General features: G+C 70.6%; 54 protein-coding genes, 1 other RNA gene and 4 pseudogenes (1 of these 59 only partly in view). 33 read left to right on the forward strand and 26 right to left on the reverse strand.

Going from position 1 to position 55,122, the window contains the following annotated elements:
• Positions 1-151 precede the first annotated feature (151 nt).
• Both AB0M87_RS26870 and AB0M87_RS26875 read right to left on the reverse strand, forming a co-directional pair.
• Positions 152-3,577: a BTAD domain-containing putative transcriptional regulator gene (locus AB0M87_RS26870; RefSeq protein ID WP_365857294.1), complete on the reverse strand. Its 3,426-nt coding sequence runs from the start codon at positions 3,575-3,577 to the stop codon at positions 152-154.
• A gap of 28 nt (positions 3,578-3,605) precedes the next feature.
• Positions 3,606-4,022 carry a DUF6578 domain-containing protein gene (locus AB0M87_RS26875; RefSeq protein ID WP_365857296.1) on the reverse strand — a complete coding sequence of 139 codons (417 nt, stop codon included), beginning with the start codon at positions 4,020-4,022 and terminating at the stop codon, positions 3,606-3,608.
• Between the two features lie 126 nt (positions 4,023-4,148).
• Here AB0M87_RS26875 and AB0M87_RS26880 point away from each other — a divergent pair, with 126 nt between their 5' ends.
• Entirely contained in the window at positions 4,149-4,955 is an 807-nt protein-coding gene (locus AB0M87_RS26880) for a site-2 protease family protein (RefSeq protein ID WP_365857298.1), read from the forward strand.
• Positions 4,956-5,026: 71 nt separating this feature from the next.
• Here the strand turns inward: AB0M87_RS26880 and AB0M87_RS26885 are convergent, their stop codons facing one another.
• The gene (locus tag AB0M87_RS26885; protein ID WP_365857300.1) at positions 5,027-5,215 is read right to left on the reverse strand and encodes a hypothetical protein; all 189 of its coding nucleotides are present in this window, start codon (positions 5,213-5,215) and stop codon (positions 5,027-5,029) included.
• A gap of 68 nt (positions 5,216-5,283) precedes the next feature.
• The gene (gene npdG, locus AB0M87_RS26890; RefSeq protein WP_365857302.1) at positions 5,284-5,988 is read right to left on the reverse strand and encodes an NADPH-dependent F420 reductase; all 705 of its coding nucleotides are present in this window, start codon (positions 5,986-5,988) and stop codon (positions 5,284-5,286) included.
• Positions 5,989-6,131: 143 nt separating this feature from the next.
• On the opposite strand from npdG, the gene AB0M87_RS26895 reads away from it, so the two are divergent.
• Together AB0M87_RS26895 and AB0M87_RS26900 are read left to right on the forward strand one after the other, a co-directional pair.
• On the forward strand, positions 6,132-6,734 hold the full coding sequence (locus tag AB0M87_RS26895) for a hypothetical protein (RefSeq protein WP_365857303.1): 603 nt from the start codon (positions 6,132-6,134) through the stop codon (positions 6,732-6,734).
• A gap of 40 nt (positions 6,735-6,774) precedes the next feature.
• Positions 6,775-7,326, forward strand: a pseudogene (locus tag AB0M87_RS26900) (MFS transporter); the annotation flags it as partial.
• 56 nt (positions 7,327-7,382) lie between these two features.
• Here AB0M87_RS26900 and AB0M87_RS26905 read toward each other — a convergent pair.
• Positions 7,383-7,604, reverse strand: a complete 222-nt coding sequence (locus AB0M87_RS26905) for a hypothetical protein (protein WP_365857305.1) — start codon at positions 7,602-7,604, stop codon at positions 7,383-7,385.
• A 30-nt stretch (positions 7,605-7,634) separates the two neighbouring features.
• Here AB0M87_RS26905 and map point away from each other — a divergent pair, with 30 nt between their 5' ends.
• Positions 7,635-8,492, forward strand: a complete 858-nt coding sequence (gene map, locus AB0M87_RS26910; RefSeq protein WP_365857307.1) for a type I methionyl aminopeptidase — start codon at positions 7,635-7,637, stop codon at positions 8,490-8,492.
• 27 nt (positions 8,493-8,519) lie between these two features.
• On the opposite strand, the gene AB0M87_RS26915 is transcribed toward map, so the two are convergent.
• The gene (locus AB0M87_RS26915; RefSeq protein ID WP_365857309.1) at positions 8,520-9,167 is read right to left on the reverse strand and encodes a PhzF family phenazine biosynthesis protein; all 648 of its coding nucleotides are present in this window, start codon (positions 9,165-9,167) and stop codon (positions 8,520-8,522) included.
• Positions 9,168-9,407: 240 nt separating this feature from the next.
• Here AB0M87_RS26915 and efeO point away from each other — a divergent pair, with 240 nt between their 5' ends.
• The 4 genes from efeO to AB0M87_RS26935 are packed head-to-tail and all read left to right on the forward strand — an operon-like array spanning position 9,408 to position 13,692.
• Positions 9,408-10,550, forward strand: a complete 1,143-nt coding sequence (efeO, locus tag AB0M87_RS26920; RefSeq protein ID WP_365857311.1) for an iron uptake system protein EfeO — start codon at positions 9,408-9,410, stop codon at positions 10,548-10,550.
• A gap of 15 nt (positions 10,551-10,565) precedes the next feature.
• Positions 10,566-11,828 carry an iron uptake transporter deferrochelatase/peroxidase subunit gene (efeB, locus tag AB0M87_RS26925; protein ID WP_365857313.1) on the forward strand — a complete coding sequence of 421 codons (1,263 nt, stop codon included), beginning with the start codon at positions 10,566-10,568 and terminating at the stop codon, positions 11,826-11,828.
• A 39-nt stretch (positions 11,829-11,867) separates the two neighbouring features.
• Complete coding sequence (efeU, locus tag AB0M87_RS26930) at positions 11,868-12,836, forward strand: iron uptake transporter permease EfeU (RefSeq protein ID WP_365857315.1); 969 nt, start codon at positions 11,868-11,870, stop codon at positions 12,834-12,836.
• Positions 12,763-13,692, forward strand: a complete 930-nt coding sequence (locus AB0M87_RS26935; protein ID WP_365857571.1) for a hypothetical protein — start codon at positions 12,763-12,765, stop codon at positions 13,690-13,692. The genes efeU and AB0M87_RS26935 overlap by 74 nt, the downstream gene beginning before the upstream one ends.
• Before the next feature lie 140 nt (positions 13,693-13,832).
• Here AB0M87_RS26935 and AB0M87_RS26940 read toward each other — a convergent pair whose 3' ends face one another.
• The 3 genes from AB0M87_RS26940 to AB0M87_RS26950 all read right to left on the reverse strand — a co-directional run bounded on the left by AB0M87_RS26940 (position 13,833) and on the right by AB0M87_RS26950 (position 17,006).
• A complete protein-coding gene (locus AB0M87_RS26940; RefSeq protein ID WP_365857316.1) occupies positions 13,833-14,564 on the reverse strand; it encodes a bifunctional DNA primase/polymerase in 732 nt (243 codons plus the stop codon).
• A gap of 108 nt (positions 14,565-14,672) precedes the next feature.
• Positions 14,673-15,674 carry a small ribosomal subunit Rsm22 family protein gene (locus AB0M87_RS26945; RefSeq protein ID WP_365857318.1) on the reverse strand — a complete coding sequence of 334 codons (1,002 nt, stop codon included), beginning with the start codon at positions 15,672-15,674 and terminating at the stop codon, positions 14,673-14,675.
• Between the two features lie 54 nt (positions 15,675-15,728).
• Entirely contained in the window at positions 15,729-17,006 is a 1,278-nt protein-coding gene (locus AB0M87_RS26950; protein ID WP_365857320.1) for a multidrug effflux MFS transporter, read from the reverse strand.
• 55 nt (positions 17,007-17,061) lie between these two features.
• Between AB0M87_RS26950 and AB0M87_RS26955 the strand changes: the two genes are divergently transcribed.
• The 3 genes from AB0M87_RS26955 (at position 17,062) to AB0M87_RS26965 (ending at position 19,259) form a co-directional block, all read left to right on the forward strand.
• Positions 17,062-18,066 carry a Gfo/Idh/MocA family oxidoreductase gene (locus AB0M87_RS26955; protein ID WP_365857322.1) on the forward strand — a complete coding sequence of 335 codons (1,005 nt, stop codon included), beginning with the start codon at positions 17,062-17,064 and terminating at the stop codon, positions 18,064-18,066.
• Between the two features lie 22 nt (positions 18,067-18,088).
• Positions 18,089-18,841, forward strand: coding sequence for an SDR family oxidoreductase (locus tag AB0M87_RS26960; protein WP_365857324.1), 753 nt, complete (start codon positions 18,089-18,091; stop codon positions 18,839-18,841).
• Positions 18,842-18,926: 85 nt separating this feature from the next.
• Complete coding sequence (locus AB0M87_RS26965) at positions 18,927-19,259, forward strand: MazG-like family protein (protein WP_365857326.1); 333 nt, start codon at positions 18,927-18,929, stop codon at positions 19,257-19,259.
• 19 nt (positions 19,260-19,278) lie between these two features.
• Here AB0M87_RS26965 and AB0M87_RS26970 read toward each other — a convergent pair whose 3' ends face one another.
• Positions 19,279-20,418 (reverse strand): D-alanyl-D-alanine carboxypeptidase, encoded by a 1,140-nt coding sequence (locus AB0M87_RS26970; protein WP_365857328.1) that lies wholly within the window; start codon positions 20,416-20,418, stop codon positions 19,279-19,281.
• Between the two features lie 254 nt (positions 20,419-20,672).
• On the opposite strand from AB0M87_RS26970, the pseudogene AB0M87_RS26975 reads away from it, so the two are divergent.
• Together AB0M87_RS26975 and AB0M87_RS26980 are read left to right on the forward strand one after the other, a co-directional pair.
• A pseudogene (locus AB0M87_RS26975) lies at positions 20,673-20,884 on the forward strand (amidohydrolase); the annotation flags it as partial.
• Positions 20,884-21,029 (forward strand): annotated as a pseudogene (locus AB0M87_RS26980) (2-pyrone-4,6-dicarboxylate hydrolase); the annotation flags it as partial. The pseudogenes AB0M87_RS26975 and AB0M87_RS26980, both read left to right, overlap by 1 nt.
• A 9-nt stretch (positions 21,030-21,038) precedes the next feature.
• Here AB0M87_RS26980 and AB0M87_RS26985 read toward each other — a convergent pair.
• From AB0M87_RS26985 to AB0M87_RS26995, 3 genes are all read right to left on the reverse strand, one after another.
• Positions 21,039-22,229, reverse strand: a complete 1,191-nt coding sequence (locus tag AB0M87_RS26985; protein WP_365857330.1) for an oxygenase MpaB family protein — start codon at positions 22,227-22,229, stop codon at positions 21,039-21,041.
• Between the two features lie 23 nt (positions 22,230-22,252).
• Positions 22,253-23,323 (reverse strand): polyprenyl synthetase family protein, encoded by a 1,071-nt coding sequence (locus tag AB0M87_RS26990; RefSeq protein ID WP_365857332.1) that lies wholly within the window; start codon positions 23,321-23,323, stop codon positions 22,253-22,255.
• 64 nt (positions 23,324-23,387) lie between these two features.
• A complete protein-coding gene (locus tag AB0M87_RS26995; RefSeq protein ID WP_365857334.1) occupies positions 23,388-23,672 on the reverse strand; it encodes a polyprenyl synthetase in 285 nt (94 codons plus the stop codon).
• Between the two features lie 266 nt (positions 23,673-23,938).
• Between AB0M87_RS26995 and AB0M87_RS27000 the strand changes: the two genes are divergently transcribed.
• Positions 23,939-25,246, forward strand: coding sequence for an ATP-grasp domain-containing protein (locus tag AB0M87_RS27000; protein WP_365857336.1), 1,308 nt, complete (start codon positions 23,939-23,941; stop codon positions 25,244-25,246).
• Between the two features lie 82 nt (positions 25,247-25,328).
• On the forward strand, positions 25,329-27,353 hold the full coding sequence (locus tag AB0M87_RS27005) for a CocE/NonD family hydrolase (protein ID WP_365857338.1): 2,025 nt from the start codon (positions 25,329-25,331) through the stop codon (positions 27,351-27,353).
• A gap of 39 nt (positions 27,354-27,392) precedes the next feature.
• Here AB0M87_RS27005 and AB0M87_RS27010 read toward each other — a convergent pair whose 3' ends face one another.
• From AB0M87_RS27010 to AB0M87_RS27020, 3 genes and pseudogenes are all read right to left on the reverse strand, one after another.
• Complete coding sequence (locus AB0M87_RS27010; protein WP_365857340.1) at positions 27,393-28,226, reverse strand: cytochrome c oxidase assembly protein; 834 nt, start codon at positions 28,224-28,226, stop codon at positions 27,393-27,395.
• Positions 28,226-28,864 (reverse strand): DUF2243 domain-containing protein, encoded by a 639-nt coding sequence (locus tag AB0M87_RS27015; RefSeq protein WP_365857342.1) that lies wholly within the window; start codon positions 28,862-28,864, stop codon positions 28,226-28,228. The genes AB0M87_RS27010 and AB0M87_RS27015 overlap by 1 nt, the downstream gene beginning before the upstream one ends.
• Positions 28,865-29,038: 174 nt before the next feature.
• Positions 29,039-29,134 (reverse strand): annotated as a pseudogene (locus AB0M87_RS27020) (Uma2 family endonuclease); the annotation flags it as partial.
• A 160-nt stretch (positions 29,135-29,294) separates the two neighbouring features.
• Between AB0M87_RS27020 and AB0M87_RS27025 the strand changes: the two are divergent.
• The 3 genes from AB0M87_RS27025 (at position 29,295) to AB0M87_RS27035 (ending at position 32,389) form a co-directional block, all read left to right on the forward strand.
• A complete protein-coding gene (locus AB0M87_RS27025; RefSeq protein ID WP_365857344.1) occupies positions 29,295-29,747 on the forward strand; it encodes a lamin tail domain-containing protein in 453 nt (150 codons plus the stop codon).
• A 291-nt stretch (positions 29,748-30,038) separates the two neighbouring features.
• Complete coding sequence (locus tag AB0M87_RS27030; protein WP_365857346.1) at positions 30,039-30,941, forward strand: trypsin-like serine protease; 903 nt, start codon at positions 30,039-30,041, stop codon at positions 30,939-30,941.
• A 248-nt stretch (positions 30,942-31,189) separates the two neighbouring features.
• Complete coding sequence (locus AB0M87_RS27035) at positions 31,190-32,389, forward strand: S53 family peptidase (RefSeq protein ID WP_365857348.1); 1,200 nt, start codon at positions 31,190-31,192, stop codon at positions 32,387-32,389.
• Between the two features lie 117 nt (positions 32,390-32,506).
• Here AB0M87_RS27035 and rnpB read toward each other — a convergent pair.
• Together rnpB and AB0M87_RS27045 are read right to left on the reverse strand one after the other, a co-directional pair.
• Positions 32,507-32,923: RNase P RNA component class A (gene rnpB, locus AB0M87_RS27040), an RNA gene on the reverse strand.
• A gap of 40 nt (positions 32,924-32,963) precedes the next feature.
• Positions 32,964-33,533, reverse strand: a complete 570-nt coding sequence (locus AB0M87_RS27045; RefSeq protein WP_365857573.1) for a Uma2 family endonuclease — start codon at positions 33,531-33,533, stop codon at positions 32,964-32,966.
• A 191-nt stretch (positions 33,534-33,724) separates the two neighbouring features.
• On the opposite strand from AB0M87_RS27045, the gene yaaA reads away from it, so the two are divergent.
• Together yaaA and eda are read left to right on the forward strand one after the other, a co-directional pair.
• A complete protein-coding gene (yaaA, locus tag AB0M87_RS27050) occupies positions 33,725-34,507 on the forward strand; it encodes a peroxide stress protein YaaA (RefSeq protein WP_365857350.1) in 783 nt (260 codons plus the stop codon).
• Between the two features lie 61 nt (positions 34,508-34,568).
• Positions 34,569-35,216: a bifunctional 4-hydroxy-2-oxoglutarate aldolase/2-dehydro-3-deoxy-phosphogluconate aldolase gene (eda, locus tag AB0M87_RS27055; RefSeq protein ID WP_365857352.1), complete on the forward strand. Its 648-nt coding sequence runs from the start codon at positions 34,569-34,571 to the stop codon at positions 35,214-35,216.
• 42 nt (positions 35,217-35,258) lie between these two features.
• Here eda and AB0M87_RS27060 read toward each other — a convergent pair whose 3' ends face one another.
• Genes AB0M87_RS27060 through AB0M87_RS27070 form a run of 3 tightly spaced genes read right to left on the reverse strand, consistent with a single transcriptional unit; the run spans position 35,259 to position 37,980 of the window.
• Positions 35,259-36,389 carry a bifunctional RNase H/acid phosphatase gene (locus AB0M87_RS27060; protein WP_365857575.1) on the reverse strand — a complete coding sequence of 377 codons (1,131 nt, stop codon included), beginning with the start codon at positions 36,387-36,389 and terminating at the stop codon, positions 35,259-35,261.
• A complete protein-coding gene (locus AB0M87_RS27065; protein WP_365857577.1) occupies positions 36,386-37,129 on the reverse strand; it encodes a C4-type zinc ribbon domain-containing protein in 744 nt (247 codons plus the stop codon). Before AB0M87_RS27065 ends, AB0M87_RS27060 begins: the two co-directional genes overlap by 4 nt.
• On the reverse strand, positions 37,126-37,980 hold the full coding sequence (locus AB0M87_RS27070) for a Nif3-like dinuclear metal center hexameric protein (protein WP_365857354.1): 855 nt from the start codon (positions 37,978-37,980) through the stop codon (positions 37,126-37,128). The genes AB0M87_RS27065 and AB0M87_RS27070 overlap by 4 nt, the downstream gene beginning before the upstream one ends.
• Before the next feature lie 244 nt (positions 37,981-38,224).
• Here AB0M87_RS27070 and AB0M87_RS27075 point away from each other — a divergent pair, with 244 nt between their 5' ends.
• The gene (locus tag AB0M87_RS27075) at positions 38,225-39,445 is read left to right on the forward strand and encodes a hypothetical protein (protein ID WP_365857356.1); all 1,221 of its coding nucleotides are present in this window, start codon (positions 38,225-38,227) and stop codon (positions 39,443-39,445) included.
• Positions 39,446-39,722: 277 nt separating this feature from the next.
• Here AB0M87_RS27075 and AB0M87_RS27080 read toward each other — a convergent pair whose 3' ends face one another.
• Positions 39,723-40,577 (reverse strand): MaoC/PaaZ C-terminal domain-containing protein, encoded by an 855-nt coding sequence (locus AB0M87_RS27080; RefSeq protein ID WP_365857358.1) that lies wholly within the window; start codon positions 40,575-40,577, stop codon positions 39,723-39,725.
• A 183-nt stretch (positions 40,578-40,760) separates the two neighbouring features.
• Between AB0M87_RS27080 and AB0M87_RS27085 the strand changes: the two genes are divergently transcribed.
• The 8 genes from AB0M87_RS27085 to AB0M87_RS27120 all read left to right on the forward strand — a co-directional run bounded on the left by AB0M87_RS27085 (position 40,761) and on the right by AB0M87_RS27120 (position 48,871).
• The gene (locus AB0M87_RS27085; protein WP_365857579.1) at positions 40,761-41,654 is read left to right on the forward strand and encodes an ABC transporter ATP-binding protein; all 894 of its coding nucleotides are present in this window, start codon (positions 40,761-40,763) and stop codon (positions 41,652-41,654) included.
• Positions 41,654-42,382 (forward strand): ABC transporter permease, encoded by a 729-nt coding sequence (locus AB0M87_RS27090; RefSeq protein WP_365857360.1) that lies wholly within the window; start codon positions 41,654-41,656, stop codon positions 42,380-42,382. Before AB0M87_RS27085 ends, AB0M87_RS27090 begins: the two co-directional genes overlap by 1 nt.
• Before the next feature lie 11 nt (positions 42,383-42,393).
• Entirely contained in the window at positions 42,394-43,629 is a 1,236-nt protein-coding gene (locus AB0M87_RS27095) for a sensor histidine kinase (RefSeq protein ID WP_365857361.1), read from the forward strand.
• The gene (locus tag AB0M87_RS27100; RefSeq protein WP_365857363.1) at positions 43,626-44,231 is read left to right on the forward strand and encodes a response regulator transcription factor; all 606 of its coding nucleotides are present in this window, start codon (positions 43,626-43,628) and stop codon (positions 44,229-44,231) included. Before AB0M87_RS27095 ends, AB0M87_RS27100 begins: the two co-directional genes overlap by 4 nt.
• A 150-nt stretch (positions 44,232-44,381) precedes the next feature.
• On the forward strand, positions 44,382-46,190 hold the full coding sequence (locus AB0M87_RS27105) for an MFS transporter (RefSeq protein ID WP_365857365.1): 1,809 nt from the start codon (positions 44,382-44,384) through the stop codon (positions 46,188-46,190).
• A gap of 102 nt (positions 46,191-46,292) precedes the next feature.
• Positions 46,293-46,934: a class I SAM-dependent methyltransferase gene (locus AB0M87_RS27110; RefSeq protein ID WP_365857367.1), complete on the forward strand. Its 642-nt coding sequence runs from the start codon at positions 46,293-46,295 to the stop codon at positions 46,932-46,934.
• Positions 46,935-47,032: 98 nt separating this feature from the next.
• Positions 47,033-47,914, forward strand: a complete 882-nt coding sequence (locus tag AB0M87_RS27115; protein ID WP_365857369.1) for an N-acetylmuramoyl-L-alanine amidase — start codon at positions 47,033-47,035, stop codon at positions 47,912-47,914.
• A gap of 111 nt (positions 47,915-48,025) precedes the next feature.
• Positions 48,026-48,871 carry a hypothetical protein gene (locus AB0M87_RS27120; protein WP_365857371.1) on the forward strand — a complete coding sequence of 282 codons (846 nt, stop codon included), beginning with the start codon at positions 48,026-48,028 and terminating at the stop codon, positions 48,869-48,871.
• A 160-nt stretch (positions 48,872-49,031) separates the two neighbouring features.
• Here AB0M87_RS27120 and AB0M87_RS27125 read toward each other — a convergent pair whose 3' ends face one another.
• On the reverse strand, positions 49,032-49,808 hold the full coding sequence (locus tag AB0M87_RS27125; RefSeq protein WP_365857373.1) for a maleylpyruvate isomerase family mycothiol-dependent enzyme: 777 nt from the start codon (positions 49,806-49,808) through the stop codon (positions 49,032-49,034).
• A 74-nt stretch (positions 49,809-49,882) separates the two neighbouring features.
• On the opposite strand from AB0M87_RS27125, the gene AB0M87_RS27130 reads away from it, so the two are divergent.
• A complete protein-coding gene (locus AB0M87_RS27130; RefSeq protein WP_365857375.1) occupies positions 49,883-50,173 on the forward strand; it encodes a hypothetical protein in 291 nt (96 codons plus the stop codon).
• A 30-nt stretch (positions 50,174-50,203) separates the two neighbouring features.
• Here the strand turns inward: AB0M87_RS27130 and AB0M87_RS27135 are convergent, their stop codons facing one another.
• From AB0M87_RS27135 to AB0M87_RS27145, 3 genes are read right to left on the reverse strand one after another with little or no spacing between them, the layout of a single operon-like run.
• Entirely contained in the window at positions 50,204-51,283 is a 1,080-nt protein-coding gene (locus AB0M87_RS27135; protein WP_365857377.1) for a prenyltransferase, read from the reverse strand.
• Complete coding sequence (locus AB0M87_RS27140) at positions 51,280-52,011, reverse strand: class I SAM-dependent methyltransferase (RefSeq protein ID WP_365857379.1); 732 nt, start codon at positions 52,009-52,011, stop codon at positions 51,280-51,282. Before AB0M87_RS27140 ends, AB0M87_RS27135 begins: the two co-directional genes overlap by 4 nt.
• 51 nt (positions 52,012-52,062) lie before the next feature.
• Positions 52,063-53,370 carry a glycosyltransferase family 4 protein gene (locus AB0M87_RS27145; protein WP_365857381.1) on the reverse strand — a complete coding sequence of 436 codons (1,308 nt, stop codon included), beginning with the start codon at positions 53,368-53,370 and terminating at the stop codon, positions 52,063-52,065.
• Between the two features lie 237 nt (positions 53,371-53,607).
• On the opposite strand from AB0M87_RS27145, the gene AB0M87_RS27150 reads away from it, so the two are divergent.
• The 3 genes from AB0M87_RS27150 to AB0M87_RS27160 form a co-directional block, all read left to right on the forward strand.
• Positions 53,608-54,198 (forward strand): TetR family transcriptional regulator, encoded by a 591-nt coding sequence (locus tag AB0M87_RS27150; protein WP_365857383.1) that lies wholly within the window; start codon positions 53,608-53,610, stop codon positions 54,196-54,198.
• A gap of 156 nt (positions 54,199-54,354) precedes the next feature.
• Positions 54,355-54,615 (forward strand): hypothetical protein, encoded by a 261-nt coding sequence (locus tag AB0M87_RS27155; RefSeq protein ID WP_365857385.1) that lies wholly within the window; start codon positions 54,355-54,357, stop codon positions 54,613-54,615.
• Positions 54,616-54,625: 10 nt separating this feature from the next.
• Positions 54,626-55,122: the 5' portion of an SPFH domain-containing protein gene (locus AB0M87_RS27160; protein ID WP_365857387.1), read on the forward strand. Its footprint extends 685 nt past the window's final position; 497 of the gene's 1,182 nt are visible here — the first part of the coding sequence; it begins with the start codon at positions 54,626-54,628; its stop codon lies beyond the right edge, outside the window.

The raw sequence follows: 55,122 nt of genomic DNA on the forward strand, positions 1-55,122 counted from the left end.
CCAGCATCGAGCACCCCACCACCCCGTCGGCAAGACCATCAAACGCGCCGAATCAATCAAGGAACACCGAGGCCAGACTGGTTAAACGCCAAGCTGAGAAGCTGTTGTCCAACTCCCGCTGGGCTCGGAACGCTTCTGAACCGGCGACCCGTCAGTCCCGACAACGATCGCGTCGCTCCCCCAGGGCGGCGGCCTCCTCCGGGGTGAGGCCGCCGCCCTCGGCGTATGCGGCGTCGAACGCCTCGTCGCCGAGCACGGCGCGGGCGCGGCGGGAAGCCTCGTCGCGGTTTCTGCGCTCGATCGAACCGAAGTGGTGGTGGGCCGGCAACTGCGCGTCGGCCGCGGCGAGCACCATGGCCGCGTCGCGAGCCCCGCGATGGTCCCCGGTACCGGCCAGCGCCCGCGCGAGGACCATCAGGTGGACGGCGGCCATCTGCGGCGCCACCATCCGGGTGAGCGGGTCCCCGGCCCGGGCCAGCGCTGCCGTCGCATGCTCGACAGCCTCGTTGTAGCGGCCCTCCTCGTTGTCCAGCCACGCCAGGAGACCCAGCACGAACCCCTTGAACATCATGAGGGGCCCGGCCGTGAACTTCTCGAGCAGCGCCTCGAGATGAGTCCTCGCCTCGTCGATGCGACCGGTGCGCCCGAGCCACATCGCGAGAAACATCCGCGCCATCGGCCAGCTCTCCCGGCCCGGTGACTCCTCTTCCTCGGCGAGCAGCGCCCGCAGGATCTCCTCGGCCTCGTTGCCCCGGTCGCTCTCCATCAGTACGCCCGCGTACCGTGCCCGCAGCACCAGGACCTGGGACCGTGCGCCGAGTCGCTCGGCGTGGCCGAAGGCGCTGCGGTAGTCCTCGGCGGCGCGCGCGTAATCACCGGTCCGCTCGTGGGCCTCGCCACGCGCCGACAGCGCCTCGGCTGCCCCCCAGGCATCACCGATCCGGGTGAACAGTGCCAGCGCCTCGTCGGCGTCCCGGGCCGCATCGCCCGCCCAGTCGCTCCGGTTGGCCAGCACATTGGCCCGCAACTGCAGGGCGACGGCGAGTTCCCAGTCGTAGCCGATGTCCCGGCAGCCCCGCACGGTCTTCTCGAGGATCTCGTCCAGCCGCTCGTCACTGGTCAGCATCACCGAGAAGAACCACAGTGAGCCGGGCATCCGGCAGGTCTGGGGCAGCCCCGGGCGGTAGGTCTGGGCGATGGTGTTCATCCGCTCCATGCTCTCCGGCGCCAGCCAGCTGCCCTGGTCGAACTCCGCCGTGGCGAGCGCGATCAGCCGCGCTCCGCGCCGGGCCTCCTCGAGCAGTTCGGGCCGCATCGGGGGCGGGGCGTCGGTGCATCTGTCGTACAGCGGCGGGGCGGGCGTGACCGGCGGTTCGAAGGGGTCGGGCCCGAGTTCACAGGCCGCCTCGGCCCAGTACCGCGAGTCACTGCGCAGATCGCGCATCTGCCAGTACCAGGCGAGGGCGTGCAGCATGACCAGCACCTCCTGCTCGTCGCGGGCGGCGACGGCACGGCGCAGTGCGGTGCGCAGGTTCTCGTACTCGCGCACGATCAGGTCGATCGCGGCCCGCTGCCCGGGGCCGCGCAGTTCGATGTCGGCGCGGCGCACCAGCTCGCGGTAGTACACCAGGTGCCGTCGTTCGGCGTCCTCCCGGTCGCCGGACTCGTCGAGCCGTTCGGCGGCGTACTCACCCACCGTCTCCAGCAACCGATAGCGCATCGTCCCGGACTCCGAATCCACGGCGACCACCAGGGACTTGTCGACCAGCGAGCCCAGCCGGTCCAGGGCGTCCGGCCCGCAGACCGCTTCGGTGGCCGTCAGATCGCAGCCTCCGGCGAAGACCGAGAGCCTGCGCAGGGTCGCGCGCTCCCCCTCGTCGAGCAGATCCCAGGACCAGTCGACGACCGCGCGCAGCGTCTGCTGGCGCGGCAGCGTGGTCCGGAAGCCGCCGGTGAGCAGACGAAAGCGGTCGTCCAGGCGGTCGGCGATCTGGCGCGGGCCGAGCATCCGCAGCCGGGCCGCGGCGAGTTCGATGGCGAGCGGCAGCCCGTCCAGGCGGCGGCAGATCTCGGCGGCGGCTTCCGGGTCGTCCTCGATCCGGAAGCCGGGCCTGGCGGCCGCCCCGCGTTCCGCGAACAGCCGCAGCGAGGACGGCTGAGGCAGCGGTTCCACTGGGCGTACCACTTCCCCGGGGACCCCCAGCGGCTCGCGGCTGGTCGCCAGGACGGTGAGCCCGGGGCACTGCGCGAGCAGTTCGTCGGCGAGGGCGGCGGCCGCCTCGATGAGGTGCTCGCAGTTGTCGAGCAGCAACAGCATCCGGCGTCTGGCACAGTGCTCGGCGAGCCGGGTGAGGGGGTCCGCCGCATGTCGGTCGGCTGCCCGTATCTCGTCGGCGCCCGCGCCGCGCAGCACCGTCTCGCGTCCCCCGAGCGCGGTCAGTACCGCCTCGGGCACGGTCTCCGGGTCATCCACGGGGGCCAGTTCGGCCAGCCAGACCCCATCGGGCCAGGCTTCAGCGGCGGCCTCGGCGGCCTCCTGGGAGAGCCGCGTCTTGCCGGCACCGCCCGGCCCCAGGAGTGTCACGAGCCGGGCCCGCCCCAGGTCGGCGCGGAGCGCCGCGATGTCGCTCTCGCGGCCGACGAAACTGGTGAGCCTGGGGCGGAGGTTCCCAGCGGTGCGGTTCCGGTTCCCGGCCGCGTGGTCCCCGGCGTAGCCGTCCGGCGCCGGCGGTCCGGACGCGGCACCGTTCGCCTGCCCGGACGGTGCGGGCGGTGCGAGGGGTACGGACGGTGCAGGCGATGCGAATGGTGCGGGCGCTGCGAGGGGTGCCGACGATGGGAGGGGTGCGGCAGCAGCTGCGGGTGCGAGCAACTCCGCGTGCAGCGCCCGCAGTTCGGGCCCCGGATCGGCGCCGAGCCGTTCGACGAGGTCGCGCCGCACCTCCTCGTACGCGGCCAGCGCCTCCGCTGCCCGCCCGGCGTCCCGCAGCGCGCGGATCCGCAGAGCCCGCAGGGGTTCGTCGATGGGATGGGCGTCGCAGAGCGCGGCCAGCTCCGGCAGCGCCTCGTCGGCACGCCCCAGTGCCAGCGCCGCGGTCAGCGCGGTCCTGCGAGCGTCCAGTCGCCGGGTCTCCCAGCGGGCGGCGACGGCGGCACGGTCGGGAAGGTCGGCGAGCACCGGATCCCGCCACAGGGCCAGCGCGTCCTCGAGCAGGCCCGCGGCCTTCTCCGGGTCGCCCCCGTCCAGTGCCCTGCTGCCCTCCCCGGCGAGCCGCTCGAAGCGGTACAGGTCGATGTCGTCGGCATCGGCGCGGAGCCGGTAGCCGCCGTCCACCGAGTCGATGGCGGTGTGCCCGAGCGCCCGCCGCAGCCGGGCGACCAGCGCCTGGAGCGCACCGGTGGCGTCGGCCGGCGGCTCGCCGTCCCACACCTCGTCGACGAGGACGCCGGCCGGGACGGTCCGGCCCACGCGCAGCGCCAGCACGGTGAGCAGGGCGCGCAGTCGCGCACCGCCGATGGCGATGGCGGTTCCGTCGTCGCGGAGTGCCTGAGTCGTGGAGAGGATCCGGTAGCGCACCGGCCCATTGTCCGTTATCGCGAACACATCAGCCGCCCGATGTCTCCATCGGTGTCGCCACCGATGCCTCCGCCGACGTCTCCACCTCGACGAGAACGCCGGTCTCATAACGGCGCCGACCCCCTTCAGCAGGGCTGCGCCGGAACCACTTCGGGCAGGTCCGCACCGCTCGCAGCGACCGCTCCCCCGGCGCCCGCCGGTACTCGCCGGTGCCCGGTAGCACGGTGAAGCCGTCGGTCACCACCCGAATCGACCGCACCCGCCCGGCCACCCGCCTGGTGTCCGGTCCGCCGGCGCCGTGTGTGGCGACGTGCAGCACTCCGGCGTCCTCCGGGTCATCGGCCGCGCCGGGCGACGCCTCCCACACCACTTCGTCCCCCACCGAGAACGGCGTGCCACAGCACTCCATCGCCCAGTCGGCATACATCACCTGCCTTACGGTCATCCCCCCAGCTTCCCCGGAACTCCCCTCCCGGCGCGAGACGTTTAGAAGCCGGCGTCCAACTCCCGCCGGATCACCTGTACGGTCGGGGATCCCCGAGACCCGTCCCCACGACCAGGAGCACTGCCCATGCCCACCGCCACCACCCGCCACAGCGACCGGCGGGTCAGCCCTGTCTTCCTCGGGATCGTCGCGGTCATGGTGGTCACCGGCTGGGCGGTGTGGACGGATTTCGCGCCGGTGCCCGGCCTCGCCGTGTTCCTGTTCGTGACAGCCGCGTGGGTGGTCTCACTCTGTCTTCACGAGTACGCCCACGCCCGGAGCGCCCTGCACAGCGGGGACATCTCGATCGGCTCGAAGGGCTACCTGACGCTCAACCCCCTCGCCTACACCCACGCTCTGCTCAGCATCGTGCTGCCCGTCGTCTTCGTGATCCTGGGCGGCATCGGGCTTCCCGGCGGTGCGGTGTTCATCGAGCGGGGCCGGATCCGGGGCCGCTGGAAGCACAGCCTGATCTCCGCGGCGGGTCCGCTGACGAACGCCCTGTTCGCGGTGGTCTGCACGGCGCCGTTCTGGCTGCACGCCCTGGACGGTGTGCCGCTGGTCTTCCGTTACGCGCTCGGTTTCCTCGCCCTGCTCCAGGTCACCGCCGCGATCCTGAACTTCCTGCCCGTCCCGGGCCTGGACGGATACGGCGTGGTCGAGCCGTGGCTTTCGTACGGGATCCGCCGCCAGGTCGAGCCGTTCGCGCAGATCGGGCTGCTGGCGGTCTTCGCCCTGCTCTGGATCCCCTCGGTGAACCACGTGTTCTTCGACCTGGTCGACGCGATTCTGCGCGGGCTCGGGGTCGGCGATGTCGAAACCTACTGCGGTCAGGCGTTCTACCGGTTCTGGCAGGGCAAGCCGGAAGCGCTGTTCTGCCCGTCCGGCGGCTGACGCACACTTCCCGGTGGCGCCTGGTTCCTGGTGGCGCGCGCTTCCCGGCGGCGCCCACTTCCCGGCGGCGCCTACTTCGCGGCAGTGGCCGAGGCGCCCGTGTGCCGGCCCCTGCGCAGATAGAACCAGGCCATGTTCGATGAGAGTCCGGCCAGCAGGATCCAGACGATCCCGATGAGACTGCCCTGGACGAAGGACACCACGGCCGCAGCCACGGCAAGGGCGCAGACGACGAGGGCGTACACAGCAAGGCGGGGCATGGGGGTCGGCTCCACTTCCGGAAGGACGGCATCTCTCCCGCCCATTGTCCCCCATGCCCGCTTCGCCCTCACACGTCGGTGACGCGCAACCCCGCATGCGCCTTGTACCGGCGGTTGACCGAGATCAGGTTCGCCACCAGCGACTCGACCTGGTGGGCGTTGCGCAGCCGTCCGGCGAAGACCCCCCGCATGCCGGGGATACGGCCGGCCAGCGCCTGCACGATCTCGACGTCGGCGCGCTCCTCGCCCAGCACCATCACGTCGGTGTCGATCTCGGCGATCTCCGGGTTCTGCAGGAGCACGGCCGACAGGTGGTGGAAGGCGGCGGCGACCCGCGCCTCCGGCAGCAGAGTCGCGGCCTGTTCGGCGGCGCTGCCCTCGGCCGGCTTCAGCGCGTACGCCCCCTTCTTGTCGAAGCCGAGCGGGTTGACGCAGTCCACCACGAGCTTGCCGCTCAGTTCGTCCCGCAGTGACTCCAGCGTCTTGGCGTGCCCTTCCCACGGCACCGCCACGATGACGATGTCGCTGCGGCGCGCGCAGGCCGCGTTGTCCGCGCCCTCGACGCCGTGCCCCAGCTCATCGGCGGCGCTCTGCGCCCGCTCCGCCGCCCGCGAACCGATGATCACCTGCTGGCCCGCCCTGGCCAGCCGATAGGCGAGTCCGCGCCCCTGGTCCCCGGTCCCGCCGAGGACCCCCACGACCAGGCCCGATACGTCGGGGAGGTCCCAGGGGTCCTTGGGGGCGGGCTTCTGTGCACTGTCGGTGGAAGTCATGGGGCGACCTTACGTTCCGCGGGCGGCGGACCTCCCGGGGCCACCTCTCCCGTCGTCACCGCCCGCCCGGGTCAGCTGCCCGCACGGGTGAATCCGCGCCAACTCGCCCTCCCGGCGCGCCGACTGCGGCAGGATGCCGCCCCATGGATGCCGTCCGTGTGGCTCTGCTGAGAGAAGTGCTTGCCGGGACCGAGTGGCCGCGCGCCACCCGGAGGTTCGCGGGAGCGCTCCGGTCGTCCGTGGTGCCGCACGGTGGCGGGCTGCTGCTGGTGGGGACCGAGCGGCACGAGCCGTGGCATCTGGCCGCGCACCTGGTCGACGAGGCCGCCTGGTCGGGACTGCCCGAGCTGGCGCCGACGCTGGTACGGCACCGGGTCGGGGCCGGGGAGCCCGCGCATCTGTCGGTCGGACTCGGGCGGCTGGAGGCGGCGGGGCGGGGTGAGACGCTGCTGCTGGTGGTGGAGCAGCAGCCCGGCGAGGGCCTGCTGGAGCGGGTGCACGGGGCGCGCCGGGCCGGGGCGACGGTGCTGTCGCTCGACGGCGGGGACCCGGAGGTGCGGGGGCTCGCGCACGAGACGCTGACGGTGGCCGGTGAGGACGAGGTGGACTTCGACACCGTGCAGCATCTGGTCAGCGCGGCGGCCGGCGAGAACAGCCTGCCCGTCCAGCGGGGCCGGCCGCGCTTCCGGGACCGGCTGTCACGCCTCGCCGACCAGCTGACCGCTCCGCCGCCGAGCCGCTGGTAATCCGGTTGCGGGCGGAAAGCGACCCGGCCGAGCCCGACCCCTGGCGGCTCCCCCCACACGGCTCGGCGCGATACGTCCCGATCCGGCTCCCTGGCGTTCCTCGCACGGCTTCCGGCTGCGGTGGATCCAGGAGCTGAGCACCTACTTCGGCAGCTCGACGGCGCTGATCGCACTGCCGCCGCAGATCGAGGAGCTCACCGCGTCACCGGCCGCGGTCGGTGCGATGGGCGCCGTGGAACTGGTGCCGCTGGTGGCCTTCCGGCTGTACGGAGGCGCGCTCGCCGGCGCCGTCGACCGCCGCACGGTGATCCTGCGCACCGAGGCGGCGCTCGGCCTGTCGGCCGTCCGCTGCTGGCGAAGGTGCCCGGAAATCCGCTGCGGTGGCCCGTCCAGGTCGTCGCCGCCGGGTTGTCCGCCCTCGCAGGGCTGCGGCGCCCCGCGCTGGACCCCCTGATGGCGCGCATCGTGCCGTACGACCAGCTGACCGCGGCCGCCGCTGAACGCCCTGCGCCGGCAGACCGGCGCGATCGTGCGCCCGGCACCGGCGGGTCTGGTCGTCGCGTGCGCCGGGTACGCCGCCGCGTACAGCGTCGCAGCTGAGCCGCGCCCGGCAGGAGGTGGCGGCTGCGCTCTGAGCGGCGGCCCCGGTCAGTTGGCTCCGCCGCTCCGGTCGCTCCAGTTCGGGTCGTTGTCCCAGTCCTCGTTGCGCTCCGCCGCCCGGTCCATGGCGTGATTCGCCTCCTCGCGGGTGGCATAAGGGCCGAAACGGTTCTTCGACGGGCACTCGGGGCCCTCTTCGGCCTTCTTGTGCTGCAGGCAGTAGTACCATTCGCCCGGTTTCGGGGCCGCGCGCTTCTTGAACAGAGCCATGGTGCGCTCCTCTCTCCTACACTCGCTGACATGTCTGGCCAGTCACTGCTTGTACCAGGGGAGCTCTCTCCCACCCGTTCCGTCCCCGGAAACATCCGGCGTCCCGAGTACGTGGGCAAGCCCGCGCCGACGCCGTACACCGGACCGGAAGTCCAGAACGCCGAAACCATCGAGCGGATGCGCGTGGCGGGCCGTATCGCCGCGCAGGCGATGGCGGAGGCCGCCAAGTACATCGTGCCCGGTGTGACGACGGATGAACTCGACCGGGTCGCTCATGAGTTCATGTGCGACCACGGGGCCTACCCGTCCACGCTCGGCTACCGAGGGTTCAAGAAGTCGCTCTGCACCTCGGTCAACGAAGTGATCTGCCACGGGATTCCGGACTCCACGGTGCTCCGGGACGGCGACATCGTGAATCTGGACGTCACCGCCTACCTCAACGGCGTGCACGGCGACAACAACGCGACCTACCTCTGCGGTGACGTGGACGAGGAGTCGAAGCTGCTGGTGGAACGGACCAGGGAGTCGCTCAACCGGGCGATCAAGGCGGTCCGGCCCGGCCGTCAGATCAACATCATCGGCCGGGTCATCGAGTCGTACGCGAAACGATTCGGCTACGGGGTCGTGCGGGACTTCACCGGTCACGGCATCAGCACCGCGTTCCACTCCGGCCTGATCGTTCCGCACTACGACAGCCCGTACGCGACCCAGCTGATCCAGCCCGGGATGACCTTCACCATCGAGCCGATGCTCACCATCGGCACGCACGAGTACGACATGTGGGACGACGGCTGGACCGTGGTGACCAAGGACCGGAAGCGGACCGCGCAGTTCGAGCACACGCTGGTGGTGACGGAGACCGGGGCGGACATTCTCACGCTGCCCTGACGGTCGGGGGCCGGCCGGGCGTGCCGCTCAGCCGGCGAACCGCACCCGGCCGCCCAGTTCGATCGTGCCGTCCGGGGCGGGTGCGGTGAGCAGCTGGGAGCCGCGGCCCTGCGTGATGTTGAGCGCCCTGCCCAGCTCCGCGGTGAGCAGCAGAGCCGCCGCTCCGGTCGCCTCGTCCTCGGCGATCCCGTCGTCGCGACGCGGGAACCCGCGGGCCCTGACCCGTCCCGCGGCCTCGTCCTCCCAGGCCCAGGCGTACAGCCATCCCTCGCCGGGCGGCGGGCTCGGCAGCGCGTCGACGTCGGCGGCCGAGGCGTACCGCCGGATCTGCCGCTGCGGCGCCCATTCCGCGCGGGCGGTGATCCAGGTGAACTCGCCGTCCTGGCGGGCGAAGACGTCGCCGACCGCGAGTTCCAGCACGTCGATGTCCAGCAGCCAGGCGGTACCGACCAGCGAGTGCCCGGCGAACGGGAGGCGCCGGCCGGGGGTGTAGATGTCGAGGTGGCCGCGCTCCGGATCGTCGACGAACACGGTTTCGCTGAAGCCGAGCTCACCGGCGAGCGCCTGCCGGGACGCCACATCGGGGCAGCGGCTGCCGTCCCGCACAACGCCCAGCTTGTTGCCGTGGCCGCCGTCGGGCGCGCAGAAGACGCTGAGTACGTCGATCTCGTTCACGCCGACATTCAAGCAGGGCGTGCAAACAAGCAGGGGTGCAAACGAGCAGGGGCAAACAAGGAGGGGGTTCGAACCGCCTCCGCGCATGACGTGCCGTCCCGTCCTGCCACCGCCCCGTCAGGAATCGGCCAAGCCGAGGTCAAGTGAGACCCGAATCACGACCCTGGTGTGTCCCAGCCAGGTAAGCCTCAGTTAAGTTAGGTTCGCCTCACTCGCCCTTTCACCCAGCGTGGAGCCCGTATGCGACCCGTCCGTCTCTCCGTCGTCACCGCAGCCACAGCCGTGGCGGCCCTGACCGCCGTCACGGGCTGTGCCGAGAAGAGTGACGCGAAGGCAGGGGGCGGCGGCACCGTCCAGGTCACCGCGAGTGACTCCTCCTGCAAGGTGTCCAAGACGGAATTCCCGGCGGGCCACGTGAAGTTCGCCCTGCAGAACAAGGGCTCCAAGGTCACCGAGGTCTATCTGCTCTTCCCCGACGACCGCATCGTCGCCGAGCGCGAGAACATCGGCCCCGGCCTGAGCTCGACGCTGACGGCCGAGGTGAAGGCCGGCAGCTACGAGATCGCCTGCAAGCCGGGGATGAAGGGCAGCGGCATCCGCCAGAAGGTGACCGTCTCCGGCGGCAAGGCCGTCAAGCGGGATCCGAAGCTGGACGCCGCGGTCGCCGCCTACCGAACGTACGTGCAGGCGCAGGCCGACGCGACGATGCCGAAGGTCAAGGTCTTCACCGACGCCGTCCGTAAGGGCGGCCTGGCGGCCGCCAGGAAGGCGTATGCCCCCTCGCGTATCGGCTGGGAACGGACCGAGCCGGTCGCCGAGTCGTTCGGCGACATCGACCCGAAGACCGACACCCGCGCGGATGGCCTGGAGAAGGACCAGAAGTGGACGGGGTGGCACCGCCTGGAGAAGTCCCTGTGGCAGGACAAGAAGATCGGCGCCACCGAGAAGACGCTGGCGACCCGGCTGGACAAGGACCTCGCCGACTGGCAGAGGCGGGTCGGCACCGCCGAGATCACCCCCACCTCGATGGCCAACGGTGCCAAGGAGCTCCTCGACGAGGTCGCCACCGGGAAGGTCACCGGCGAGGAGGAGCGCTACAGCCACACCGACCTGGTCGACTTCAAGGCGAACCTCGAAGGCGCGCAGCAGGCGTACGAGCTGTTGAAGCCGGTCGCTTCGAAGAACGACCCGGCGCTGACCAAGGAACTCGACCAGCAGTTCGGCTCGCTGACCAAGCTGCTCGACAACTACCGCACGGACAAGGCCGGGTACGACTTCGTCTCGTACGACAAGGTCTCCGAGAAGGACCGCAAGGGACTCTCGGACGCGGTCAACGCGCTGGCCGAACCGCTGTCCAAGCTCGCCGCCGCCGTCTCGAAGTAGCGAAGGAGGTCCGTGATGACTGACGAACCCACCACCGGGGAATCCGCCTCCCGTACGCCGTCACGCCGTTCGCTGATCGGCTGGGGCGGTGCCGGGCTCGCGCTGGGCGCCGTCGCCGCGGGCGGGACCGCCGCCGCGCTGCATACCGGCGAGGATGCCGTGCCCGCGGCCGACACCGGCGGGGCCGTGGCGTTCCACGGGGTGCACCAGGCGGGCATCGCCACCGCTGTCCAGGACCGGCTGCACTTCGCGTCCTTCGACGTCACCACCGATGACCGCGCCGAGTTGGTCCAGCTACTCAAGGACTGGACGAAGGCGGCGGCGGTGCTGACCCAGGGACACCCGGTCGGCGACGGGGCCTACGGCGGTCTGCCGGAGGCTCCGCCGGACGACACCGGTGAGGCGCTCGGCCTCAGTCCGTCCCGGCTGACGCTGACCGTGGGATTCGGCCCCGGGCTGTTCGAGAAGGGCCGCTTCGGCCTCGAGGACAAGCGGCCGGATGCGCTGGTCGATCTGCCGAAGTTCCCCGGCGACAACCTGGAGGCGACGCGCAGCGGCGGCGACCTGTGCATCCAGGCCTGCGCCGACGACCCGCAGGTCGCGGTGCACGCGATCCGCAATCTGGCCAGGATCGGCTTCGGCAAGATCGCCATCCGGTGGTCGCAACTGGGCTTCGGCAAGACCTCGTCGACCACCCCGGACGCCCAGACGCCGCGCAACATGATGGGCTTCAAGGACGGCACGAGGAACATCTCGGGCACCGACACCGCCGCGCTGAAGGACCACGTGTGGGTGGCGGACAAGGCCGGCCCCGACTGGATGACGGGCGGCTCCTATCTGGTGGCGCGCCGGATCCGGATGCACATCGAGACCTGGGACCGTTCCTCGCTGCAGGAGCAGGAGGACGTCTTCGGCCGCAGCAAGGGCGAGGGCGCGCCGGTCGGCAAGGCCAAGGAGCGCGACGAGCCGTTCCTGAAGGCCCTGCTGCCCACCTCACACGTGCGGCTGGCCCACCCGGACTCCAACCACGGGATCCGTATCCTGCGGCGCGGCTACTCCTTCACCGACGGTACGGACGGCCTGGGCCGGCTGGACGCCGGGCTGTTCTTCATCGCGTACCAGAAGGACGCGCGTGAGGGCTTCATCCCGCTGCAGCGCAGCCTGGCCCGGCACGACGCGCTCAACGAGTACATCCAGCACGTGGGTTCGGCGCATTTCGCGGTCCCGCCCGGCGTCCGTGACAAGAGCGACTGGTGGGGCCGTGCACTCTTCGCGTGACTCCCGCAATCCGGTTCCTGCAACCAGGAAGGACCCGACGTGTTCGGCAACTATCTGATCGGTCTGCGCGAGGGGCTCGAAGCGAGCCTGGTCGTCTGCATCCTCATCGCCTATCTGGTCAAAACGGAGCGGCGTGACGCGCTGCGGCCGATCTGGATCGGCATCTCGACCGCCGTGCTGGTGGCGCTCGCTTTCGGCTTCGCGCTCGAGTTCGGTTCGCAGGAGCTGACGTTCAAGGCCCAGGAGGCGCTCGGCGGGTCGCTGTCAATCATCGCCGTGGGTCTGGTGACCTGGATGGTCTTCTGGATGCGGCGCACCGCGCGGCATCTGAAGACCGAGCTGCACGGCAAGCTGGACACCGCTCTGCAGATGGGTACCGGAGCGCTCGTCGCGACCGCCTTCCTGGCGGTGGGCCGGGAGGGTCTGGAGACCGCGCTGTTCATCTGGTCCTCGGTTCACACCTCGACCAACGGCACCCAGGGCCCGATGATCGGCGCGCTGCTCGGCATCGCCACCGCCGTGGTGCTCGGCTGGCTGTTCTACCGGGGCGCGGTCCGGATCAACCTGTCGAAGTTCTTCACCTGGACCGGCGGCATGCTGGTGATCGTGGCCGCGGGTGTGCTCGCGTACGGCGTCCACGACCTGCAGGAGGCCGCCTTCGTCCCCGGTCTGCAGAGCCTGGCGTTCGACATCAGCTCGACGATCCCGCCGGACAGCTGGTACGGCACGCTGCTGAAGGGCGTGTTCAACTTCCAGCCCGATCCGACGGTGCTGCAGACAACGGTCTGGGTGCTCTATCTGGTCCCCACGCTCGTGCTGTTCCTGGCCCCGGTAGGGTTCGCAGCGTCCTTGAAGGCAGCGGGATCGCGGGAGCAGAAGGCAACTGATGAGCAGGCTGGGGCGGCTGACGGCGGGGCTCGTGACGGCGGCGGCGATGTCGCTGACGGCGAGCGGGTGCATGACGGTGCACGGCGAGCTGGAGGTCGTGCCGTCGGCGACGAGGGCTGAGGCGGCGCAGGTACTCGCCGCCTTCACCGCCGCGTACAACAAGGCGGACAAGGCCTACGACCCGGCTCTGGACGCGGACCGGGTCACCGGCGCGCTCGGGGCGATCAACCAGGCGGGGCTGAAGGCGCGGCATTCCATCAGCCCGGGCGGCAATGCCGGGCACACGGAACTCGAGCTGACGGACGCGAAGTTCGCCATCCCGAAGAAGGCCGGCTGGCCGCGCTGGTTCGTCGCCGACACCGACTCCAACCGGGACCAGGACAGCGGGAAGCTGGACACCCGCTGGCTGGTGGTCTTCGTCCGCAATGCCGTGGACCAGCCGTGGAAGGCTGCCTATCTGTCGGTCCTCACACCCGCCGAGGTGCCGGTGTTCGCCACGGACAAGGACGGCTGGGCGAAGCCGGTCGAGCCGGCCGACCCGTCGCTCGCGGTGGCGCCGAAGGACCTGAGCGCGCAGTACGCGTCGTACCTCAAGGGCGGCACGCCCCAGCACTTCGCTCCGGGCACCCACACCAGCGTCTGGCGGCAGTCGCGGGCCAAGAACGCGAACCTGCCGGGGCTCGCCACCCAGTACGTCGACCAGCCGCTGACCACCGGCGACTATCGGCCGCTGGGACTGGCCACCCGGGGTGGCGGGGCGCTGGTCTTCTTCGCCACCCGCCACTACGAGCAGCAGACCGCGGCGAAGGGCCTGCATCTGACGGTCCCCGCGGATGTGAAGGCGCTGATGACCGGCGACGCCCAGAGCACCATCACCAAGGAGCGGATCTCCAACGAGGCCGCCCGGGTGCCCGCGAAGGGACAGGTGACCGTCCTCGACCGGGAGCAGGGTCTGGTGGCCGCCAAGGGCGCGTGACGCCCCCGGCGCGGCGTCTCGGCGCAGGTCGTTTCGGTACCCGGTGACTCGGCCCGGTCGTCTCGGCGCCGGTTCGTCCCGGCCCGGTCGTCTCGGCGCCGGTTCGTCTCAGCGCCGGTCGTGCCGGCGTCGGGAGGGTATCAGCGGCCGAGCGGCCAGGCCACCGCGCCGGCCTCCGGACCGTGGTCACCCGCGTAGCGGGCGCAGGCGTCGGTGAGCGTCTCCAGGAGGGTCAGCGGGTCGGGCAGCTCGTGTTCCAGACCGCGGACCCAGTCCACGCTCGCCCCGCCGGGCAGCCGCGCGGGCGGTACGAGTACGTAGCTGCCGCGGCAGTGCCAGCGCAGCCCCGGGTGCTCATCCATCGTCTCGGGGTGGCAGTCGAGCTCGCACGGCCACCACTCGTCCTCGTCCTCGGGGGTGCCGCGGGTGGCGGTGAAGAAGAGCATCCGGTCCTCGCCGGACCGGGCGACCGGACCGACGTCGATCCCCTGGGCGAGCAGCCGCTCCAGTGCGCTGCGTCCTGCGTCGAGCGGGACATCGAGCACGTCGAGAACCATGCCGGTCGCGGTGATGAAGTTGGCCTCCGGCTGGTTGCGGACCCACCGTTCGACCTGGGAGCGGTCCGTCGTCGACTGGGTCTGCCAGGCGAAGGAGAGCGGATGCCGGGCCGGCGTGGGACAGCCCACACGGTCGCAGGAACATCGGTAACCGATGGGGTGGGCGGCCGGTGAGAGCGGCAGACCGGCGGCCGCGGCGGCTGTCAGCAGCGTTTCGCGGCGGAGCTCACCGTCCGGTGACTCCTTGGGGCGGCGTCGCAGCCACTGGGGCATCCTGCTCGTCGTGACTCGGTTTCGGCCGAACTCTGTTCCCATCTATCCCCTCACTTCACCGCAGCCCCCACGGACCTCCATGCTGCCACCATCCTGCGCCCCGGGTGACCACACCTGCCGCCCGGGGTGGGTCCACCGGCCCCGCACGGGTCACTCGCCGGGCGGCCAGGCGTCGCCCCACTCGGTGTCCCGGGCCGCACGGTAGAGGTCGCCCTGCCGCTTGGAGACCGCTTCCCGGGTGAGCTCGCCGGCGTCCGTGCAGAGCTCCAGCAGCACCAGGCCCTTGCGGATCTGCGGTTTGCGTACGACCCGGGCGGCGGCGGCCTCCGCGTCGCCGCGAACGGCGGCGACGTAGCTGAACTTCTCGTCCTCGTACGGCAGGGTTCCGCCCTTGATCCGCCGGTGCAGCGATGATCTGGTCACCCGGGCCGAGAAGTGGCACCAGTCGCTGCCGCGTTCGATGGGGCAGGCCTCGCTGTGCGGGCAGGGTGCGGCGATCCGCAGGCCCGCGGCGATCAGCCGGTCGCGCGCTGCCATGATCCGCAGGTATCCGTCGGGGGTGCCCGGTTCGACGACGACGACGGCCTGCGCGGCGGCCGCCGCGGTGTCCACCACGGTGGTGCGGTCGGCCTCGGTCAGCTCGCCCAGGACATAGGAGAGGGTGACGAGATCGGTGCTCTGCAAGCTGAGCGCCGTTCCGATCCGGGCGCGCCGCCACTCGGCGTGCCGCAGCCCGGACGGTCCCGCGGCCGCGGCCAGTTCACGGCCGAGGTCGAGCGCGGGCTCCGCCCAGTCCAGCACGGTGCTGCGGAGATCGCCGCCGGTGTCCTCCCAGGCCGCGGCGACCGCCCAGCTCGCCGCCCCGGTGCCGCCCCCGATGTCCGTGTGGGTGGCGGGCGCCCAGCCGGGCACCGCGGCCCGGAAGGCGGCCAGTGCGGATCGCACCGCCTCGAAGGTCGCGGGCATCCGGTACGCCGCGTACGCCGCGACGTCCGAGCGATCGCGCAGAACCGGGGTGTGGGTGGGGGTGGTCCCCCGGTAGTTCGTGATCAGCCGCTCGACGGCCTGCGCCGCCTGTTTGGGCGGCAGCCCGTCGAGAAGACCGGCGAGGGCGTTGCGCAGGGCCTCTGCGGCGGGAAGGGAGTCGTTCACCGAAAGAGTCTAGACGGTGGTCCGAGGACGGGCTTTCCCCGCGGCACGGTGGCGCTACCGGCGGGGCTCCGGCACAGCCCCGCGCTGCTGCCAGGGACGGCACATCGCCAGGAAGCAGGTTCCGGCGCCCAGCGCGCACACCAGCTGCACCACCGCCATCGGGGCCGCCGTCGCCTCGCCCGCGATGCCGACCAGCGGGGACGTCACCGCGCCGAGCAGGAAGGTCGATGTGCCGAGCAGTGCCGATGCCGAGCCCGCGGCATGCGGGGTCCGCATCAGGGCCTGCGCGTTGGTGTTCGGCATGGCGAGCCCCATCGCCGACATCAGCACGAAGAGCCCTGCGGCGATCGGGAACAGGCCGACGTGACCGAAGACCCCGGTCGTCATCAGCAGCAGGGCGCCGGCGGCGAGCGTGATGACGGAAAGCCCGAACCCGAGGGCCTTGTCCAGGCTGACCCGGCCGACGAGCACCTTGCCGTTGAGCTGGCCGACCGCGACCAGACCGACCGAGTTGATGCCGAAGAGCAGGCTGAACGTCTGCGGCGACGCGCCGTAGATCTCCTGCACGACGAAGGGCGACGCGGAGATGTAGGCGAAGAGCGCCCCGAAGGCGAGACCGCCGGAGAGCAGATAGCCGGTGAAGACCCGGTCGGCCAGCAGTTCGCGCATGGTGCGGAGGGCGTGGCCGACGCCGCCCGGATGGCGCTGCTCCGGCGGCAGCGTCTCGTGCAGCCACTTCCACACCACCAGGGTCAGCAGGGCGCCGATGAAGGTGAGGAGGACGAATACCCCCCGCCAGTCGGTGATCTGCAGGATCTGCCCGCCGATGAGCGGGGCCACCACGGGTGCCACCCCGGAGATCAGCATCAGGGTCGAGAAGAACCGGGCCATGTCCATGCCGTCGTAGAGGTCACGTACCACCGCACGGGCGATCACGATGCCCGCGGCGCCGGCGAGTCCCTGCAACAGCCGGAAGCCGATGAGGAGTCCGGCGCTCGGTGCGAAGGCGCAGACCGCGGTGGCCGCGACGTACACGACCATGCCGATGAGCAGCGGCCGGCGCCGCCCCCACTTGTCACTCATCGGTCCGACGACGAGCTGGCCGAGCGCCATCCCCACCAGGCAGGCGGTGAGAGTGAGCTGGACGGTGGCGGCGGGAGCGTGCAGTGCTCCGGCGACCCCCGGCAGCGCGGGGAGGTACATGTCCATGGAGAGCGGCGGGAGCGCGGTCAGACCGCCGAGGACGAGTGTGACGAGGATTCCGGTGGAGCGGACGGCGGCGGGCGCGGGGTGCCCGACGCGTATGTGCGCGGGTGCGGAGGTCTTCGGCATGGCCTCTATGCTCTCAGCTCATAAGCAGTGGTCGGGACGATTTTTTGGGGCCGGGATGGACAGAACCGTGCGCTGGGGCGTGCTCGCAACGGGCGGCATAGCCGCGGCATTCACCGCTGACCTGCAGGGGATGCCGGACACCGAGGTGGTAGCGGTGGCCTCGCGCACCCTCGCCTCGGCGAAGGGATTCGCCGAACGCTTCGACATTCCCCGGGCGTACGGCACCTGGGACGAACTCGCCGCCGACGACGAAGTCGACGTGGTCTACGTCGCCACACCGCACTCCGCGCACCGGGCCGCCGCCGGACTCTGCCTGGAGGCCGGCCGTGCGGTGCTGTGCGAGAAGGCGTTCACGCTGAACGCCCGGGAGGCGGCCGAGCTGGTCGGCCTCGCGCGCTCGCGCGGCAGCTTCCTGATGGAGGCGATGTGGATGTACTGCCATCCGCTGCTGCGACGCATGGTGGGGCTGGTGAACGACGGGGCGATCGGTGAGATCCGCACCGTGCAGGCCGACTTCGGCCTGGAGGGCCCGTTCGACGCGGGTCACCGGCTGCGTGACCCGGCGCAGGGTGGTGGGGCGCTGCTCGACCTCGGCGTGTATCCGGTCTCCTTCGCGCAGCTGCTGCTGGGCGAGCCGGACCGGGTACAGGCCGACGCACTGCTGTCGGCCGAGGGCGTGGACCTGAACACCGGGATGCTGCTGGGCTGGGACAGCGGGGCGAGCGCCCTGCTCAGTGCCTCGGTGACCGCCGACACCCCGCAGACCGCCGCGGTGAGCGGCACGGCGGGCCGTATCGAGTTTCCGCGCGGCTTCTTCCACCCGGAGCGATTCGTACTGCACCGGGCCGGCCGGGAGCCCGAGGAGTTCACCGCCGAGCAGGCCGGGGGCGCTCTGCACGGGATGCAGTACGAAGCGGCCGAGGTCATGCGCTGCCTGCGGGCGGGCGAGACCGAGTCACCCCTGGTGCCGCTCGACGGCACGCTGGCGGTGATGCGGACGCTCGACGCGGTGCGGACGCGCATCGGCGTCCGCTACCCGGTGGACGGCGCGCCCGCCTGAGACTGTCGTAATCTGCGCCTTTATGGATACATCTGAAAAGACAGCGGTCGTCACCGGAGCCGGCTCGGGCATCGGCCGGAGCGTCGCGCTCACCCTCGCGGAGGCCGGCTGGTCGGTGGCGCTGGCCGGCCGTCGAACCGAGAAGCTGGCGGAGACGGCGTCGCTCACGGAGGGCGACACCTTCTGCGTCCGGGCCGACGTCTCCTCCCCCGACGAGGTGACCGCGCTCTTCGCAGCGGTGCGTGACCGGTGGGGCCGGCTCGACCTGCTCTTCAACAACGCGGGCACCGCCGGCCCCGGCGGTGTGACGGTGGAGGACCTCCCGTACTCGGCCTGGCGCAAGGTCGTCGACACGAACCTGACCGGGTCGTTCCTGTGTGCGCAGGCCGCCTTCCGGCTGATGAAGGAACAGGACCCGCAGGGCGGTCGGATCATCAACAACGGTTCCGTCTCGGCCCATACGCCGCGGCCGAACTCGATCGCCTACACCGCGACCAAGCACGCCCTGACGGGTCTGACCAAGTCCCTTTCGCTGGACGGCCGTCCGTACCGGATCGCGTGCGGGCAGATCGACATCGGGAACGCGGCGACCGAGATGACGGAACGGATGCAGCGGGGTATCCCGCAGGCCAACGGCGAGTTGGCGGTGGAGCCGGTGATGGCGGCGGCGGATGTGGCGCGGACCGTGCTGCACATGGCGGAGCTGCCGCTGGAGGCGAATGTGCAGTTCGCGACGGTGCTGGCGACGGCGATGCCGTACGTGGGACGGGGTTAGTCCGGCCGCCTGCCGCTCCCGGAAGCCACGAAGCCGCCCGACGATGCCGCTCCTCGAGGCGCTGCCGCCGTGAAACGCTGCCGCCATGGACGACGCGACCTGGAACACCATCGGCCGGCTCCACACCTGGCTTGCCGAAGCCGCCACCCGCCCGCCCCGCGAGGAGACTCTGCTCCGCATCCTGAAGCTGTCGGAAGAGGTGGGCGAGGTGGCGCAGGCCGTCATCGGCGTCACCGGGCAGAACCCGCGCAAAGGCACCACGCACGGCTGGCAGGACGTCCAGGACGAACTCTGCGATGTGATCGTGACCGCGATGGTCGCCCTGCGGACGCTCACCCCCGAAGCGGCCGAGGTCTTCACCACCCATCTGCAACGCGTCGCGGACCGCTCCCTCGACGGGACCGGCCCGGCCGCTTGACCTGTGCCCTGCCGCCCTGTCAGTGCTTACGGACCCGGCGGGGCCGGCGATTACGCACCGCCACCGTGCCGGCCGCCAGCACGGCGGTCAGTCCGCCGCCCACCCCCAGGAGTGGCCAGGAACTGCTGTCGGCACCGGGCTTGTCGGACCGCGCCGCCTGGGCCCCGTTCGCCCGGGCCGCCGCTGTCGAGCGGGAGGCCGTTTCGCTGAGCGGCTCCACGAGCGTGCCGATGGGGGTGACCTTCGTCGCCGCCCGGAAGCCCCAGTCGAGGAGCGCCTGGGTGTCCTTGTACACGGCGTCGTAACCGACTGCCGGGTGCATCACCGTGACCAGGAGGGTCCGGCCCGCCCGGGTCGCGGCGCCGGTGAAGGTGTTGCCCGCGTGCGTGGTGTAACCGTTCTTGACGCCGATCATGCCCTGGTAGACGCCGAGCAGGCGGTCGGTGTTCTGGATCTGGAAGTTCTTGCCGTGGCGCCCCGGGAACTCGGCCACCCGCATCCCGCAGTACCCCCGGAACTGCTCGCTCCGCAGCCCGTGCCGGGCGAACAGCGAGAGGTCGTACGCGGAAGACATCTGCCCGGGGTGGTCGTAGCCGTCCGGACTGACCACATGGGTGTCGAGTGCCTGAAGGTCCTTGGCCTTCGTCCCCATCTCGCGCACCGTCGCGGCCAGCCCGCCGTTCATCGAACTCAGCACGTGGACGGCGTCGTTGCCCGACCGCAGAAAGACCCCCCGCCACAACTCGTCGACGGTGTACGTCGTCCCGGCCTCGACCCCCACCAGGCTGCTGCCCTCCGGTACGTCCGCCAGGTCTGCGGCGGTGACCCGGTACTTCTCACTTCCGCTGAACTTCGGCAGAACGGTGTCCGCGAACAGCATCTTCAGAGTGGAGGCCGGCGGCAGCCGCCGGTGCGCACGGTAGGCAGCCAGTACCTCGCCGCTGGCGTAATCGGCCACCAGCCACGCCTGGGCCTCGGCGCGCGGCAGCTTCGGCGCACCGCCCAGCCGTCTCACCTGCACGCCGTCCAGGCCGAGCCGTTCGCCCCCCACCGCGGTGGCGGCCGAGGCGGGGGCGGCTCCGGCAAGGAGCGCGGCGGGCACGGCAGCGGCGGCGAGGCCGAGCACTGCGCGCCGTGAGGGCGAAGCGTTGCTGGTCACATGGCTGATCGTACGAACCTGGCGGGAGGGTGGGAACGGCGGGGGCACCGGACCGACGGCCCCGGTGGCAGCCTCCGTACGCGAAGCTTTTTCGTGGAATATATTGTCACCAATTTAGTCAGCGGTTAGTTCGGTCATCAGCCCGCCCCCTTCACGAGGGACCGCGGTGATCATCGACTGCCCCGGTCACTGCACGACCGCCCCGCCGCGGCTGGAGGCATGGCGCAATCAGCAGAACGACGGTCCGGCCGACCATGGGCAACGTCTTCTTCGACACCTGCGCCTACCACCAGCCCGGTTCGTACCTCCTGTTCGACGTCATCCCCGCCCGGAACCTCCTCTTCGCCTCGGAAATGATCGGTACGGTCCGCTCCGTCCACCCACGGACCGGTCACCACTTCGAGACACCCGTCGCTATGCCGAGGCCGCCAAACTGTCGGTGGACGACCTGGCCGCGATCCAGGAAACCCGTCGCGTCCGACGTTCCGGCTGCCGCCGGGAACCGTCGACGCGCAGTGCCACGTCTTCGGCCGCAGGCCGATTTCCCGTTCGCGCCGGAGCGCAAGTACACGCCCTGCGACGGTGGCAAGGCCGACCTTTTCGCGCTCCGCGCGGGGCTGTCAGGCGTACGGGACGGCCGGGGGCGGCGGGGTCCAGCGGTCGGTCCTCGGGCCGGTGGAGGTGACGCCGTACGCGCTCTTGAGGTGTTCCGGGATGGCGTAGTGCATGACCCGGCCGCGGGTGAGTGAGCTGAGCTCGAAGAGGGTGGTGAAGTGACCGAGCCGGTCGAGGGCCCAAGCACCCAGGGGGGAGTTGTCCTCGATGCGTTCGAGGATTCCGAGCAGCGCGGGAGCGGCTTTGACGGCTGTGTCCCAGGCGGTCCGCGGGACTTGGAGCCAGTCCGCGCAGGTGTCGCCCACGAGGTAGCGGATGAGAGCGGCGACCAGCGGGTCCAGGAGGGTTCCGGGGACGACCTCTTCGTACAGGTCGATGAGTTGGCGGGTCAGCCTGGCGCCTTCCTCGGACGGGCCCATGTGCCGGGTCATGTAGAGGTCCGAGAACTGCCGGGCGCTGTCGAGACCGTCCGGTGCGTGATCGAGGTCGATGCCGAGCATCGCGCCGACCACGCGCCAGGCGTAGAAGTAGGACTCCGCGCCGTCGACCGACATGTGGATGCCCAAGCGGTGCAGTGCGTCCAGGATCTGGATCGAGAACATCATCTGGCCGCCGATCAGGTCCTCCTGACAGATCGGCGTGCCCAGCCCGGCCACGTCCCAGCGGTCCTCGCGGCTGAGGTGGTAACGGATGGAGGCGTGCAGCAGCCGCACCTTCTGCGCGGCAGGAATGAACCGGCTGCCCGCTTCGAACGCCTCCGGCTGCATCAGATGGACGACGAACTGTCCGGTCTCGGCCATGCGCCGTGAGGGGTAGTCCAGGGAGTGGGTGGCGCTGAGCAGCTTGGCCACATGGGGAACGACGTAGCAGGCAGGCATCGCCGCGAAGGACAGCGCGGTGGAGATGTGCACGTTGTTGTCGATGAAGAAGAGCCGGGCCTGCTCCATCCGGTCCCAGTCCACCCAGTCCGGTGGGGTGCTGGTCGCCTCCAGGTATTCGCGGGCCACGTCGGGGAGCCCGTCGGGGAGATCCTGGCCGACGGTGGAGAAATAGCGCATCAGGGTGTTGAACTTGCCGACCTCGCCGCGCTCGAACAGTGTGTTCACCGTCGCGTCGGCAAGCTCGTCGCCCAGGACCCGCAGGGCGTTCATGGACTCGTTCGAGTAAGGCGTGCGGGGCGTGTTCGCGTGAGGCATGGACATCGGGTCCTTTCGGCGGATCAGGACTGGCGGGCTGCGGCCGAGCCCACCAGGTGCAGCAGCGCGTCGGCAGCGCAGGCCGGCAGGTCCGCGCGGCCGATCGCATCGACCGCCTCCTGCGTGCGCCGAGTGATCATCTCCTCGACGCGGGCGGGAGCTCCGGTGCGCTGCATGATCGCCCGCATCCGCAGCAGCGCGTCGTCATCGAGGTCGGACCGCCCGAGCAGGCCGTCCAGTTCCGCACGCTCGGCCGCGGTCGCGGCCGACCAGGTCTGGGCGAGCAGGGCGGTGGGCCGGTTTCCGCTGATGTCGTCCAGATTCGCCTTGCCGGTGCGCTCCGGGTCACCGAACAGCCCGAGCAGATCGTCGCGCAGTTGGAACGCCTCGCCCAGAGGCAGTCCGTAGGCGGTGAAGGTCTTCATCACGGAGTCGGACACACCCGCGAGCGCCCCACCGATGTGCAGGGGGTGCTCGACCGTGTACTTCGCCGTCTTGTACCTGATGACCTGCAGCGAACTGGCCGTATCGGGCCGACCACCGGTCCGCAGGATCTCCAGGCACTCGCCGGCGATGAGCTCCCTGGCCATGACCGCCCACAGTCCTCTTGCCCGGGACAGGTAGGCCGCGGGCAGGCCGCAGGAGGTGAAAAGCTGCCCGGCCCACGACATCAGCAGGTCCCCGGCCAGCATGGCCAGCGACCTGCCGCCCGCGGTGGAGCGGGTCCGGCCGGCGCAGGCCGAACGCAGGGCGATATGTGCGGTGGGCCTGCCGTGCCGCGCTGAGCTTTCATCGATCAGGTCGTCATGGACGACGGCTGCAGCATGCACCAACTCGATCGCCGCGGCGGCCTTGACCAGCGCATCGCTGTCCGGTTGGCCGCCTGCCCGCCACCCCCAGTAGCAGAACGCCGCCCGCAGCCGCTTGCCTCCGGCCACGGCCGCGGCCAACTGCTCGGCCACCGGGAGCAGATCGGCGTCCACGGCGACGAACTCCGCCGACTCGCGCCGAGTGAACTCCTGCAGAACGGCGTCCACCCGGGCACGGAGTGCGCCCTGCTGCTGATCCTCGCGCACCGAACGCGCGCCAGACACCACAAGCGTCCCAGGCACCACAGACACCCCCGGAACCACACGCGTCCCAGGCACCACACGCGACTCAGGCATCGCGCTGACCGGGACCAGCGGCGGCGCACCGACGGGCCAGCAGTTCCATGTGCGGTTCGCCCAGGGACACGCTCCGCTCGAGCGCGAGCCGCCCCCGCGCCTTCATCTCCTCCTGACCGTCCTGAGCCAGTTCGGCCAGGTCCGACCGTCGTAACAGACCTCGCGCTCCTCGCAGCACCGAACCGACCCCGCTGAGCATCAGATCAGCCACCCCGGCAGCCACCAGCACCGCGTCGCTCCCTCGGCCGTCCCCCGCCCCGTCACCCGCTGGCGTCACGGCATCCCCCCTTGCTCCCGGCCGACGTGACCCGTCTGCCGCCGTCGGGGAGAGTCTGTCCAGCCCGCCGGGGCTCCATGGCGCGCAGACCACATCGAGTGATCAATCAGTGAATCGGCACGGAGAACGCCGCCGGTGCTGTACATGGGCTGCCGCAATTTCCCGCGGGCATGGCCCGCAACGTGAGGGGTAGCCGGGATTCATTCCCGCCCACCGCCGAGGACGGGAATGAATAGTGCAATTTTCCGCGAGTCCGAGGAGAAGCGTTGAGCGAGCAGAACATTTTCGTCATCGGCCTGAGTGATACCAATCTGCGCACACTGGAGGCCGTGCCGGACGCGGGAAAATACCGCTTTCATCAGCTGTTGACCATGGAAGAGCTGCAACACGGCGAAGTGTCCGTGCCCGAATTGCTGGAGAAGGCTCAGCGCATACTCGACGCGTTCGACGGCACCATCGACGCGATCGTCGGCTACTGGGATTTCCCGGTCAGCACCCTCGTCCCGCTGCTCTCTGAGCGCTACGGCACGCGGAGCACCAGCCTTGCGTCCATCGTCAAATGCGAGCACAAGTACTGGAGCCGGCTGGAGCAGCAGAAAGTCGTCGACGAGCACCCTCGTTTCGGCAGGGTCGACCTGGACGCGGCCGACCCACGCCCCCCGGAGGGCGTGGGATTCCCGATGTGGCTGAAGCCCGCGCTGTCGTACTCCTCCGAGCTGGCCTTCGGGGTCAAGAACGAAGAGGACTTCCGCGCCGCGGTGACCCAGATCCGGGAAGGCATCAGCCGGGTGGGCCGTCCCTTCGAGTACATCCTCGAGCAGCTCGACCTGCCCCCGGAGATGAAGGGCGTCGGTGGTCAGGTGTGCCTCGCCGAGGAGGCACTCACCGGCATCCAGGTGGCGGTGGAGGGGTACGTCCATCGCGGCGAGGTCACTGTTTACGGGGTGCTGGACTCGATCAACTACCCGGACAGTTCGTCCTTCCTGCGCCACCAGTACCCGTCAGCACTGCCCGAGCCGGTCATCCGGCGGTTGCACGATGTCTCGCGGCGGGTGATGCAACAGATCGGCATGGACAGCGCCACCTTCAGCATCGAGTACTTCTACGACCCGGGCACCGACGCGCTCAACGTGTTGGAGATCAACCCGCGGCACTCGCAGTCGCACGCGGAACTGTTCGAATACGTGGACGGCGTTCCCAATCACCACAACATGCTTCGCCTCGCGCTGGGCGAGGACCCCGGCCTGCCGCGGGGAGCGGGCCCCTACGCGATGGCCGCCAAGTGGTACTACCGGTGGTTCGCCGACGGTGTCGCGTACGGAGTCCCCGACGAGGAGGCCATCCGGCGCATCGAACGGGAGGTGCCGGGCGTGCGGGTCGACATGATCCCCGAGGAGGGACAACGGCTGTCACGGATGCCCGAGCAGGACAGCTACAGCTTCGAGGTGGCCCACATCTTCACCGGGGGCGACAGCGAGGAGGAGCTGCGGGAGAAGTTCGACCGCTGCGTCGCGTCGCTGCATCTCGACTTCGACGGGGCCACGTCCCCGGACCACCAGGAACAGCAGGACTGAGCCGAACGGAGAGAACCGTCGTGCGGCACCCCGCAGTCCGGGGCCACAGCCCGGGCCGGCCCAGCACAAGGAGGACACGCGTATGCGTTTCGTGAGCAACCTGCCCTTCGCGACGATGGACGAGGACGTCACCGTTCCCATGTCGGACGGCGTGCACCTGTCGGCACGGATCTGGCGGCCGCGGTCCTCGGACGCCGAGCCGGTGCCCGCGGTGCTGGAGTACATCCCCTACCGCAAACGCGACCTGACCTCGGTACGCGACTCTCTGCACCACCCGTACATCGCCGGCCACGGCTACGCCTGCGTCCGCGTCGATCTGCGCGGCACGGGAGAGTCGGAGGGGGTGCTCGCGGACGAGTATCTGGAACGGGAGCAAGCCGATGCCGAGGAGATCCTGGCATGGCTGGCGGACCAGGACTGGTGCGACGGCAGCACCGGCATGATGGGCATCTCGTGGGGGGCCTTCGCCGCCCTGCAGGTGGCCGCGAGGCAGCCGCCCAGCCTGCGGGCGATCGTCATCTCGTCCTTCACCGACGACCGCTATGCCGACGACATGCACTACATGGGCGGCGCCATGCTGTCCGACAACCTGGCCGAGGCGGGCACCATGTTCGCCTACGCGACATGCCCGCCGGACCCGGCAGCTGTCGGCGAGCGCTGGCGCGAGATGTGGCACGAGCGCATGGAGCACAGCCGTCCCTGGGTGCTGGAATGGCTGCGGCACCAGCGTCGGGACCCCTACTGGGAGCACGCCTCCGTCTGTGAGGACTACGCGAGCGTGCGCTGTCCCGTCCTGGCCTCCAGCGGATGGGCCGACGGCTACTCCAACGCCGTGACCCGCCTGCTGGGACGTCTGGACGTGCCGCGCAAGGGACTGATCGGCCCCTGGTCGCACAAGTTCCCCCACCTGGGCGAGCCGGGGCCGGCCATCGGCTACCTGCAGGAGGTCGTCGCCTGGTGGGACCACTGGCTCAAGGGTGTCGACAACGGCACCATGGACGGGCCCATGCTGCAGGCCTGGATGCAGGACAGCGTGCCGCCCTCCACCTCCTACGAGGACCGGCCCGGCCGTTGGGTCGGCGAGCCGGAGTGGCCCTCACCGCACATCGAGACGACGACCCACCCGCTGAGCCGGCACCGCATCGGACTGCCCGGCGAGACCCCGGACGGCACGGAGGCCCTGACCGTGCGCTCGCCGTTGTCCGTCGGTCAGTTCGCCGGCAAGTGGGCGTCGTACAACGCGCCGCCCGACCTGCCGTACGACCAGCGTGAGGAGGACGGCGGCTCCCTCGTCTTCGACACGGAAGCGCTCACCGAGCAGGTGGAGATCCTGGGCTCTCCCAGCGTCGACCTCGACCTGTCCGTCAGCGAACCGGTGGCGATGGTGGCCGTCCGGCTCTCCGACGTGGCCCCGGACGGCAGTGCCACCCGGGTCACCTACGGGTTGCTCAACCTGACCCACTGCGAATCCGGCGGGAACCCCCGGGCCCTGGAGCCGGGCAAGCGGTACCGGGCGACGGTCCAACTCAACGGTGTCGCGCAGGCCTTTCCACCCGGCCACCGCATCCGCCTGTCGCTCTCCACGTCGTACTGGCCGCTGGCCTGGCCACCGCCCCGGCCGGTCCTGCTGAGCGTCCACGAGGGTTCCAGCAGTCTGTCCCTCCCGGTGCGCCCGACCCGTGAACCCGACCACCTGCCCCAGCGCCCCTTCGGCGAGCCCGAGGGCACACCGCCTCGCGCGACCACTCAGCTGACCCCACCGGAGCAGCGCTGGGAGGTCAGGCGCGACCTCATCGACTACCACTCGGCGCTGGAGATCGTGAAGGACCGCGGCCTGGTGCGTTACGAGGACATCGGCCTCGATGTCGGCCTGCGGGCCTATGAGCGGTACGCCTCCGTCGCCGACGACTTCACCTCCGTCAGCGGGGAGGCCGCCTGGACGATGCGCTTCCACCGGGAGGACTGGGACGTACGGGTGGAAACCCGCACCGTGTTGCGGTGCAGCGAATCGGAGTTCTTCGTGGACGCCACGCTCGACGGGTACGAGCACGACCGCCGGGTGTTCTCCCGCACATGGAACGAGACCCTGCCCCGCGACCTCCTCTGACTCGGCCCACGACCCGCGTGGCCGCCCCAGCGCCCTTCGCTACACGGGTGCGGCGCGGCGCGCGGTCGGCCGTCCCGTGGCCGGGTGCTGGTGTCGGTCCGGACGCCAGGTGGCGACGAGAGCCACGGCGAGGAGGAGTTCGGCGATGTCGCCCCCGTAGTACATGATCTCGGCGCTGCCCCGGACCTGGTCGATGGGAGCGTGGATGTCGGTCCAGAAGCCGCCGTAGACCATCTGTGAGATCACCGCGTGGGCCGCGATGGCCACGCCCAGGTAGACCAGCCGAGTCCGTACGCCCGGCCGTGCGGGTGCCGGGTCGGGGCCGGCGATGACGTAGGCGAACAGGCAACCGGACAACAGGAAGTGCGCGTCCAGCAGCCAGTGCGCTGCCGGGTGGTGCATGGTCCCGTTGTACAGAGGGGTGAAGTACAACACCGCCAGGCTGCCGGTGGACAGCAGCAGCGCCACGGCCGGGTGAGTGAGCACCTGGGCCGGGCGGCTGTGCAGCACCGTGGCCAGCTGACGGCCCCGGGTGGCCGGCAGGGTACGCAACAGGAGGGTGACCGGGGCGCCGAGGACAAGGGCCAGCGGGGCGTACATACCGACGAGCATGTGCTGGGCCATGTGGCCGCGGAAGTCGTCATGGGCGAACGGGGCGACGGGCGGGAGCAACGCGATCGCCAGCAGCCCGATCCCGGTCAGGAAGCCGGCCGTCCGCCCTCGCCCCCAGCCCCGAGCGGGATTGTGGCGGCGGGCCAGGTGGGTCAGCAGCAGGTAGGCGCCGGCGACGAGCAGCAGTGCGAGCGCGAGCAGAACCACGGCCGGCAGTCCGGTGGAAGTATCCTGGCCCCGGGCAGGCAGGTGATGGCCCATCAGGCACTCCGGGTCTCAGGGCCGCCGGCGGCCGGGGCGTCGGGTGACGGTGTGTCGGGTGCCGGCGTGTGGGGTGACGGCGTTTCGGGTGCCGCACGAGGTGCCATGGCGCCGGGGTCGAAGGGCCGGCCGCTGCGTTGCAGAAGGTATCCGCCGATGAGCAGCAACCCGCCCAGGACCAGGAACCCGGCGTCCCACCACGCCTGGTACGGCCCGCCATGAACGTGGTGGATACCCAGGATCTGGTGGTCCAGGAGTCCTTCGACGAGGTTGAAGAGACCCCAGCCGGCCAGAATCCAGCCCCACAGCACCCGGGAGGTCCACACCTGGCGCCGGTAGTGGGTGACACGGGAGTACAGGATGGCCAGTCCCAGCAGCACGGAGATCCAGCACACGGTGTGGAAGATGCCGTCCCACACCGTGTTCATCTCCAGGCCCGAGACGGTGTGGGGGTTGTAGTACTTCACCCCGATGTGGTCATGGTTCGTGCTGGTGAGCATGTGATGCCACTGCAGGAGCTGGTGCAGCAGGATGCCGTCGACGAACCCGCCCAGCCCCACCCCCAGCACGATCCCCGGCAACTGGATACTCCTGGGCGCCGCGCCCGCCCGGGCCTCACCGCCAGTAGTGGCCGCCATCGTGTGTCTCCGTCCGCCGTGCGCGTTTCGGGTCGGTGGACCCCGGAACAGCAGGTGTTCCCGCCCGCGTCCCGAAGGTCACACCGGCGGACGGTTTTGGCTCAGAACGGCGGCGCCGGCGTGGAAAAGCGGTCAGCGCCGGGCCGGGCGCGCAGGCGGCCGGTGGGTGGCGGGCTCCGCGACGAGCAACACGTGCTCCGGACGGGTGAGCATGACATCGATCGTGTCCGCGCCACCCACCCCGACGTACGACCGGCGAGGGGTCAGCGGGGCAGCCGGACCCGAGCGTCCGCGGGTGGAGAGCGACCCACGAGGCGTTCACCGCACCAACCGCTGCGTTCCGGCGCATGGCGACCCGGCATGGCTTAATCTGAGCGCCTGCCGGGCCCGAATTGGGGGGTGCCCGGCTTAAAACCCTTGGGGGGTCTTCATGCGCTACACCCGCACGCTCGCTGCCACCGTCATACCGGTCGCGGCCGGCGTCCTCCTGCTGCCCGCGCAGGCGCAGGCCGCTTCCGGCTCCGTCCACCTGACCAAGATCTACTACAACAGCCCCGGCTCCGACCTGCGTTCCAACAGCAGTCTCAACGCCGAGTGGGTCCAGATCAAGAACACGACGTCGAAGTCGGTCAGCCTCAAGGGCTGGACCCTGACCGACGCGTCGCGGCACAAGTACACCTTCGGCACCTACACCCTCGGGAAGGGCAGGACCGTCACCGTCCACACCGGCAGAGGCACCAACACCAGCGCCAACCGGTACCAGAACCGGCGCGCCTACGTCTGGAACAACGACCACGACAAGGCCACCCTGCGGAAGTCGTCGGGAAGCACGGTCGACACCTGCTCGTACAACTCGACCCGGGTCGCCTACAAGAACTGCTGACCAGCGGAGCGCGGAGTATGGCAGGCACGGGACGATGCGGCGGCATCCGTCAACAGACAGCGGCGCGCCGCTCGTCCCGAACTCCGTTGCTGCGGGGCATATGTGGCGCATAGTCGCATTTGACGGACCCCTTGCGCTGTACACGCCAAAGCCTCACACTGCACGCGTCCGGACAGCGGGTTTCCATTCCAGCTGAGCGGACGGTCGTTGCCCGTTGCTGTCCGGACGGGGTTCGGTACGCGTGGTCCGTGATGCCGCTGGGAGCCGGCGGCTGCCGTGAGGGAGCTCAAGATGTCGTTCTGGAACGCAGGAACCGCGTCGAAACGTCTGGGCGGCGGCATTGTCGCCCTCGCCGTGAGCACGGGGATGATCATTGCCGCAGCGCTTCCCGCCTCAGCGATCAACTCGTACAACGCGACCCCCGCGCCGGAGCGGACCGAGGTCGGCGCGCTGCTGGCTCAGTGGGACGACGACGCGGACCCTTCGACTCCCGACACGGTGGACTGGGTGTGTTCGGGGACCATGGTCGACAGCGACACCTTCGTCACGGCCGGACACTGCACCACCGACTGGCCCGCCGGGGTGCGCTTCTACGTGTCTCTGGACCAGGACGTGCAGTCCGGTCTCGACGCGGCGGCCGGCGCACACCCGGGGAACCCGTCGGCCGTCGCGGCGGCGGTGGGGGTCGAAGGGACCGCACACACGGACCCGGCCTACCCCGGCCCGTCCTCCGACCCGCACGACATCGCCGTGATCCAGTTGCCTGCCGAAGCGATTGCCGCGCGGTGGGCGTTCACCCCCGCAACCCTGCCCCGGGCAGGGGAACTCGGCGCTCTCGGGCCCCAGCGGCTGAACGCCACCCCGTTTTTGGTGGCCGGCTACGGCACCCAGGAGGCCACCCGCGGACCGGGCGGTCAGACGCATCCGGGCGGCGGCGTCCGGATGAAGGCACCGGTCACCTTCAACGCGCTCAACCCGTCCTGGGTCCGCCTGGCGATGACGGCGCCGCAGGGCAACGGCGGTGCCTGTTACGGCGACTCGGGCGGTCCGAACTTCGCCACGTTGGACGGCAGCTCGGTGCTCGTCGCGACGACCATTACAGGGGACTCCGCCTGCTACGCGACCAACGTCGCCTACCGGCTCGACTCTCCGGCTGCCCGGACGTTCCTCGCCGGGTTCGTCAGCCTTCCCTAGCCCGGCTCACCCATACCGGGCGCGACCACACCGGGCCCATCCATACCGCACCCCAACACCTCGGCCGATCCGCGCCCGGTGCCTGATACACGGCACTCGGCGCGCGGCGGACACGGCATTCCTCCTGTGCCGTGACACCGAGGTCTCACAGGAGTACCTGGCTGCGGCGGAAGCGACGTCCGCTCCTACCGGAACGGATCGCCTGCCGAGGTCGAGAACCCGCTCGACCACTATCAGAGGAGAGTCATATGCGAATGCGCGCACGGCTGTTCAGCATAGGTGTGGCGACGTTGGCGGCGATCCCGCTCGCGGCGCTCGGCACCGCTGAAGCCTCGCACGCCGCGGCCCAGCCCGCCCGGGCGAAGACCGCACACTCCTGCGCCGCCCCCCAGGCCGGCCACGCCTCCTGCAAGGCGATCGTCCGCACCGACATCACCTCCACGAGGTCGGTTTCGCCGCAGGCCACGCCCTCCGGCTACGGGCCCTCCAGCCTCCAGTCCGCCTACAAACTGCCCTCCGCGACCGCGGGTTCGGGACGTACGGTGGCCATCGTCGACGCCTACGACGACCCGACCGCCGAAGCCGATCTGGCCGTGTACCGCAGCCAGTTCGGGTTGCCCGCCTGCACCGCGGCCAACGGCTGCTTCAAGAAGACCGACCAGCGCGGTGGCACCAGGTACCCGCGCAAGGACGGCGGCTGGGCCCAGGAGATCTCGCTGGACCTCGACATGGCGTCGGCCATCTGCCCGAACTGCCACATCCTGCTGGTCGAGGCCAAATCCTCCAGCTTCGCCAACCTGGGCGCAGCGGTGAACCAGGCCGCCGCGACCCCCGGCGTGGTGGCGATCAGCAACAGCTACGGCGGTTCCGACGCCTCGGACGCCACCTACGGGTCGTACTACAACCACCCCGGCATCGCCGTCACGGCCAGCTCGGGTGACAACGGGTACGGCGCGAGCTACCCCGCTTCTTCGCACTATGTGACCGCCGTCGGCGGCACCACGCTCAACACCGCCTCGAACACCCGGGGCTGGGGCGAGACCGCGTGGAGCGGCGCAGGCAGCGGCTGCTCGACGTACAACGCGGCACTCAGCGCGGCCGCCTCCTTCGACACCGGCTGCGCCAAGCGGGCCGAGTCCGACGTGTCCGCCGTCGCCGACCCGTCCACCGGTGTGGCCGTCTACGACAGCACCGCGTACCAGGGCTACTCCGGCTGGATGGTCTTCGGCGGCACCAGCGTCTCCTCCCCCATCATCGCCTCGGTGTACGCGCTCGCCGGCAACACCGCCACGATCGACAACAACTACCCGTACACCCACTCCTCCGCGCTGTGGGACGTCACCTCCGGGAGCAACGGCACCTGCCCGACCTCCCAGTGGTGCAACGCCCGCACCGGCTGGGACGGCCCCACCGGCCTCGGCAGCCCCAACGGCATCGGCGCCTTCTGACCTGACCCCACACCCGGCCGGTCCCCGGATACCGGCGCCGGGCCGGAGGGCATCGCCACCCGCCCTCCGGCCCGTTTCTGGCGGATAACTTTGCAGGTCGGAGAAAGATCTAACGGGCAGACGAGTCGGGCTGTACGCCGGGTTCTGTCGCCCGGTCGCCTCGCGGCGGCCGGGGAGACGGCCATCCATCTAGGACCGGCATTGCTGCCGGCCTCCTGCGGTCTACCCGCGAACTCGGGCGGGCCGCCCTCGAACGTTCGCGCAAAGCCGTCTTGCGACGGCCTCTCTTGACCTTGCTCCAGGTGGGGTTTACCTAGCCGCCTGAGTCACCTCAGGCGCTGGTGGTCTCTTACACCACCGTTTCACCCTTACCGGAGCCGCCCTCTTTCGAGAGCACAGCCCCGGCGGTCTGTTTTCTGTGGCACTGTCCCGCGGGTCACCCCGGGTGGCCGTTAGCCACCACCTTGCCCTGTGGAGCCCGGACGTTCCTCGGGAAGATCCGGAGGATCTCCACGCGGCCGTCCGCCCGGCTCGTCTGCCGTGTTGACCATGGTACCCGGCCCGACGGGGAGGCTCAGACGAAGTCCGCGGTCTCCAGGTCGAAGGCGAAGGGCTCGGGCAGCGTCACGGTTTTGCCCAACGGGATCGTGCAGTGCTGGCGGTAGTCGTCGTTCTCGGGATCGCTGAAAAGCGTCACCGACGATGCCTCACGGTCGACGAGGAGGTAGAGCGGGATGCCGCCGCGGGCGTAGCAGCGGCGTTTGCCCTCTCGGTCCGCCTGTGGCTTGCTCACGGTGACCTCGACCACCAGCGCCACGCCCTCGCACGGCATCCAGGGTTCGGCGCCCCGGTACAGGCGCAGTTGCGTGGGGGCGAAGGTGCCGTCGGGGATGGTGTGGTTCTTCGGGCAGCCACCACCGCTGCTCAGCTTGAGGCCTTTGTTTCCGGCGAATTGCATAGGCGTCCTGGAACGTCGGATGACCTGCTCCAGGACCAACCCGATGTAGTCCTCATGATCCCCGTCCGGCGGCGGCGTCACGACGATCTCCCCCTCGATCAGCTCGGCCCGAAAGCCCTCCGGCGTTTCCAGCGCCAGGAAGCCATCCAGCAGGACCTCCGCCTGCGTGAGCGGTTCATGCGGCATGGCAGTCATGTCACGCCCCTTCCTCGGTCGCTCGCCAGACTGGGACATCAGCGGATTCACCGTCCGTGACTTGGGGGTTCTTCCCTCGATCGTGGCACATCGGGCAAGAGGTGGACGGAACTACGCCGGGACGAGCCGCGCCTTTACCCTTGCGATTGCCGCAGCTGCTGTACGTACGAAGGAGAACCGCCGTGCTCGTGCTCTTGCCGCCGTCCGAGGGGAAGGCCGCGAGCGGCTCCGGGGCCCCGCTCAAGCCCGAGTCGCTTGCTCTGCCCGGGCTGGCCGCCGCGCGCGCCACGGTGCTGGACGAGCTGGTCGAGTTGTGCGCGGCGGACGAGGAGAAGGCCCGGACGGTACTCGGGCTGAGCGAGGGGCTACGTGGCGAGGTCGCCAAGAACGCCGGGCTCCGGACGGCGGGTGCGCGGCCTGCCGGGCAGGTCTACACCGGGGTGCTGTACGACGCGCTGGGTCTCGCTTCGCTGGACCCGGCCGCCAAGCGCCGTGCCGCCAAGTGGCTGCTGGTCTTCTCGGGGTTGTGGGGCGCGGTGCGGATCGGTGACCGTATCCCCTCCTACCGCTGCTCGATGGGCGTGAAGCTGCCGGGGACCGGGGCGCTCGGTGCGTACTGGCGCGGGCCGATGGCCGACGTCATGCCGGAGGTGGCGGGCAACGGGCTGGTGCTGGATCTGCGGTCCGGCGCCTACGCGGCGGCCTGGAAGCCGAAGGGCGAGGTCGCGGAGCGTACGGCTTCCGTGCGGGTGCTGCACGCGCCGACCCGGAAGGTGGTCAGCCACTTCAACAAGGCGACCAAGGGGCGGATGGTCCGCGATCTGCTGCTGGCGGGCGCGGCGCCGGCCGGGCCGGCCGAGCTGGTCACCACCTTGCGGGAGCTGGGCTACGAGGTCGAGGCGTCGGCCCCCGACAAGGGCGGTAGGGCGTGGGAGCTGGATGTACTGGTGACGGAGATCCACTGAGTCGTTGCATAGTGTGCAACGCGCGTTGCGCAGGGCGGGCGCGGCGGGGCAGGATGCCGGTATGACTTCCGTGCTCGACCTTGCCCCCGTTGTCCCTGTCGTGGTGATCGACGATGCCGTCGACGCCGTACCGCTGGCGCGGGCGCTGGTTGCGGGCGGGCTGCCCGCGATCGAGGTGACGTTGCGGACCCCCGCGGCGCTGGACGCGATCCGGGCGATCGCCGCGGAGGTGCCGGACGCGGTGGTGGGCGCGGGCACCGTGCTGTCCCCCGGGACGGTCACCGGTTCGGTCGCCGCGGGTGCGCGTTTCCTGGTCAGCCCCGGGTGGTCGGAGCGGCTGCTCGGATCGATGCGGGATTCCGGGGTGCCGTTCCTGCCGGGCGTCTCGACGACGTCGGAGGTTGTGACGCTGCTCGAGCGCGGGATCACCGAGATGAAGTTCTTCCCCGCGGAGGCCGCGGGTGGCACGGCCTACCTCAAGTCCGTGAACGGGCCGCTGCCGCAGGTCCGGTTCTGCCCCACCGGCGGGATTTCGCTCAGTTCGGCGCCGTCGTATCTGGCGCTGCCGAACGTGGGATGTGTCGGGGGTACGTGGATGGTGCCCGCCGACGCGGTTGCCGCACGTGACTGGCAGCGGGTGGAGGAACTCGCGCGAGGTGCGGCGGGCCTTCGGGCCGGAGCGCCGTCCGCGAGCGCCGGCCGCGCCTGAACCGGCCGACGCATGAGGGGCGGCCGGTGACGGGCCGCGGCCTCACCGCAGATGCGACGTGTCGTTCAGCAGCCGTACCGACGCGTTGCCGTCCGCGTAGTACGCCACCTCCGAGACGGACGCGGCCGACAGCTCCATCCGGAACAGCGACTCGGGTGGCGCGCCCAGTGCGAGGCGGACCAGGGTCTTGATCGGGGTGACGTGGGTGACGAGCAGGACCGTGCGGCCCGCGTAGCGGGCGAGCAGCCGATCGCGGGTGGCTGCGACCCTGCGGGCGACCGCGGTGAAGCTCTCGCCGCCGGTCGGGGCGGCCTTCGGTGAGGCGAGCCAGGCATTGAGGTCGTCGACGTACCGCTCGCGCACTTCGCCGAACGTCAGCCCCTCCCAGGCGCCGAAATCCGTTTCCCGCAGGCCCTTCTCGATGGTGACGTCGAGCCCCAGGCGGCCGGCCACCGCGTCCGCCGTCTCGCGGCAGCGGCGCAGCGGTGACGAGACGACCGCCTGGATGGAGCCGCCTTCGGCGAAAGCGGCGGCGGCCCCTTCCGCCTGGGCGCGGCCGGTGGCCGACAGCTCGGGGTCCGTGCCGCCACTGCCGGAGAAGCGTTTCTCCGGGGTGAGTGCGGTCTCACCGTGTCGCAGCAGGACGAACGTCGCAGGGGTGCCGAGGTCCGCCGGGGCCGCCCAGCCCACGGTGGGCGCGGCCGGGGTGCCGGCCGGAGCGGCCAGGTCCGCCGTGGATACGGAGGGCTCCCACTGCTTGCCCCGGCTGCCCGCGTCCATCGCCTCGTTGGCCAGCCGGTCCGCGTGCTTGTTCCGGGCGCGCGGGATCCACTCGTAATCCACCCGGTCCGCCGGCACCAGCGCCGCCGCCTCCGCCGCCAGCGGCTTCATGGCGGGGTGCTTGATCTGCCAGCGTCCGGACATCTGCTCGACGACGAGTTTGGAGTCCATCCTGACCCGGATCCGGGCCGTCGGGTCCAGCGCAAGGGCGGCCCGCAACCCGGCGATCAGGCCCCGGTACTCGGCCACGTTGTTGGTGGTGACGCCGAGGTACTCCGCGGCCTCGGCCAGCGTTTCGCCGGTGTCCGGGTCGAGGACCACAGCGCCGTACCCGGCGGGCCCCGGGTTGCCCCGGGAGCCGCCGTCCGCCTCGACGACGAACGTCCGCATCAGATGCCCGAGTCGGCCGTACGCACCAGGATGCGGCGGCAGTTCTCGCACCGCAGAACCGTGTCCGGGGACGCCGCCTTGACCTCGTTGACCTCGGTGATGTTGAGCTCCAGGCGGCAGCCTTCGCAGCGCCGCTGGTACAGCCGGGCGGCGCCGACGCCGCCCTGCTGCACCCGCAGCTTCTCGTACAGCTTCAGCAGGTCGGCGGGGACGGAACCGGCGACGACCTCGCGCTCCTTGGTGAGCGTGGCGGCCTCCCGGTCGATCTCGCCCGTGGCCGTGTCACGGCGGGCGGTGGCGTCCTCGACCTTGCCCTCCACCGAGGCGACCCGCTCAGTGAGTTCGGCGGCCCGCTCCTGCGCGGACTCGCGCCGCTCCATGACTTCGAGGACCACGTCCTCCAGGTCGCCCTGGCGCTTGGCCAGCGAGGCGATCTCGCGCTGCAGGTTCTCCAGGTCCTTGGGCGAGCTGACCGCCCCGGAGTCGAGCCGCTGCTGGTCGCGCTGCGAGCGCTGGCGGACCTGGTCGACGTCCTGCTCCGCCTTGACCTGCTCGCGGGCGGTGTCGCTCTCCTCGGTCTGCACGGCGACGAGCAGGTCCCGCAGCTGGGTGAGGTCCTTGGTCAGCGAGTCGATCTCAGCGTGCTCGGGAAGCGACTTGCGCTTGTGCGCGAGCTGTGACAGCCGTACGTCGAGGGACTGGACGTCGAGAAGTCGGATCTGGTCGGCGTGCGCGGCGTTCAGTTGGGGGCTCCAGAAGTATCGGTGTCGGTGGCCGCGGCGTGGGCGGTCCAGGGATCTGTGACCGTACGGGAAACGTGGGTGCGCAGACCCCATCCGTTCCGGTCGGAAATTTCGTCGAGCTGGGCGGCCGCCTGGGTGCACCAGGGCCACTCGGTGGCCCAGTGCGCCGCGTCGACCAGGCCGAGGGCCGAGTGCTGCACCGCCTCGGACGCCGGGTGGTGGCGCAGGTCGGCGGTGAGGAAGGCGTCGACGCCCGCTGCACGCACCTCGTCGAAGAGGCTGTCGCCCGATCCGCCGCTGACCACCACGGTGCGGACCTGGGCGTCGGGGTCGCCGGCGATCCGGATGCCCTGCGCGGTGGCGGGCAGCCGCGCCGCGGCGCGGGCGGCGAATTCGCGCAGAGTCACGGGATGGTCGAGCTCGCACACCCGGCCGAGGCCCCGGCAGCCGTGCGGGTCGTCCGGATCGGGCACCAGCGGTCGCAGCACCCGCAGGTCCAGCGCACCGGCGAGTGCGTCGGAGACGCCCGGGTCGGCGGTGTCCGCGTTGGTGTGGGCGACGTGCAGCGCGATGTCCTGCTTGATCAGGGTGTGCACGACCCGGCCCTTGAAGGTGGAGGCCGCGACCGTCGTCGTACCGCGCAGATAGAGAGGGTGGTGGGTGACGATCAGCTGGGCGCCCAGCTTCACCGCCTCGTCGACGATGTCCTGAACGGGGTCCACGGCGAAGAGGACCCGGGTGATCTCCGCTTCCGGATCGCCGCAGACGGTGCCGACGGCGTCCCAGGATTCGGCCCGCTCGGGGGGCCAGAGGGCGTCGAGCGCGGAGAGGACTTCAGACAGACGGGGCACGGTTACAGGTTACCCGCGCCGGGTGCTCCGGCTGCCGGTCGGTCCCGGGACGGCGCGGGCAGCGGGGGAACGGCGGCGGCACCCCTGCTGACTCCGGGCGGCGAGCACACCCGGCGGCCGGTGCGCAGGGGAATTCGCCGACGGCCACCCGTATGTGTGAAGTGGCGCGTCGCGGTCGGGTCGGCAGGGCGTACGAAAACTAGCTTCGGTGTCCGGAGGTGACCGCATCATGACCGCCCCGGCTATGAAAACCGCTGTAGAGAGCGGTGCTGCCCGGCAGATGGATTTCACCATCGCCCATGACGGGTCCTACGCCGCCCGGCTGGCCCGCCACGAAACGGGCGGGTGGTTCCCCGAGCGCTGGACGCTGGACGGCCCCGAGCCGTACGCGGTGCGTCTGCCGGGCATTCAGTCCGAGGAGCCGGACTCCGACGTACTGCCGCTCGCCGACGGGCGGGTGCTGATCCGGCGGCTCACGGAGGGGCGGCACACCTTCTCGCTGCTGTACCCGACCGGCCCCGGCACCGGTGAACTGCCGCTGGGCACCGTCGAATGCGAGCAGCTGACCCTGCTCCCGCCCGCGCCCGGCGGGGCCTGTGCCTACGCCCTGCAGCCGGGTGAGCACACGACCACGGTGTGGCTGGTCGCGGGCGGCGCCTTCGGACCCGAGTACGTCACCGATGTGCCGGGGCGGTGCACCGGCGGGGTGTGGCTGGACCGGGCCGGCCGGATGCTCGCGCTGGACCGGGAGATCGACGGGGTCACCAAGGCGGTGGCGGTCGATCTGGAACGCGGCGGGGAGGTGACACCGCTGCTGCAGATCACCGAGGCCAGCGACGACCGGCTGCTGCTGGCAGACCCCGACAGCGGCCTGCTGTTGGTGCGGTCCGACGCACCGGGTTGCGAGCTGCTGGGCTGGGGGGTGCTGGGGAGCCGGCGGCCGGTGCGTTTCCCGGAGTGCCTGCATCTGGACGACGCGACGCTCTCGCCGTTCGCGGTGCAGCCGGGGCAGGTGCTGATGCCGGAGAGTTGCGGCGTCGCGCTGCGGATCGACGGCGGGTCGGCGAGCTGGCTGGGCGTGTGGCGGCCGGCCGGGCGCCGGTTGCTTCAGCTGGCCGGGCCCGCGGGGTGGCTGTCAGGCGCCGGATTGTGGAGCAGGGACGGGGTACTCCGGCTGCCGTACGCGACCGGCACGGTGCCCTGTGGAGTGGTCGATATCGAGCCGTTCGCGGGCGCTCCGGTCGACACCCCGTTCTACCCGGCGCATGACCACGCCGCCGATGGTCCGACTCATCCGATCACGGAACCTGCACAAGCGGATTGCGCAGGTCAGGAACCATTCGGCCCCCCGGAGACTCCTGTGGTGTGCAGGCCCGTACCGTTGCAGCAAGCTCCTCTGCGGAGCGGTCCGACAGCCGGCCGGAATTTCGGGCCTGCGCATATAAACAGCGATCACACGGGGTGATTTCCCATCATGTCTGAAGCCCGCACCGACACGGCCCAGACGCGTCCGCAGCCTGCGGCCGCCGACCGGGGCGCAGCCGGAGGCTCCGGAAAGCATCGAGGGGGTGCGGCTCCCACCGAGGCATCGGCGACGGAGACCAACGGCCGCCATCGCCGCTCGGCGGAGCAGCACTCGAACGCGGCCTGACCGACACTGCTGCACGTACGACCGGGCGAGGGTCGGTTCCTGTTACGGGAACCGGCCCTCGCCGGGTTTACGGACACCGGCCCTCGCCGGCTCAGTGGTGTTCGACGACGGTGTCGGCGAGGACCGGCGCGTCGTCCCGCTCGACGGCCGAGACCGCCACCTCGACCCGGCCGGGCGATTGCCACATCCGCAGCCGGAGCGTCTCGCCGGGAAAGACCACGCCGGCGAAGCGGGTGCGGTACGAGTCGACCCGGGCGACGTCGCCGCGAAGGAACGTGTCGACGACGGCCTTGAGGGTGATGCCGTACGAGCAGAGCCCGTGCAGGATCGGCCGGTCGAAACCGGCGCGCTCGGCGAAATCCGGGTCGGCGTGCAGCGGGTTCCAGTCGCCGGAGAGGCGGTAGAGCAGCGCCTGGTCGGGGCGGACCGGGCGCAGTTCGGTGCGGTCGGGCTCGCGGTCGGGGAGGGCGGAGCGCACCGACGGGCCGCGCTCACCCCCGAAGCCGCCTGCGCCGCGTACGAAGATCTGGGAGTCGCTGGTCCACAGCGGGCCCGAGTGGTCGGCCACCTCGGAGCGCTGCACGATGACCGCCGCACTGCCCTTGTCGTACACGGCCAGGACCCGGGAGGTGGAGACCGCCGATCCCCTGACGGGAAGGGGCCGGTGCAGGGTGAGGGTCTGGCCCCCGTGCAGCACCTTGGCCAGGTCGACCTCGATGCCGGGGGCGGAGAGGCCGGTGGTCAGGGCCATTTCGCCACCGGCGACGGTCGCGAAGCTCGGCAGGACCTGCAGCCGGGATTCGAGGGTGTAGCGCAGTTCGTCGGGGTCGGTGGCGGCCAGGCCGGCGCCGATGCCGAGGTGGTAGAGCTGGATGTCCTTGTGGTCCCAGGTGATCTCGCGGGAACGGGGCTCCGCGGCGACGGCCCGGGCGGCGTCCATGGGCATGAGGTGGCGTGCTCCTCGGCGGTGAACGGGGCTCGGCGCGACCGTCCGGGCGGGATGGCAGGGGTACACCGTACGCCCCGTGACATTTGTCCCGGCCGAGTCCGTACAAGCGCATCTGCCCATGGTGGGTGCGCACTCCGTAGCGTGCTGGGCATGACGCAGACATCAGACACCGGCCTCGCGGTGAGCTTCGCCGGGGCGGTCAAGACCTTCGGCACGATCCGGGCCGTGGACGGCGCCGACCTGGAGATCAACCGTGGCGAGACGGTGGCGCTCCTGGGGCGCAACGGGGCCGGCAAGTCCACCACCATCAGTCTGCTGCTGGGGCTCGACGCGCCGGACGCGGGCCGGGTGCGGCTGTTCGGTCGCGCTCCGGAAGAGGCCGTACGGGCCGGGCTGGTCGGCGCGATGCTGCAGGAGGGCCGGCCGATCCCCCGGGTGACGGTGCGCGAACTGGTCGCCTTCGTCGCGAGTACCTACCCGGACCCGCTGCCGGTGGACGAGGCGCTGGACATGGCCGGGCTCGGCGAGCACGGTGCTCGCCGGGTCGACAAGCTGTCCGGCGGCCAGGCGCAGCGGGTCCGCTTCGCCGTCGCGCTCGCCGGGAACCCCGAGCTGATCGTCCTGGACGAGCCGACGGCCGCGCTCGATGTGGAGGCCAGGCGGGCTTTCTGGGACTCGATGCGGGCCTACGCGCGGCGCGGCAACACCGTGCTCTTCTCCACTCACTATCTGGAGGAGGCCGACGACAACGCGGACCGCATCGTGGTCATCGACCGGGGACGGATCGTCGCCGACGGCAGCTCGGAGCTGATCAAGCGCTCGGGGGGCGGCAGCCTGGTCTCCTTCGATCTGGCGGGCCGCAGCACCGAGGGGCTTTCGCTGCTACCGGGTGTCAGCTCGGTGGAGATCCGCGGCGACCGGGCGTCGCTGCGGACCGACGACTCGGACGCCACGGTGATCGCCCTCGCGGAACTCAACGCGATCCGCGGCCTCGCCGTCGCCCCGGCGACCCTGGAGGACGCCTTCCTGACCCTCACCTCGCACGCATCCCTTTCCGAGAAGGCGGCTGTCTGATGCTGGAATACATCACGCTCGAAGTGCGGCGGACGCTGCGTGACCCCGGATTCGTCATCTTCGGCATCGGGATGCCGGTGATGATGTATCTGCTGTTCACCAACATCGGTGCCACCGGCGACGCCGACTCGGACGCCTGGAAGATCACCTCGATGGTCGGCATGGCGGCGTACGGCGCGCTGGGCGCGGCGCTGGGTGTCGGCACCGGAGTGGCGTCGGACAAGGCGATCGGCTGGCTGCGCCAGCTGCGGGTCACCCCGCTGGCGCCCTCGAAGGTGGTGCTGGGGCGGGCGATCGCCGGTTCGGTGACGGTGCTCCCCGGCATCCTGGCGGTGCTGATGGCCGGCGCGCTGATCAACGGCGTGCGGCTGGACCTCTGGCAGTGGGCGGCGCTCACGCTGCTGTTGTGGGCCGGCGCGCTGCCCTTCACGCTGCTCGGCATCGGCAACGGTTACCGGCTGACCGCGCAGACCACCGGTGTGGTGAACGTGGCCTCACTGATGGGACTCGCCATCGTGGGCGGCCTGTGGTTCCCCGTCGACGCCTTCCCCGGCTGGCTGCGGTCCGTCGCCCGTTACACGCCGACCAACCGCTTCGCCGATCTGGGCTGGTCCACCGCCGCGGGCAGCGCGCCGGGGCTCACCACCGTCGCGGTGCTGGTGGTCTGGCTGCTGGCGTTCGGTTCGTACGCGGTGATCTCGTACCGTCGGTCCGCGAGGACCGTGTGACAGGAGTAGCGATGAACAAGCCGGCCGAACTGAGGCGACGGCGCGCGCAGCGGCTGAAGCATCAGCGGGAGCACGGGCGGCCCGGCCCGCCGAACGCGTTCGCCCTGCTGCCGTGGTTGCTGCTCGGCCTCGGCAGTTTCTCCAATCTGATCGATGGCGAGTCTCCGAACCCCTGGGTCGGTGGTCTGGGACTGCTCACCTTCAACTCGCTCTACATCTCGGTGACCTTCCGTGCCTTCAAGGAGAAGGGGGCGAGCCGGACGACTCTCGCGCTGCTCGGCATCCTGGCCACGGTCACCTACGCGCTCGCCATCGGATACGGCAAGAACTGGCTCCTGTTCTTCCCGCTGCTCTCGCTGGCCGTCGGCACCACGCTGCGCAACAGACGGCTCAGCGTGGCGCTGGTCCTTCTCGGCGCCTCGGCCGGCTACATCTCGGGGCACGAGGGGCACAGCCCCTGGGACCCCTGGACCCTCGGCTACGGCACGTTCATCTCGGGCGCCGTGACGGCCGCGATCATGACGCTCTCCGAGACCGTGATGGAGCTGCGCGCCACCCGGCAGGAACTGGCCCGGACAGCGGTGGAGAAGGAGCGGCTGCGCTTCTCCCGTGATCTGCACGACCTGCTCGGCCACACGCTCTCGGTGATCGTGGTGAAGTCGGAGGCGGCCCGCCGGATCGCTCCCCGGGACATGGAGGCCGCGCTGGCTCAGGTCGCCGACATCGAGACGGTCGGCCGGCAGGCTCTCACCGAGATCCGGGAGGCGGTCACCGGTTACCGCGACGCCAGTCTCGCCGACGAACTGGACCGGGCCCGCTCGGCGCTGACCGCGGCGGGCATCGAACCCCTCGTACGGCAGTCGGGGCCACCGCTGGAACCGGAGAGCGCCGCACTGCTCGGCTGGGTCGTCAGGGAAGCGGTCACCAACGCGATCCGGCACAGCGGGGCGACGCGTTGCGAGATCATCGTGGACGGCGGCACCGGCGAACGGGTCCGGCTGGTGATCAACGACGACGGGCGCGGCGTAGGCTCAGCACCACCCGGCAGCGGACTGAAGGGGCTCACCGAGCGCCTCGCGGCGGCGGGCGGCTCGCTGGACGCCGGTCCCGGTCAGCGGAGCGGCTTCCGGCTGGTGGCCGAACTGCCGGTGACCGAACTGCCGGTGACCGAACGGCCGGTGACCGAACGGCCGGGGTGCGCGGACCGAGTCCCGGACACATCAGAAGAGTTGGAGCCCAGCGAATGATCCGAGTCCTCCTCGCCGAAGACCAGGGAATGATGCGCGGCGCACTCGCCATGCTTCTCGGGCTGGAGGAGGACATCGAAGTGGTCGCCCAAGTGGCCACCGGTGACAGGATCGTGGACGCGGCCCGCGAGGCGTCGCCCGACGTGGCGCTGCTGGACATCGAACTGCCCGGTCGCAGCGGGCTGGACGCCGCCGCTGATCTGCGCACGGCGTTCCCCGGCTGCCGGGTGCTGATCCTCACCACTTTCGGCAGGCCGGGCTATCTGCGCCGGGCGATGGAGGCGGGGGCGGCCGGTTTCCTGGTCAAGGACGGCCCGGTGGAGGAACTCGCCGCGGCGATCCGCCGGGTGCTGGCCGGCGAGACGGTCATCGATCCGGCGCTCGCCGCGGCCGCGTTGAGCGCGGGCCCCAGCCCGCTGACCGCACGCGAGTGCGATGTGCTGAACGCCTCCGTGGACGGCGCAACGGTCGCCGACATAGCGGGGAAGCTGCACCTGTCGGAGTCGACGGTTCGCAACTACCTGTCCTCGGCGATCGGCAAGACCGGGACCCGCAACCGGATGGAAGCGGTCCGCTCCGCCCGCCGGCAGGGGTGGCTGTAGCGACGGGAGCAGCAGGAGTGACCTGGTACCGCCGGGCGGCAAACGGACGGTGACGCAGATCACCCGCTCTCAAGCAGCGTTTATCGGAATATCCGAGCGTGGTCGGACGGTTTCACACTGCATCCACTTACGCCTCCGGAGGCTCCACGCATGGCACAGGCCGCTCCACGTCTGCCCGAGATCACCCCAGAGATCCACGCAGAGGAAAAGCGCACCCGCGGCGGGGGCGGGGTCGTTCCCGTCCTCGCCTTCGCAGGCATCGTCGTCGCGGTCATGCAGACCCTGCTCGTCCCGGTCATCAAGGACCTGCCGGCGCTGCTCGACACGTCAGCGTCCAACGCGACCTGGGTCGTGACGGCCACCCTCCTCGCGGGCGCGGTCGCCACCCCCATCATGGGCCGGCTCGGTGACCTCTACGGCAAGCGGCGGATGCTGCTCGCCAGCCTCGCCGTGATGGTCGTCGGCTCGCTGATCTGTGGTGTCACCGACAACTTGCTGATCATGATCGTCGGCCGTTCGCTGCAGGGCGTGGCCATGGGGGCCATCCCGCTCGGCATCGGCATCATGCGCGACGAGCTGCCCCGCGAGAAGCTCGGCTCGGCCATGGCGCTGATGAGCTCCTCCATCGGCGTGGGCGGCGGGCTCGCCCTGCCGGCCGCGGCGCTGGTGGCCCAGCATGCCGACTGGCACATCCTGTTCTTCGGGGCCGCCGGACTCGGCGTCGTCTCGATGGTGCTCACGGTGATCTTCGTGCCGGAGTCCTCGGTGCGCGCCCGTGGCTCCTTCGACCACCTCGGCGCGATCGGTCTCTCGGCCGGTCTGGTCTGCCTGCTGCTCCCGATCACCAAGGGATCGGACTGGGGCTGGAGTTCGGGCAGCACGCTCGGATTCTTCGCCGGTGCGCTCGCCATCCTGCTGCTGTGGGGTGTGATGGAACTGCGCATCGCCGCCCCGCTGGTGGACCTGCGTACCACCGTGCGCCGTGAGGTCCTGCTCACCAACCTGGCCTCGATCATGGTCGGTGTCGCGTTCTACGCCATCTCCCTGGTCCTGCCGCAACTGCTCCAGCTGCCGAAGTCGACCGGATACGGTCTGGGCCAGTCGATGGTGACGGCGGGCCTCTGTGTTGCTCCGCTCGGTCTCACCATGATGTTCACCGCGCCTCTCTACGCCAGGATCGCCGCGAAGTACGGCCCCAAGGTCTCCCTGATGATCGGCATGCTGATCATCGCCATCGGTTACGGCGCGGGGCTCGGCCTGATGAGCGCGCCCTGGCAGACCATCATCATCTCGGTCGTCGTCGGCGCCGGCATCGGCCTCGCTTACTCCTCGCTGCCCGCGCTGATCATCGGCGCGGTGGACGCGTCCGAGACCGGCGCGGCCAACGGTCTGAACACCCTGATGCGTTCCATCGGCACCTCGGTGTCCAGTGCGGTGATCGGCATGGTCCTGGCGCACTCGTCGACCGCGTTGGGCCCGGTGTCCGTGCCGACCATGAGCGGCTTCCGTACGTCGTTCGTGATCGCCACCGGAGCCGTGGTGATCGGCCTGGCGCTGGCGGTCTTCCTGCCCTCGCGCAAGCGGACGGCCGCGGCCGCGGCCGCGCTCTCCAAGCCGGTCGCCACCAGCGATCCGATCGGCCAGGACGCCACCGGGACGACCACCAACGCCGTCGCGGGCTTCACCGGATTCCGCGGCAAGGTCCTCGACGCGGACGGCTTCCCCGTGCCCCGCGCCACGGTCACGCTGATCGACCGCCGCGGCCGCCAGGCAGGCATCACGGTCGCCGCCGACGACGGCACGTACGCGCTCGGCGTGCGGGCGGCGGGGACGTACATCCTGGCCGTCACGGCCACGGGCCGGCCGCCGCTGGCCACCCCGGTCTCGTACATGACCGTGGACGAACTGGTGACGGTGGATCTGCGGCCGGCCGCGGTCACGGCGAGCGTGCCGCAGTAGCCAGGCGGGCAGCGCCCGGACCGGCGGAAACGACATAGCGGGCCGGCCCCTACCATGGGTCGGCCCGCTGCCCTGCCCGACCGCCCTACGAGAAGGACCCTCATGGCCGCCCCCAAGCCGAACACACTGGCCGCGTTCCAGGCCGCCAAGGGCTTCATGCCCGTGGACGAGGGTCTCGCCCTCCACGACGCGGCGACCGACGCCGCCGCGCTCGGTCTCCCACTGCTCGAGGTCGGCACCTACTGCGGCCGCTCCACCCTGCTCATCGCGGACGCCGCCCGGGAAGCCGCGGTGACCGCGATCACCGTCGACCACCACCGGGGCAGCGAGGAACAGCAGCCGGGCTGGGAGTACCACGACCCGGAGGTCGTGGATCCGGAGGTCGGCCTGATGGACACGCTCCCCACCTTCCGCCGCACCCTGCACAAGGCAGGGCTCGAAGACCACGTGATCGCCATCGTGGGCCGCTCTCCGCAGGTGGCGCGGGCGTGGGGTGGGCCCCTCGGGCTGGTCTTCATCGACGGCGGCCACACCGACGAACACGCCGGCGGCGACTACGAGGGCTGGGCCCCGCACCTGGCCGAGGGCGGTCTGCTGGTCATCCACGACGTGTTCCCCGACCCCGCTGACGGCGGCCGGGCCCCGTACCGGATCTATCGCAGGGCGCTGGCGTCCGGCGCGTTCACCGAGACCTCGGTGACCGGCTCGCTGCGGACGCTGCGGCGTACCGGGGCGGGGATCTGAGGCGGCGGCAGCAGCGGCGATAGGCTCGCGCCGTGCCGTACGACGACGATGACGACAACCAGCCCCGGTCCGCTCGCCGCTTCCGCCGCTCCACCCTGGTGACCGCGGTCGCCGCGCTGGTGGCGATCTGCCTGGCCGGGTGGTTCGTCCGCAGTGCGACGGCGGGATCCGATGACACGGCGGCGAGCGGGAAGCCGGGTGTTCACGCGGGTGGGACTCCGCAGACACCGGCGCCCCCGCACTCGACCGGCCACGACGACACCGGCCGTCACGACAGCGGCCAGGACGAAAAGCCCGCGGCCACCGGCCCCCTGGCCGGCAAGGTCGTGGTGATCGACCCCGGCCACAATCCGACGAATTACCGCTATCCCCGCGAAATCAATCGCAAGGTGAATATCGGCACCAACTCCAAGGAATGCGACACCACCGGCACATCGACGAACGCCGGTTATGCAGAGGCCCGGTTCACTCTTGATGTGTCGCACCGGCTGCGCGCCCTTCTCGAAAAAGAGGGCGCAACGGTCAAATTGACCCAGGACAACAACCGTCCGTACGGCCCGTGCGTCACGGAACGTGCCGCCATCGGGAACGAAGCCCGTGCCGACGCGGCCATTTCGGTGCACGCGGACGGCTCGGCGGCCGGCAATCGCGGCTTCCATGTGATTCTGCCCGCGCGGGTGAAGTCGGGCGCCGCGGACACCACGAAGATCGTCGCTCCCTCCCGTGACCTGGGCACCCGTATCGCCGGGACATTCCTACGGGACACCGGTAGCGCGCCTTCCAACTACATCGGCGGCGGTACCGGGTTGGACACTCGGGGCGATCTCGGCGGACTCAATCTCTCCACCGTGCCCAAAGTGTTCATCGAATGCGGCAATATGCGCGATCCTGAGGACGCCGCTCAACTCACGAGTGATAACTGGCGTCAGAAGGCCGCGCAGGGTATCGCGGACGGCATCACCGGTTTCCTCCACGGGTAGTTGCGAGACCCGGCACATGACCTACCGGCACAGGCGATAGATTCATCCCAACGACGGAGCCGCCCCCGAGCTCCACGCTGCCCAGACGAGCCGACCGACAAGGACTGTTAAGTGAACATCCGCTCTCTCACTCGAGGCGACGGCGTGGTGATCGGAGCAGCGGTGGTGCTGTTCATCGCCTCGTTCCTCGACCTCACCTCCTACGGCCGCCAGTGCAGCGGTGGCTACTGCTCCAGCATCGACGACTCCTCCGCGTGGGATGTGCTCGGCACGCTGATGAGCATGTTCCTCGGCGGCGTCATCGGGGCTGTCCTGATCATCGTGGCCCGCTCGATGCCGCAGCAGCGCAAGATCGCCGGGCTCGACATGGAGCACTTCGGTGTCGCGTTCGCCATCTTCGCCGCGTGGACGGGCTTTTGGACCCTGATCGACGCCGGAAGCCGTGGTGCCGGTCTCATCCTTGGTTTCATCGCCGCTCTGGTGCTCGCCGCCGGCGCTGTGGCCGGCCCGATCCTGCCTGCGCTCAAGGCGCCGCTGATGAGCGCGCCGAAGCCGGCCGTCACGCCGTCGCCCTACGGTGCGCAGGGTGGTCAGCCGGCCGCGGGCTACGGCTACCCGGGCGGCACCCAGGGCCAGCAGCCCTACGGCGCGCAACCGCAGCCCCAGTCGTTCGGCGGCCAGCCGCAGCAGGCCCAGCAGCCCGCCGCAGCCCAGCCCCAGCAGGCCCAGCCGCAGCCCGCGGCCGGTGCCCCCGCAGGGGACTTCGCCCCGTTCTGGTTCGCGGTTCCGGTCGCCCGGCCGCTGTACGGGGAGGACGGTTCGCCGGCCCCCATCGCCGAACTGGCCCCCGGCACGTGGTACCTGGCGGTCGAGGACCGAGGCCATGGTCTGATCGCGCAGACGCAGGACGGCCGGCGCGGTGTGCTGCAGGACATCACCGGCATTCAGCGCGGCTGACGGCCCGTCGGCGCGGGGCGCCGCGCTCCTCCTGTCCTCAATCGCCGGACGGGCTTGATTCTGGCCGACGTCAGTGCTCGGTCGGCCGAAACCAGCCCCTCCGGCGCTTGAGGCGCGGGGTCCGGGGCGGAGCCCCGGAGGGCCCGCCGCAGGCGGCCCGCTACCCGAACGACGCCCGCTTCAGCCAGAAGTCCAGCAGACCCGCGTCTCCCACCACCTCGACCCGCCCCGCATCCAGCGGCATCCGCCGGTAGAACGCCAGCAGCACATCAGCCAACGGCCCGCGGAGCTCCACCGTCGCATCCCCCGCGCCGCGCCGCCATGTGAACCCGTCCTCCCGGAACTCGATCAGCCACTGCGCCCAGCGGACATCCGTGGCGCAGAGGCGGATCGAGCGCCCGGCGCCGCGCAGCTCCGCCGCTTCCGGGTCGCCCGAGGCCGCCGCGAAGGCGACGATCTGCAGCCACTCCTCGATGGTGTCGGCGGCGATTTCGTCGTCCACCGTGAAGGGGACCCGCGTCGCCAGCATCGCGTCCGCCCGGTGGATGACCGTCTCATGGACCATCCGCCGGGCCCAGAACCCGGCGTGCCGGTCCCAGGCCCACGTCCACACCTCGGCCTCGGGGCCCGCCGCCCGCAGCGTCTCCGCCAGCATCGACGCGCCTTCGGCCAACCAGGTGTCCAGCGCGCCGGGTTCGGCGTCGGACGGGCCGGTGGCGTCGGGCACCTGGTCGTCCGGTACCTCTTCGGGGGCCTGCGTCCGCACGATCGTTTCGGCCCAGCGATGTGCGCCCCCGACGTGACGGGCCAGGTCGCCCAGGGTCCACGCCGGGCAGGTCGGTACCTTCACCGACAGGTCGGCGCCCGCCATTGCCCCCCGCAAAAGGCCGGCCTGCTCGACCAGTTCCTCACAGTAGCGATCATGTTCCCAGGTCATGGCAGCACGATAGATCGGACCGGGAAAGCCGCCCAACGGGTTTCACACGGTCACAAGCGGCAACACGCTCGAACATGTCTCGGTATTCGAACGGAAGCAAGCCGGCGGCGAACATCATCGTCGTGGTCGCCGATGTCGTGGCCTTCATCCTGGGCCTGTGGATTCTGATGTATCTGCTGGACGCGAACCGGGCCAACGACCTGGTGACGTTCATCCACCACGCGGCCGACTGGCTGGCAGGCTGGTCGCGTGACCTGTTCACCTTCGACGAAGCCTGGGCACGGGTGGTGGCCGGCTACGGTCTGGCGGCGGTCGTCTATCTCTTCATCGGGCATGCGCTGGCGGGCCGGGTGCGCCGCTTCTGACAGGCTGCGGGCCCCGGCACGCCGAACGCCTCAGCGGCAGCAGTCCGGCTCCAGTCCAGCCGGCAGTCGTTCGCCGCTGAACACCGCGGTGGTCGCCTCGTGTCCGCCGAGCGCGGCCACCGCGAGCAGCAGTGAGCCGGCGGTCCAGCTGGTGCGCTCCTCCGGCCACCGGGCCCGGTCGTCGAACACGTAGCCGGTCCAGTACATGCCGTCCTCGGCGCGCAGGTGCTGGATGGCCCGGAGGATCTCCAGTGCGCGGTCCGACTCCCCCATCACCCAGAGCGCCAGGGCCAGTTCGCAGCTCTCGCCACCGGTGACCCAGTTGTTGGGGAGGACGCAGCGCACGCCGAGGTCCGGCACGACGAAGCGGTCCCAGTGCGCTTCGATACGTGCGGTGGCCGCGGGTCCGGTGATCGCTCCGCCGAGGATCGGGTAGTACCAGTCCATCGAGTAGCGGCTCTTGTCCAGAAAGCGCTCGGGGTGGCTGCGGATCGCGTGCCCCAGCGCGCCTGTCGCCAACTCCCAGTCGGGCTGCGGCTCTTCGCGCGCCTCGGCGAGCGCCAGCGCGCAGCGCAGCGCCTGGTGGATCGAGGAGGAGCCGGTCAGCAGCGCGTCGGTGACGATGGCGCCGCCCTCCTCGGCGGGCTCCCGCTTCCAGCCGATCTCGCCGCCGGGCTGCTGCAGTTGCAGGACGAACTCGATCGCGCCGTGCACCACGGGCCACATCCGGTCGGCGAATCCGTCGTCGCCGGTGGCCAGATAGTGGTGCCAGACGCCGACCGCGACGTAGGCGCAGAAGTTGCTCTCCCGGCCGCGGTCGGTGACCTGTGCGGCGTCACCGTCCTGGTAGGCGGCATACCAGGAGCCGTCGTCGTTCTGATGTGCGGCGAGCCAGTCGTAGGCCCGCTCGGCTGCCCGGTGCCGGCCCCCCGCGTCCAGCGCCATGGCCGCCTCGATGTGGTCCCACGGGTCCAGGTGGTGCCCACGGAACCAGGGGATGGCACCGTCCGCCCGCTGTACGGCGAGGATCCCGGCGACCGTCAGGTCGGCCTGTTCGGCGGTGAGCACTCCGGGCAGGACCAGGTGTTCGGTACGGCCCGGTGACGTCACGCGCTGATCCCGGGGGTGTGCGGCTTGGTCGCGTACGCCACGAAGCTCTTGCCGACGACCGGGTTCAGCGCCCGCTCGGCGATCCGGGTGGCCAGCGGCTTCTTCATGATGTCCCAGACCAGCAGCTTGTGGTAGGCGCGCACCGGCAGCGCCTTGTCGTTGTCCACGCCGAAGGCGCACTTGAGCCACCAGTACGGGGAGTGCAGCGCGTGCGCGTGGTGGGATCCGTAGGGCCGCAGACCCGCCTCGCGGATCTTTACGAGCAGTTCGTCCGCCTTGTAGATCCGGATGTGTCCGCCCTCCACCTCGTGGTAGGCGTCGGACAGCGCCCAGCAGACCTTCTCCGGGCCGTACCGGGGCACGGTGATCGCGATCCGGCCGCCGGGCTTCAGCACCCGCACCATCTCCGCGAGCACCCCTTTGTCGTCGGGGATGTGCTCCATCACCTCCGAGATGATCACCACGTCGAAGGAGTCGTCGGGGAACGGCAGATTGAGTGCGTCGCCCTCCATGGCGGTGGCGGTGGCGCCCGCGGGGGCCTCGCCCTCCTCCTTCATGGCGGCGAACCACTTGGCGACCTCGCGGATCTCCGCACCGTTCTGGTCGAGGGCAACCACCTGAGCGCCGCGCCGGTAGCACTCGAAGGCGTGCCGGCCTGCGCCGCAGCCGAGGTCGAGGACACGGTCGCCCGGAGCGAGCGGGAAGCGGGAGAAGTCCACGGTGAGCACGGGGGTCTGCCTTCTTCGCGGGGTGGGTGGGGCGGGGTGGTGACGGACCGGCTAGGCGCTCGGGCGCCGGGCCGCGATCGCCTGGCGGTAGCGCTCTGCGGTGTCGATGGCGGCCTGCTTCCAGGTGAAGCGGGCGAGAACACGCTCCCGGCCCGCCGCGCCCAGCCGGGTACGGAGTACGGGGTCGGCGAGCAGCCGGGACAGCGCCACGGCCAGTGCGCCCGCGTCTCCGGGGGGCACCGCCAGGCAGGTCTCGCCGTCGGCGCCGGTGACCTCGGGGATCGCGCCGCCGGTGGTCGCGACCAGTGGGGTGCCGGTGGCCATCGCCTCGGCCGCGGGCAGCGAGAAGCCCTCGTACAGGGAGGGCACACAGGAGATCTGCGCGCCGCGCACCAGGTCGACGAGTTCCTGGTCGCTGACGCCCTTGACGAAGCGGACGGCGTCGTCGAGTCCGTACCGTTCGATGGCCTGCGCGACCGGGCCGTCCTCGGCCCGCTTGCCGACGACGACCAGATGGGCCGCCGGGTTCTCGGTGCGGATCTTCGCGAGGGCCTCGATCAGGTGGACCAGGCCCTTCAGCGGGACATCGGCGCTGGACGTCGTCACGATCCGTCCCGGAACCTCCGGCACCGACGGGTCGGGCGACCACAGGTCGGTGTCGGCGCCGATGTGCACCACGTGGATGCGGTCCCTGCGCACCCCGAGGTCCTCGACGATCTCCTGCTGCGACGAGCCGGAGACGGTCAGCACCGAGGGAAGTCTGCGGGCGACGCGCTTCTGCATCCGAGTGAAGCCGTACCACCGCCGGACGGAGGTCTTCCGCCGCCAGTCGGCGGCGGCCGCGAGCTCGAGCCTGCGGTCGACGGTGATGGGGTGGTGGATGGTCGTGACGAGGGGGGCGCCGAGGTCGCCGAGCAGTCCGTAGCCCAGCGTCTGGTTGTCGTGGATGACGTCGAACCGGCCGCGCCTCGACCTGAGGTGGCGCCCGGCCCGCAGCGAGAAGGTCAGCGGTTCGGGGAAGCCGCCGGTCCACATGGTGGCGACCTCCACGGCGTCGATCCAGTCGCGGTACTCGCCGAGCCCCGGGGTACGGAAGGGGTCGGGGCTGCGATAGAGGTCCAGGCTCGGCAGCTCGGTGAGCGGTACGCCCTCGTCGAGCACCGGGAAGGGCTGGGCGCCGATCACTTCGACGCTGTGCCCGAGCCGGGCCAGCTCCCGCGAGAGATGCCGGGCGTAGACACCCTGGCCTCCGCAGAAGGGGTTGCCCTTGTAGGTGAGGAACGCGATGCGCAGCGGGCCGTCCGCTCCGGCGCTCGGGCCGCCGGCAAGGGGGCCCGCTTCTATGGCCTCAGCGGTCACACTCGGCCCCCTTCTCACTGCAGTCCCGGCGGAGCGTAGCCGCTCGCGCTAATCTAGAACAAGTTCTCGCAGTCCCGGGGCCGGAGTGGGCCCCGGGAGAACACAGCCAGACTTGATCGTTGAATGAGCATCGTTCAACGAGGATCGCTCGATGAGCTTCGAATCTACCGGCAGGTAGCACCGCCGTAACAGCCGGATCAGGTGATTCGCGCCACGACGGGAGTGGATGGGACACACATGGCAGTGGAAGCCGGGCCGACGCCCCTGACGGAGCGCCAGCAGGCCCGACGCCGCCGGATTCTGCAGGCGGGCGCCCAGCTGGCCCGCCGGGGCGGCTTCGATGCGGTGCAGATGCGGGAGGTGGCCGAATCCTCGTCCGTCGCCCTCGGTACCCTCTATCGCTACTTTCCCTCCAAGATCCATTTGCTGGTCGCGACCATGCAGGACCAGCTGCAGCACCTGCACACAACCCTCCGCAAAAGGCCCCCTGCGGGTGACACGCCCGCCGAGCGGGTGGCATCGACCCTGATGGGTGCCTTCCGGTCGCTGCAGCGCGAGCCGCAGCTGGCGGACGCGATGGTGCGGGCCCTGACTTTCGCCGACCGGAGCGTCAGCCGTGAGGTGGACGCCGTCTCGCGGCTCACCACAGCGATCATTCTGGACGCGACGGGCCTGGCGGACCCGACCCCCGAACAGCTCTCGGCGGTCCGGGTCATCGAGCACACCTGGCACTCCGCGCTGATCACCTGGGTGTCGGGGCGGTCGTCGATCGCCCAGGTGAGGACCGATATCGAGACGGTCTGCCGGCTGATCGGTCCGACCGGGTGACCGACCCCGGACCGACGGAGGAACCGGGCACCGGGGTGGCCCAACAGGCCGCTCGGCCACGGCCGTCGAAGTCGGCACCGGGGGAGGATAGTCCGCAGGTCGCAGTACCGTTAAGGTCTGGGTCCAGTACCGCAATCACGAGGGGAGCGGCCGCCGATGGCGCCGGACGAGGCTGTGATCGGCTGCACGGGGAAGCTGGTCCTGGCCACGCGCGGAACCGCGGGCCCCGGTGAGGCCCTGGTTCAGGTGAGAGGTGGCTGGGAGGCCTTTCTCGCCTGGTCCGATGAGCCCATTCCGTACGGGGTGACCGTTCTCGTGATCGATTCGCGCGGTGCTCGCCAGGTCGACGTCATCAAGTGGACCGATCCAGTGGATCCACTCGATGCGCTGACCCTCGACCCCGGCGACGCAGACTAAGGAGAACAAAATGTTCGGTTACCGCGTTCCCGCGCCAGACGAGGCGATGCTGATCTCGGGTGGCAGGCGCGGGTTGGGGGGCGCACCGTTCAGGGTGGTGACCGGCCACGGAAAGTTCGTACTGCCGATCCTCCGCAAGACCCGCTTCCTCACGCTCGCGATGTGCGAGGCGGAGGTCGCCGAGACCTGTGTGACCCGCCAGGGCATCGTGCTGACCGTGAAGGCCGTGATCGCGTTCAAGGTCGGCAACGACACCGAGAGCATCGTCAACGCGGGCCAGCGGTTCCTCTCCGACCAGGACCAGATGTCGGTGCTGACCGGCCGGATCTTCGCCGGTCACCTGCGTTCGATCATCGGCTCGATGACCGTCGAGGAGATCGTCACCGAGCGCCAGAAGCTGGCCACCGAGGTCCTGGAGACCTCGAAGACCGAAATGGCGAAGATCGGCCTGATCGTGGACTCCCTCCAGATCCAGTCGATCGATGACGGCGAGACGGGATACATCGC

Origin of the sequence: Streptomyces sp. NPDC051320 (assembly GCF_040682175.1) — a bacterium.
Classification (GTDB): Bacteria; Actinomycetota; Actinomycetes; order Streptomycetales; family Streptomycetaceae; genus Streptomyces.

What these genes read in the sequence shown, in the direction of transcription:
- AB0M87_RS26875 (WP_365857296.1), bottom strand. Translation starts at nt 4,022, where the DNA reads ATGACCGTAAGGCAGGTGATGTATGCCGACTGGGCGATGGAGTGCTGT.
- AB0M87_RS26880 (WP_365857298.1), top strand. Translation starts at nt 4,149, where the DNA reads ATGCCCACCGCCACCACCCGCCACAGCGACCGGCGGGTCAGCCCTGTC.
- AB0M87_RS26885 (WP_365857300.1), bottom strand. Translation starts at nt 5,215, where the DNA reads ATGCCCCGCCTTGCTGTGTACGCCCTCGTCGTCTGCGCCCTTGCCGTG.
- npdG (WP_365857302.1), bottom strand. Translation starts at nt 5,988, where the DNA reads ATGACTTCCACCGACAGTGCACAGAAGCCCGCCCCCAAGGACCCCTGG.
- AB0M87_RS26895 (WP_365857303.1), top strand. Translation starts at nt 6,132, where the DNA reads ATGGATGCCGTCCGTGTGGCTCTGCTGAGAGAAGTGCTTGCCGGGACC.
- AB0M87_RS26905 (WP_365857305.1), bottom strand. Translation starts at nt 7,604, where the DNA reads ATGGCTCTGTTCAAGAAGCGCGCGGCCCCGAAACCGGGCGAATGGTAC.
- map (WP_365857307.1), top strand. Translation starts at nt 7,635, where the DNA reads ATGTCTGGCCAGTCACTGCTTGTACCAGGGGAGCTCTCTCCCACCCGT.
- efeO (WP_365857311.1), top strand. Translation starts at nt 9,408, where the DNA reads ATGCGACCCGTCCGTCTCTCCGTCGTCACCGCAGCCACAGCCGTGGCG.
- efeB (WP_365857313.1), top strand. Translation starts at nt 10,566, where the DNA reads ATGACTGACGAACCCACCACCGGGGAATCCGCCTCCCGTACGCCGTCA.
- AB0M87_RS26935 (WP_365857571.1), top strand. Translation starts at nt 12,763, where the DNA reads ATGTCGCTGACGGCGAGCGGGTGCATGACGGTGCACGGCGAGCTGGAG.
- AB0M87_RS26940 (WP_365857316.1), bottom strand. Translation starts at nt 14,564, where the DNA reads ATGGGAACAGAGTTCGGCCGAAACCGAGTCACGACGAGCAGGATGCCC.
- AB0M87_RS26950 (WP_365857320.1), bottom strand. Translation starts at nt 17,006, where the DNA reads ATGCCGAAGACCTCCGCACCCGCGCACATACGCGTCGGGCACCCCGCG.
- AB0M87_RS26955 (WP_365857322.1), top strand. Translation starts at nt 17,062, where the DNA reads ATGGACAGAACCGTGCGCTGGGGCGTGCTCGCAACGGGCGGCATAGCC.
- AB0M87_RS26960 (WP_365857324.1), top strand. Translation starts at nt 18,089, where the DNA reads ATGGATACATCTGAAAAGACAGCGGTCGTCACCGGAGCCGGCTCGGGC.
- AB0M87_RS26965 (WP_365857326.1), top strand. Translation starts at nt 18,927, where the DNA reads ATGGACGACGCGACCTGGAACACCATCGGCCGGCTCCACACCTGGCTT.
- AB0M87_RS26985 (WP_365857330.1), bottom strand. Translation starts at nt 22,229, where the DNA reads ATGCCTCACGCGAACACGCCCCGCACGCCTTACTCGAACGAGTCCATG.
- AB0M87_RS27005 (WP_365857338.1), top strand. Translation starts at nt 25,329, where the DNA reads ATGCGTTTCGTGAGCAACCTGCCCTTCGCGACGATGGACGAGGACGTC.
- AB0M87_RS27010 (WP_365857340.1), bottom strand. Translation starts at nt 28,226, where the DNA reads ATGGGCCATCACCTGCCTGCCCGGGGCCAGGATACTTCCACCGGACTG.
- AB0M87_RS27015 (WP_365857342.1), bottom strand. Translation starts at nt 28,864, where the DNA reads ATGGCGGCCACTACTGGCGGTGAGGCCCGGGCGGGCGCGGCGCCCAGG.
- AB0M87_RS27025 (WP_365857344.1), top strand. Translation starts at nt 29,295, where the DNA reads ATGCGCTACACCCGCACGCTCGCTGCCACCGTCATACCGGTCGCGGCC.
- AB0M87_RS27030 (WP_365857346.1), top strand. Translation starts at nt 30,039, where the DNA reads ATGTCGTTCTGGAACGCAGGAACCGCGTCGAAACGTCTGGGCGGCGGC.
- AB0M87_RS27035 (WP_365857348.1), top strand. Translation starts at nt 31,190, where the DNA reads ATGCGAATGCGCGCACGGCTGTTCAGCATAGGTGTGGCGACGTTGGCG.
- AB0M87_RS27045 (WP_365857573.1), bottom strand. Translation starts at nt 33,533, where the DNA reads ATGCCGCATGAACCGCTCACGCAGGCGGAGGTCCTGCTGGATGGCTTC.
- eda (WP_365857352.1), top strand. Translation starts at nt 34,569, where the DNA reads ATGACTTCCGTGCTCGACCTTGCCCCCGTTGTCCCTGTCGTGGTGATC.
- AB0M87_RS27075 (WP_365857356.1), top strand. Translation starts at nt 38,225, where the DNA reads ATGAAAACCGCTGTAGAGAGCGGTGCTGCCCGGCAGATGGATTTCACC.
- AB0M87_RS27080 (WP_365857358.1), bottom strand. Translation starts at nt 40,577, where the DNA reads ATGCCCATGGACGCCGCCCGGGCCGTCGCCGCGGAGCCCCGTTCCCGC.
- AB0M87_RS27090 (WP_365857360.1), top strand. Translation starts at nt 41,654, where the DNA reads ATGCTGGAATACATCACGCTCGAAGTGCGGCGGACGCTGCGTGACCCC.
- AB0M87_RS27095 (WP_365857361.1), top strand. Translation starts at nt 42,394, where the DNA reads ATGAACAAGCCGGCCGAACTGAGGCGACGGCGCGCGCAGCGGCTGAAG.
- AB0M87_RS27100 (WP_365857363.1), top strand. Translation starts at nt 43,626, where the DNA reads ATGATCCGAGTCCTCCTCGCCGAAGACCAGGGAATGATGCGCGGCGCA.
- AB0M87_RS27105 (WP_365857365.1), top strand. Translation starts at nt 44,382, where the DNA reads ATGGCACAGGCCGCTCCACGTCTGCCCGAGATCACCCCAGAGATCCAC.
- AB0M87_RS27110 (WP_365857367.1), top strand. Translation starts at nt 46,293, where the DNA reads ATGGCCGCCCCCAAGCCGAACACACTGGCCGCGTTCCAGGCCGCCAAG.
- AB0M87_RS27125 (WP_365857373.1), bottom strand. Translation starts at nt 49,808, where the DNA reads ATGACCTGGGAACATGATCGCTACTGTGAGGAACTGGTCGAGCAGGCC.
- AB0M87_RS27130 (WP_365857375.1), top strand. Translation starts at nt 49,883, where the DNA reads ATGTCTCGGTATTCGAACGGAAGCAAGCCGGCGGCGAACATCATCGTC.
- AB0M87_RS27150 (WP_365857383.1), top strand. Translation starts at nt 53,608, where the DNA reads ATGGCAGTGGAAGCCGGGCCGACGCCCCTGACGGAGCGCCAGCAGGCC.
- AB0M87_RS27155 (WP_365857385.1), top strand. Translation starts at nt 54,355, where the DNA reads ATGGCGCCGGACGAGGCTGTGATCGGCTGCACGGGGAAGCTGGTCCTG.